We start from the raw sequence: 56,154 nt of genomic DNA, 5'->3' as shown, positions 1-56,154 counted from the left end.
GACGACGACCTACCGCTGTCGCGGGCCTGCCTGCTCGGCTGCGGTGTCACCACCGGTTGGGGCTCGGCGGTCAACACGGCCGACGTCCGGCCCGGCGATACCGTGGTGGTGATCGGGTGTGGCGGCATCGGCAGCGGCGCCATCCAGGGCGCACGGCTGGCCGGTGCCGAGCACATCGTCGTCGTCGACCTGGTGGACGCCAAGCGGGACAAGGCGATTCAGTTCGGCGCGACGCACTTCACCACCTCGCTGCCCGAGGCCACCGCACTGGTCGCCGAGCTGACCCGTGGGGTGATGGCCGACTCGGCCATCCTGACCATGGGCCTGCTCGAGGGCGCGATGCTCGAAGACGCGGCCAACATCATCCGCAAGGGCGGGGCCGTCGTGATGACCGCGATCGCGTCGATGAACGACACCACCCCGACACTGTCGATGATGATGTTCACGCTGTTCCAGAAGCGGCTGCTGGGCAGCCTGTACGGCGAGGCCAACCCGCGCGCCGACATTCCCCGGCTGATGAGCCTCTACCGGGAGGGCAAGCTGCTGCTCGACGAGACCGTCACACACGAGTACAAGCTGGCGGAGGTCAACGAGGGCTACGCCGACATGCGCGCGGGCCGCAACATCCGGGGCGTGATCCTGCACGACCACTGATCCGCCGAACTGGCATTCCGGCAGGCGCCTTCTCGGCCTTCTTCTGCTGGAATGCCATTTCGGCGGCGCGCGGGCACGGCTACAGGCGTTCGATGATGGTCACGTTGGCCGTGCCGCCACCCTCGCACATCGTCTGCAGGCCGTAGCGTCCGCCGATGCGCTCCAGTGTGTTCAGCATCGTCGCGAAAAGCTTTGCGCCGGTGGCACCGAGCGGATGCCCGAGCGCGATGGCACCCCCGTTGGGGTTGACCTTGTCCGGGTCGGCCCCGGTTTCCTTGAGCCACGCCTGCACGACCGGGGCGAATGCCTCGTTGATCTCCACGGTGTCGATGTCGTCGATCGACAGACCGGTCTTCTCCAGTGCGTATCGGGTGGCCGGAATCGGTCCGGTGAGCATGAACACCGGATCCGCACCACGTGCGCTGATGTGGTGGATGCGCGCACGTGGCCGCAGACCGTGATCCTTGACCGCCTGCTCGGAGGCGAGCAGCACCGCGCTGGCGCCGTCGGAGATCTGGCTGGCCATCGCCGCGGTCAGCCGGCCACCGTCGGTGAGCGTCTTGAGGCCGGCCATCTTCTCCAGCGAGGTCTCCCGCGGCCCCTCGTCGGTACGGAACCCGTCGATCTCGATGATCTCGTTCTCGAAGTACCCGGCCCGGATGGCGGCCTGGGCCCGCTGGTGGCTGGTCAGCGCGAACCGCTCCATGTCCTCACGTGAGATGTCCCACTTCTCGGCGATCAACTCCGCCCCGCGGAACTGGGAGATCTCCTGATCACCGTAGCGGTGTAGCCAGCTCTTCGATTCGTTTGTGGGTGAGGTGAATCCGAACTGCTCGGCGACGGTCATCGCAGAGCTGATCGGGATCTGGCTCATGTTCTGCATGCCACCGGCGACGATCAGATCGGCCGTGCCGGACATGATCGCTTGGGCGCCGAACGAGATGGCCTGCTGGCTCGACCCGCACTGCCGGTCGACGGTGACCCCGGGCACCTCCTCGGGGTAACCCGCGGCCAGCCAAGACAACCGCGCGATATTGCCGGCCTGCGGCCCGATCGTGTCCAAGCAACCGGCGATGACATCGTCCACCGCACCCGGGTCGATGTCGACGCGTTCCAACAACCCGCGCCAACCCACCGCTCCGAGGTCCACCGGGTGCACACCGGCCAGCGAACCGTTGCGCTTACCGACGGCGGTGCGCACCGCATCGATGACATACGCCTCAGTCATTGGTGTTCTCCTTCTGTCGTGATGCCACCGAGCACGATGGCGAGGTATTGGTTGCCGACCTGTTCGGCCGTGAGCGGTCCGCCGGGCTGATACCAGCGGACCGAAACCCAGGTGGTGTCGCGGATGAAGCGGTAGACGAGATCGACGTCGAGATCGGGCCGGAAGCTGCCCTCGGCGACGCCCTGTTTGAGGACCTCCACCCACATCCTGCGTTGCTCGCGGTTGCGCTCCTCGAGAAAGCCGAACTGCGGCAGTGGGTTCAGCCGCTTGGCCTCATCCTGGTAGATGACGACCTGCGCGTGCCGATGCTCGATGGCCTCGAACGAGACCATGAACAGTCCCTTCACCCGCTCCATGGGATCCGCCGTGCCGGCGACGATCTCCTCGTACCGCGTGAAAAGCCAGTCCAGGAAATCCCGCAGGACCTCCTCCACCATTTGTTCCTTGGACTTGAAATGGTGATACAGGCTGCCGGAGAGGATTCCCGCGGAGTCGGCGATGTCACGGACCGTGGTCGCCCGCAGCCCGCGCTCAGCGAACATCGTCGCGGCGAGCCGCAGCAGCTCGTCGCGTCTGGTGTTGGCCGGCGGACTCGGTACCGCCGCTGCACGCTGGGTGGTCATGGGTGCTGGCTCGACACCGAGATCACTTCTCCAGTCAGGTAACTGGAGTAGTCGCTGGCCAGAAACGCGATCGTGGCCGCGACCTCCCACGGCTCGGCCGCACGGCCGAACGCCTCACCCTCGGCCAGCCGGTCCAGCAGCTCCGAGCTGCTGGTCTTCTCCAGGAACTTGTGCCGGGCGATGCTGGGGGCAACCGCGTTGATCCGCACGCCGTAGTCGACCGCCTCGATCGCGCTACAGCGGGTCAGCGCCATCACCCCCGCCTTGGCCGCGGCGTAGTGCGCCTGCGAGTGCTGGGCACGCCAGCCCAGCACGCTGGCGTTGTTCACGATGACACCGCCGTGCGGCACGTCGCGGAAGTACCGCAGCGCCGCACGGGTCGCGCGCATCACCGAGGTCAACGTCACGTTCAGCACGCGGTCCCACTCGTCGTCGGTCATGTCGACGACCGGCGTCTGGCCGCCCAGGCCGGCGTTGTTGACCAGCACATCAAGGCGTCCTACGGCGGCCACCGTCTGGCTGATCAGCGCGTCGACCGCGGCGGTGGACGTCACGTCGCACACCACGCTCTCGACGCGGCCGAGGCCGAGTTCGGCCAGCTGGTCGCGGGTTTCACCCAACCGTCGTTCGTGGTAGTCGGAGACGACGACGTCGGCACCTTCCGCGAGGGCACGCCGGGCCACCGACGAGCCGATGCCGGTTCCGGCGGCCGCGGTGACCAGCACGACCTTGCCGGTCAACAGGCCGTGTCCGTCGATCTCCTTCGGCGCGATGGCCAGTGTCACAATCCTTTCACCTCCCTGGGCAGGCCGAGCACCCGCTCGGCGATGATGTTGCGCTGGATCTCGTTGGATCCGCCGTAGATGGTGTCGGCGCGGGAGAACAGGAACAGCCGCTGCCACTCGTCGAACTCGCCGTCCGGCAGGGTCAGGCCCGCCATGCCCTGCACCTCCATCGCGATCTCGCCGAGTTCACGATGCCAGTTGGCCCACAACAGCTTCGACACGGAATCTTGACCTCCGCCCATGTGGCCGCCGAGGCGGCCCCGGTGCTGCCCCAGGTCCATCGTGGCCAGCGCATAGGAGCGCATCGTCTTCAACCCGGCCCACGACCGGGTGAGTCGTTCCCTGATCACCGGGTCGTCGGCCGTGCCGGTGCGCTTGGCCAACTCGACCAGATTGGAATGCTCACGGGCGTAACGGATCTGCTGGCCCAGCGTGGAGACCCCGCGTTCGAACGTCAGCGTCCCCATCGCGACCCGCCAGCCGTCGCCAGGCTCGCCGACCACCAGATCGGCATCGGTGCGGGCGTCGTCGAAGAAGACCTCGTTGAACTCCGAGTCCCCGGTCAGCTGGATGATCGGCCGGATGTCGACGCCCGGCTGGTCCAGCGGGACCAGCAGGTAGGACAGTCCGGCGTGCCGCTTGGAACCCTTCTCGGTGCGCGCCAACACGAAGCACCATTGCGCCCAGTGCGCCAGCGACGTCCACACCTTCTGCCCGTTGACGATCCACTGGTCACCGTCGAGCACCGCGGTCGTCGAGACGTTGGCGAGATCGCTGCCCGCACCCGGTTCGGAGTAGCCCTGCGACCACAGCTCGGTGACATCGAGGATCCTGGGCAGGAAACGCTTCTGCTGCTCGGGGGTGCCGTAGGCGATGAGGGTGGGTCCGAGCAGCTCCTCACCGAAGTGGTTGACCTTGTCCGGGGCGTCGGCCTTGGCGTACTCCTCGTAGAACGCGACGCGGTGGGCGACCGACAGGCCCCGGCCGCCGTGCTCTTCGGGCCAGCCCAGGCAGGTCAACCCGGCCGCGGCCAGATGGCGGTTCCACGCCAGCCGCTCGTCGAACGCCTCGTGCTCGCGGCCGGGCCCACCCAGGCCCTTCAGCGCGGCGTATTCGCCGACCAGGTTGGCGGCGAGCCAGTCGCGGACCTCGGCCCTGAACTCCTGGACCTCTATCACCCCTGTAGGCTAACCTACCAAGCACTTGCTCGGGTACCCCGATCCCCAGAGGAGTTTCGATGACGACCTCCACGAGAACCACTCCGGCGGTTCTCGACCGGATCGCGGCTGAGCTTCCCGACCACGACGCAGTGGTGACACCGGCACAGACGCTGACGTTCGCCGTGCTGCGCATGCAGGTCCGGCAGGCCGCCGCGGCGATGATCGACTTCGGCCTCGAGCCCGGCGACCGCGTGGCGATCTGGTCGCCGAACACATGGCACTGGGTGGTGGCCTGCCTGGCCACCCATTGCGCGGGAGGGGTCCTGGTTCCGTTGAACACCCGCTACACGGCCGGCGAGGCCACCGACATCCTGTCCCGCACCGGCGCGCCACTGCTGTTCGCCTCGGGCGAGTTCCTCGGCACCGACAAGGCCGCCGGCGTGGATCCCGAGGCGCTGCCCACGCTGCGTCATGTGGTGCGGATCCCGGTCGACTCGGACGACGGAACGTGGGACGAGTTCATCGCCCGCGCCGCGAACGTCGAGTTGACCGAGGTCGACGCCCGCTCGGCAGCCGTCGGGCCCGACGACGTCTCCGACATCCTGTTCACCTCCGGCACGACCGGCCGCAGCAAAGGCGTATTGTGCGCACATCGCCAGTCGCTGGACGCATCAGCGGCGTGGGCCGCCTGCGGACAGGTCGGCAGCGACGACCGCTACCTCTGCATCAATCCGTTCTTCCACAACTTCGGCTACAAGGCCGGAATCCTGGCCTGCCTGCAGACCGGCGCCACGTTGATCCCGCAGCTCACGTTCGACCCCGAGCAGGCGATGGCCACGGTGCAAGAACAGCGGATCACCGTGCTGCCCGGGCCACCGACGATCTACCAGACCCTGCTCGACCACCCCGGGCGCCCCGACTACGACCTGAGCTCGTTGCGGTTCGCGGTGACCGGCGCGGCCACCATCCCGGTGGTGCTGATCGAGCGGATGCAGAGCGAGCTCGACATCGACGTCGTGCTGACCGCCTACGGGCTGACCGAGGCCAGCGGCTTCGGCACCATGTGCCGCGCCGACGACGACGCGGTCACGGTCGCGACCACGTCGGGACGCCCGATCGCCGACTTCGAGCTGCGGATCGCCTCGGCTGACGACACGGAGACCGGTGAGGTGCTCTTGCGCGGGCCCAACGTGATGCTCGGCTACCTCGACGACCCCGCCGCCACCGCCGCGGCGATCGACGCCGACGGCTGGCTGCACACCGGCGACGTCGGCGCGCTCGACGACGCGGGCAACCTCAAGATCACCGACCGGCTCAAGGACATGTACATCTGCGGAGGGTTCAACGTCTACCCGGCCGAGGTCGAGCAGGTGCTGGCCCGGCTGTCCGGCGTCGCCGAGGCCGCGGTGATCGGGGTACCCGACGATCGGCTCGGCGAGGTCGGCAAGGCGTTCGTCGTCGCACTGCCCGGCGCCCGGCTCGACGAACAGACGGTGATCGACTACACCCGCGAGCATCTCGCCAATTTCAAGACCCCGCGTTCGGTCCAGTTCATCGACGCACTGCCGCGCAACCCCGGCGGCAAGGTCGTCAAGCCGCAGCTGCGCGGCCTCGCCGACAGCACTGAAAGGGCCTGAGTTGGACCTCGACTTCGACGCCCACACCCGCGCCTTCCAGACCGAGGTGCGCGAGTTCCTCACGGCGAAAAGGGATTCGTTCCCGACGAAGTCCTACGACACCGCAGAGGGTTTCGAGCAGCATCGGCGCTGGGACAAAGTACTGTTCGACGCCGGCCTGTCGGTGGTCACCTGGCCGGAACGTTACGGCGGCCGGGACGCCACCCTGCTGCAGTGGGTGGTCTTCGAGGAGGAGTACTTCCGCGCCGGTGCCCCGGGCCGGGCCAGCGCCAATGGCACGTCGATGCTGGCCCCGACGCTGTTCGAACACGGCACTGAGGAACAGCTCGATCGCGTACTACCGAAAATGGCCAGCGGAGAGGAGATCTGGGCGCAGGCCTGGTCGGAACCCGAGTCGGGAAGCGACCTCGCCTCGCTGCGATCGACGGCCACCAGGACCGACGGCGGCTGGCTGCTCAACGGACAGAAGATCTGGAGTTCGCGCGCCGTGTTCGGCGAACGGGCGTTCGGGCTGTTCCGGTCGGATCCGCAAGCCCAACGGCACAAGGGCCTGACGTACGTGATGTTCGACCTGAAGGCCGACGGCGTGACGGTCCGCCCGATCGCCCAACTGGGCGGCAACACCGGATTCGGTGAGATCTTCCTCGACGACGTGTTCGTCCCCGACGAGGACGTCATCGGCGAGGTGCACGACGGCTGGCGTGCGGCGATGAGCACGTCGAGCAACGAACGCGGCATGTCGCTGCGCAGCCCGGCCCGGTTCCTGGCCCCCGCGGAACGACTTGTCGCACAATGGAAGGACAATCCCGATCCGGCGTTCACCGATCGGGTCGCCGACGCCTGGATCAAGGCACAGGCCTACCGGCTGCACACCTTCGGCACCGTCACCAGGGTGGCGGGCGGCGGCGAACTGGGTGCAGAGTCGTCGATCACCAAGGTGTTCTGGTCCGAACTCGACGTCGCGTTGCACCAGACGGCGCTGGACCTGCGCGGGGCCGACGGCGAGCTCGCCGATCCTGCCGCACGCGAGGAGGCGAACTACAACTGGACCGACGGGCTGTTGTTCGCGCTCGGCGGGCCGATCTACGCCGGAACCAACGAGATCCAGCGCAACATCATCGCCGAGCGGCTGCTGGGCCTGCCCCGAAAGTAGACCACGTGAACTTCGAGATCGACGAACAGCAGCGCGACTTCGCGGCCAGCATCGACGCGGCGCTGGGGGCGGCCGATCTGCCCGGCGCTGTCCGATCCTGGGCGGCCGGCGATACCGCGCCCGGGCGCAAGGTGTGGGCCCAGCTGGCCGACCTCGGCGTTACCGCCCTGCTGGTCCCCGAGAAGTTCGACGGTATCGAGGCGCACCCCGTCGACCTGGTGGTGGCGGCCGAACGGCTGGGCCGCTGGTGCGTCCCGGGGCCGGTCACCGAATCGATTGCGGTGGCGCCGATCCTGCTCGCCGACGACGAACGAGCCACGGCCCTCGCCTCCGGTGAACTGATCGTCACGGTAGCGGCACCACCGCTGGTCCCCCGCGCGGTGGACGCCGACACCGCAGGCCTGATCCTGTACGCCGAGGGCGGCTCGGTGCGGGACGCATCGCCCGCCGATCACCAGGAGTCGGTGGATCCCAGCCGAAAGCTGTTCTCCGTCAACCCCTCCAGTGAGTCGCGGACCGCCGACACCGGTCGCGCCTTCGAGTTCGGCGCGCTGGCCACCGCTGCGCAGCTGGTCGGCGCCGGGCAGGCCATGCTCGACGCCGCCGTGGAATACGCCAAGCAGCGCAGCCAGTTCGGCACCGTGATCGGCACCTACCAGGCGATCAAACACAAGCTGGCCGACGTGCTCATCGCCGTGGAGCTGGCGCGCCCGCTGGTGTATGGGGCGGCGCTGTCGCTAGCCTCAGAGTCGCCGGACACCGCCCGCGACGTCAGCGCCGCCAAGGTCGCCGCCGCCGACGCGGCGCTGCTCGCGGCCCGCTCTGCATTGCAGACCCACGGCGCCATCGGCTTCACCTCCGAGCACGACCTGTCGCTGCAACTGTTGCGGGTGCAGGCTCTTCGCCCCGCGTGGGGCGATCCGGCCTGGCACCGGCGCCGAGTACTGGAGGCCTTGTGAGCGAGGAACGGGAACTGTTGCGCGACACCGTCGCAACGCTCGTCGATAAGCACGCGTCACCCGAGGCCGTGCGCGCGGCGATGGACTCCGAGCATGGCTACGACAAGGCGCTGTGGACGATGCTGTGCGAGCAGGTCGGCGCCGCTGCGCTGGTGGTGCCCGAAGAACTGGGCGGTGCCGGCGGAGAGTTGGCCGACGCCGCGGTCGTCATCGAGGAACTGGGCAAGGCTCTGGTGCCCACGCCGCTGTTGGGGACCACGCTCGCCGAGCTCGCGCTGTTGTCCGTCGACGAACCCGACGCCGAGACCCTGGAGAGACTGGCCGAGGGCGCCTCGATCGGCACCGTGGTCTTCGACGCGGGATATGTCGTCAACGGCGATGTCGCAGACGTGGTCATCGCCACCGACGGTGACACCCTGACCCGCTGGACCTCCAACAGCGCGCACGCCGCGGTGGCGATGGACCCGACCCGGCGGCTGTCCCGGGTGACACCCGGCGGCACCGCGCGGATCGGTCCGGACCCCGGACTGGCCGGCCTCGCCGCGATCCTGCTGGCGTGCGAGCAGATCGGCGCCGCGTCGCGCTGCCTGTATCTGACCGTGCAGTACACCAAGGACCGGGTGCAGTTCGGCCGTCCGATCGGAAGCTTCCAGGCGCTCAAGCACCGGATGGCGGATCTCTATGTCGCGGTGCAGTCCGCGCGGGCGGTAGTCGACGAGGCGTTGGCCGAGCCGTCCCCGACCGGGGCCGCGCTGGCCCGACTGGCCGCCAGCGAGGCCTTCTCGAAGGTCGCCGCCGAGGCCGTGCAGATGCACGGTGGCATCGCGATCACCTGGGAAAGTGACATCCAGCTGTACTTCAAGCGGGCCCACGGCAGCGCCCAGCTGCTCGGCCGGCCGCGCGAACAGCTGCGCCGCCTGGAATCCGAGGTGTTCTAGCCTGAGACCGTGACTTCTGCGGACGCGAGGAGCAACAAGGGCCCAGCGCTTCGGTCCGGGATTCCGCCGTTCTATGTGATGGATGTGTGGTTGGCCGCCGCGCAGCGCCAGCGCACGCACGGCGATCTGGTGAATCTGTCGGCGGGCCAGCCCAGCGCCGGTGCCCCGACGGCGGTGCGCGACGCCGGGGTCAAGGCGCTGAGCGACAACCAGCTCGGGTACACGGTGGCACTGGGGATCCCGGAGCTTCGCGCCGCGATCGCCGGGTCTTACCTCGACCGGCATCAGCTCACCGTCGACGTCGACGACGTCGTCATCACGACGGGCTCCTCCGGCGGCTTCCTGCTGGCGTTCCTGGCCTGCTTCGACGTCGGTGACCGGGTCGCGATCGCCAGCCCCGGGTACCCCTGCTACCGCAACATTCTCTCGGCGCTGGGCTGCGAGGTGGTGGAGATCCCCTGCGGACCGGACACCCGGTTCCAGCCGACGGTGCAGATGCTGGCCGAGCTGGACCCGCCGGTGGCCGGGGTGATCGTGGCCAGCCCCGCGAACCCGACCGGCACGGTGATCCCACCCGAGGAGCTCGCCGCGATCGCCTCCTGGTGCGACTCCACGGGAACGCGACTGATCAGCGACGAGGTCTATCACGGGTTGGTGTACGAGGGCTCCCCCGAGACCAGCTGCGCGTGGCAGACGTCCAGGAATTCCGTTGTGGTCAACAGCTTTTCGAAGTATTTCGCGATGACCGGCTGGCGACTGGGCTGGCTGCTGGTACCGCAGGAGCTCAGGCGGGCGGTGGACCGCCTCACCGGGAACTTCACCATCTGCCCACCGGTGCTCCCGCAGGTTGCCGCCGTCGAGGCGTTCACACCGGGGTCCATCGCGGAGGCCGAGTCCCTGCTGGACGGCTATACGGCCAACCGGCGGATGCTGCTCGACGGCCTACGGGCGATCGGTATCGACCGGCTGGCGCCCACCGACGGCGCGTTCTACGTCTACGCCGACGTCTCGCATCTGACCACCGACTCGCTGGCGTTCTGCTCGAAGCTGCTGGCAGATACGGGGGTTGCGATCGCCCCGGGTGTCGACTTCGACACCGTGCGCGGTGGCGCATTCGTGCGACTGTCGTTCGCCGGCCCGTCCGGCGACATCGAGGAGGCACTGCGCCGCATCGGCGCCTGGCTGGCATAGCGCAGTATGCGCCACTGTTGGCGGCGGGGTTCACGAGCTCGCATCAGTGACATTGGCTTTGCGTTCGTCGTCGATACGGCGGGCTCGGTCTTGGGCGCGGGTAGTGGCGCGTTTGGGCATGGTCAGTCCGGCGGTGTGCTTCGCCGGTGCACTGGTGCTGCCGGTGACCTCGGCGGTGGGGGCGCACAGTTCGGGGAACAGCACCCGGCTGCCGGGATAGGTCGTGTGTTTGTTGCCGTCCGGGTCGGTCCAGATGATGGTGCCGTCGGATAGCTGTCGGTTGTGCCAGCCGGGCCAGAAAGTCTTCAGCAGGTGGTGTTCACGGCACAGGCAAGCGAGGCCGGAAGCCGTCGTCGGACCGTACGGGTACGGGTTGGTGTGGTCGATGTCGCAGACGGTGGCCGGCTTGGTGCAGCCGGGAAACCGGCAGGTCTGGTCGCGACAGCGCACGAATCGTGCAAGCGCTGTGGAGGGCCGGTACCGCGGCTCGGGCGGTGCCTGACCGGGGTGGCGCACCGGCGTGATGGCGGCGTGCACGGCGAGCTGGGCGATGATCGGGGCGGGCAGTACCGCACCGCCGAGGATCACCCCGGGGCGTGCGGGGCAGTGCTCGCCGGAGTCGGTGTTCAGCGCGGCCGTCAGCCCCGACAAGGTGTAGCTGTACCAGGGCTTCGGCAGGAGCGGGGGCTGCTCGCCGACCAGGGCCCGGCGCTGCTCAGCCAGGTCGCCCACGGGCGCTGCCGTGGCCTCGGCGCCATGGCTCAGGTTCTGCGTCGGCGTCGGGTCCGGGTTCCGCGTCGGCTCCGAGCCGGATTCGTTGCCCGGTCCATCGGGTTCAGGCGCGGAAGGCGTTGGGGCGGCGTCGGACTCAGTCGGCGACGGCACGGCGCCAGGCCCGGTCGAAGGCGGTGGCGAGGCAGCGGGGCCGGTCGGCGGTGGTACCGGTCCGGTGTCCGACGGGGTGTTCGCGGCGACGGTGTCGGGGTGGGCGAGGACGTGGATGACCACCCCGCCGGCGGCCGGTCTGGCCGCTGCATCGCAATCGTCCGTCTCGCAGAGGCAGGGCAGTCGGTCCCAGCCGAACCCCATCGCACCCAACGCGGCCGCGCGGCGCTGATCCAGAGTTCGGGGATCCCGCTCGCAGACTGTGCGGGCCAGCGCGTCGAGCCGTTGATCAACCGCTGCACCGTCAGTGGCCAGCAGCGCCGCATCCAGATGCGCGACACCGGAGCCGCCGTCGACGGTGATGTCGGCGTGGCAACCCCGGCTATTGGACTGGGTGCGGCGCACCGCGAAGGGATCGTGGCGCGCAACCAGTGCATCTATGGCCTGCTCGGCCTCGTGGCGCGACATCGCCGCCGGTGAAGCGAGCAAGGCGGCCAGGTCGGCGTCGACCGCCCGCAGCGCGGCCTGATCGGTGACCAGCAGGGTGCGCGCACAGATCAGGTGCACCAACCGGTAGCCGATGCGGCCGACGGCGAAGATCGCGGCCAGCTTCGGCAGCCGTTCCCGCAGGGTCAGTGCATCGGTCAGCAGCCCGGAGGCCACTCCGCTGGTCACCGCGTGGGCGGCGCCGATCTGGGCGCAGACCGCGCCCCAGTTGTCCAGCCGCCACTGTTCGCGCTCGGCCGAGCCGTCAGCGGCGTGGGCGGCGGCGAGCATGTCGGCCATCGCCGCCAGCCGTGCCGCACACGCGGCATTCTCCAGCCGGGAGCATGCCGCGACCCGGGCACCCGGGGTGCGGGCGGAGTCCGCCTCGGCGACCAGCAAATCGAACACATATTCGAATGTAGTCGGGCGCTCAGGCCTTCGCCGACGCTAGTCCCAGCATTGGCTCCGGCTGTGGAAAAAATCGGAACTGTGTACAACCCACTCGACGATGCCCGGAAATGTCAGTGGGCAACGGTAGGAGCACCTGCCGGATCAGGGCAGGTTGAGAAACGGCTCACGCCACGCGGGTCAGGCAAGCGTGCCCGTCTGGCGGGCACAGGGATCGACGAAGGTGCGCAGGTCGGGCAGGCGCGCAGGTCAGGCAGGCGCGCAGGTCAGGCAGGCGCGCCGGCAAACTCCGCACCGACAGTCAGCGGGGCGCCCGTCGCGGCCCGGATCTGATCGATCGACACGCCCGGGGCTGTCTCCACGAGGATCAGCTCACCGTCGGTCCCGACGTCGACGACCCCGAGATCGGTGACGATCCGGTGCACGACCCGCTCACCGGTCAGCGGGAGACTGCACTGCTCGACGATCTTCGGATTGCCCTGCTTGTCGGTGTGTTCCATCAGGACGATGACGTGTGCCGCCCCGTGTACCAGGTCCATCGCGCCACCCATGCCCTTGACCATCTTGCCGGGCACCATCCAGTTCGCCAGATCCCCGTAACGGGAGACCTCCATGCCGCCCAGGACTGCGACGTCGATGTGGCCACCGCGGATCATCCCGAACGAGATCGCCGAATCGAAGAACGCCGCACCCGGGAGCACCGTGACAGTCTCCTTGCCCGCGTTGATGAGGTTGGCGTCGACCTCGCTCTCGGTCGGATAGGGGCCGGTGCCGAGGATGCCGTTCTCGGAGTGCAACGTCACCCGGACGTCGGCCGACAAGTACGCAGGCACCAGAGTAGGCAGCCCGATGCCGAGGTTCACATACTGGCCGTCCTCGAGTTCGCGAGCGACCCGCCGCGCCATCTCGGTGCGGCTCCAGCCTGGCTTGGTTTGCGGCTCGGTCATGCTGATTCTCCTGCCTCGTCCCGGACCGTGCGCTTTTCGATTCGTGCCCGCTGCGGCCCGGTCTCGACGATCCGCTTGACGAAGACGCCGGGCAAATGGATGGCGTCCGGGTCGAGTTCACCTGGCTGCACCAGCTTTTCGACCTGGGCGATGGTGATGCGGCCGGCCATTGCCGCCAGCGGATTGAAATTCATCGCCGTCTTGTCGAACACCAGATTGCCATAGGTGTCGCCGACGCTCGCGTGCACCAGGGCGAAGTCGGTCCGGATTCCGGTCTCCAGGACGTACCGCTGACCGTCGAACTCGCGGGTCTCCTTCGGCGGTGATGCGACGGCGACCGATCCGTCCGCGGCGTAGCGCCACGGCAGGCCGCCGTCGGCCACCGGTGTTCCGACGCCAGCTGGTGTGAAGAACGCCGGGATTCCGGCTCCGCCCGCCCGCAGCCGCTCGGCGAGGGTGCCCTGCGGGGTCAGCTCGACCTCCAGTTCACCGGCCAGGTACTGCCGGGCGAACTCCTTGTTCTCGCCCACGTATGACGCCGTCACGCGGCGGATGCGCCCGAGGCCGAGCAGCACTCCGAGCCCCTCACCGTCGACGCCGCAGTTGTTGGAGTACACCTCCAGGTTGTCCACACCGGAAGCGGCGAGCGCTTCGATGAGCGCATCGGGAATGCCGCACAAGCCGAAACCGCCGACTGCGAGGGTGGATCCACTGCCCACGTCCGCGACCGCCGCGTGGACGTCCTCGACTACCTTACTGGACATCAGTATGACAACTTCCTGTCGATGCGTTCGCTCAACGAACGCGAGGTGTTCACGCCCATGACACCACTGATGGCGTGACACCACAAGGTTTGAGCTGCGGCACGGAAATCTGTTCGCCTGACGGGACGGCGAACCCATACTGCGTCCACTCAGTGGACGCTATGCTGTCATCGTGACCCAACCCGGAGCGCCGGTCATCTCCCGCGTCGCGGCCATCCTGCGAGCCGTCGGTGGCACCGGCGGTGCGGGCGCCACCACCACCGCGCTCGCCCGCAGCGCCCACATACCGCGGGCTACGGCCCACCGCATGCTCACTGCGCTGGCCGACCAGGGCCTCATCGACCGAGAACCCGACACCGGGCTGTGGTACCTCGGCCCGGAGATCTTCCTGCTCGGGTCGATCGCGACGACTCGTTACGACGCTGCCGCCGTTGCCGGCGACATCCTGCACGCACTGGCCCACGAGACCGGAGAGAGCGCCTTCCTGTCGGCGCGCCGCGGCCAGGAGTCGGTGTGCGTGTCTGCGGTTGAGGGCAGCTTTCCGCTTCGGTCGCACATCCTCTACCCGGGCCGGCGGTTCCCGCTGGGAGTGGCATCGGCAGGCTTGGCGATCCTCGCGCACATGCCCGACGCCGACTGCGAACGCCACCTATCCGACAGCGACCTCGAGAAAAGCTGGGGTAGCACACATTCACGTTCGGCGATCGAAAACCGGATCAGCCAGACCAGGATCGACGGCTACTCGGTCAACCCAGGTCTGATAGTCGAAGGCAGCTGGGGTATCGGCGCCGCGGTGTTCGATGCACTGAACCAGCCCCAGTGGGCGTTGAGCCTGACGGGCGTGGAATCACGATTTGCCGGCGAGCGCACGGATCAGCTCGGCCAGGCACTGCTACACGCGGCGCACATGCTCACCCAACGCCTCAAACACAGAACCGAGCCCGCACCGCACCAGACGTAGCTACAGCCAGGTGTCGTCGGTGGTGGCGGTCAGGAACGCCTCGAGGTCGTTTCGCCAGTCCGCCGGGGTGGTCTTGTCGGGCTCGATGCCGGTGTACTGGCCCTGGTAGAACAACAGCGGCCTGGGCTTCTTCCTCGGCACGTCCGACAGCGAGTGCACCGCGCCGAAGACGACGTAGTGGTCGCCCCCGTCGTGCACCGAGTGCACGGTGCAGTCGATGTGTGCGAGCGTGCCCGCGATCACCGGGGATCCGAGCTGCGACGGCGACCAGGCGATTCCGGCGAACTTGTCAGACTCCCTGGATCCGAATCGCGCCGAGACGTCCTTCTGGCTCTCGTGCAGGATGTTCACGCAGAATCGGCCGCTGGCCTCGATGACCGCAAACGAGCGCGACACCTTGGTCGGGCAGAACAACACCAGCGGTGGATCCAGCGACAGCGCGGCGAACGACTGGCAGGCGAACCCGACCGGGGCGCCCTCGTGCTCGGTGGTGATCACCGTGATGCCGGTACAGAACTGCCCCAGCACATTGCGGAATGTGCGCGGATCGATGGGGGGTTTGGACACTATCGATGAACGCTCGTCACTGGCCCTTGAAGCCCACGCTGAAGTCGTGGCCCCACAGCGAGACGGCGGTGCTCTCCCTGGCGACCCAGCCGTCGTCATCGACTTCCATTCCCTCGCAGCCGAACTCGACGTCGAAGCCGCCAGGCGTCTTCATGTAGAACGACAGCATCTTGTCGTTGACGTGCCTACCCAAGGTGGCCGACATCTTGACCTTGCGCCGCAGCGCGCGGTCCAGGCACAGGCCGACGTCGTCGGAGTTCTCCACCTCCACCATCAGATGTACGATCCCGCTGGGCGTCTCGCCGGGCATGAAGGCCAGGCTGTGGTGGCGCGGGTTGACACCCAGGAACCGCAGCCAGGCCGGGGCGCCGTCGACCGGCCGGCCCACCAGCTGCGGCGGCAGCCGCATCGAGTCGCGCAGGCTGAAGCCGAGCACATCGCGGTAGAAGTGCAGCGTCTCGGAATCGTCTCGGGTAGTCAGCACGACATGTCCGAGGCCCTGCTCCGCGGTCACGAACCGGTGCCCGTAGGGGCTGACAACCCTGCGGTGCTCCAGCGCGAGGCCGTGGAACACCTCCAGCGTGTTGCCGGACGGGTCGTCGAAGACGATCATCTCGTCCACCCGCCGCTCGGCGAGCTCGACCGCGCTCGCCTCCTTGTAGGGGGTGCCCTCGATGTCCAGGCGCCTTCGCATGTCCTGCAAACCAGCGGTATTCGCCGCCTCCCACCCGGACGCCAGCAGCCTGTCGCGCTCGCCGGGGACGATCACCAGGCGCGCGGGGAACTCGTCCATCCGCAGATACAGCGCGCCCTCGGTACTGCCCGACCCTTCCACCATGCCGAGCACCTTGAGACCGTATTCGCGCCAGGCCCCGACGTCGGTGGCCTCGATCCGCAGATACCCCAACGAACGGATGGTCATGCGGAACCTCCGAGGAAGTCGATGGTGAGCTTGTTGAATTCGTCGAACTTCTCCAGCTGCGCCCAGTGCCCGCACTGACCGAAGACGTGCAGCTGGACACGGGGAATCTGCGTGAGCGCCAACAGCGCACCGTCGAGCGGGTTGACCCGGTCCTCGCGGCCCCAGATCAGCAGCACCCGTTGGCGCAGCTTGTAGACGTCGCGCCACATCATGCCAAGCTCGAAGTCTGCCCCGGCGAACGACTTGCCCATCGCCCTGGTGGCCGCCAGCGAATCGGGGTCGCTGGCGATGGCGAATCGCTCGTCGATCAGTTCATCGGTGATCAGGCTCTGGTCGTAGACCATGATGCGCAGGAACTTCTCGATGTTCTCCCGGGTCGGCTCGGCGGCGAACCGGCCGAGCAGTTTGACCCCTTCGGTGGGATCCGGGGAGAACAGGTTCACGCTCAATCCGCCGGGCCCCATCAGCACCAGCCGGCCCGCCCGCTTCGGGTTGTCCAGGGCGAACCGCACCGCGGTGCCGCCGCCGAGCGAATTGCCCACCAGCGCAGCACGTTCGATACCGAGGTGGTCGAACAGGTTCAGCACCGCGGTGGCGCTGTAGCGGTTGTACTGCTCGTGCTCGGTGTGCTTGTCAGAATGCCCGTAGCCCGGCTGGTCCACGGCGAGCACGTGGAAATGCCGGGCGAACACACCGATGTTGCGGCCGAAGTTGGACCAGCTCGACGCACCCGGACCACCGCCGTGCAGCAGCACGACGGTCTCCGGGTTGCCGACGCCGGCCTCGTGATAGTGCAACCGCATGTCGTCTCGCACCTGCGCATACCGCGATGTCGATTCGAAGGTGATCTGCTGCTGGGCAGCCTCGGCGGCGAAGGAAGTCATCGGGTCCAGCCCATCACACCATCGTGTCCTGCGGCGGCAGCCCGAACGCGTCATTGCCGAAGATCAGGTACGCCCGCTCGGGCTCGTTGGCCGCGTGCACCCGGCCGGCGTGTGCGTCGCGCCAGAACCGTTGCACGGGCTGATCGAGTTGCAGAGCCGTCGCACCGGAAGCCTCGAACAGCAGATCGATCGAGGCGATCGCCCGTGCGGTGGCCCGGACCTGGTCGCGACGGGCGCTGGCGCGCAACGAGAACGGGATCTCCTCGCCGGCCTGCAACAGTTTGTACTCGTCGCCGACATTGCCGATCAGCTGGCGCCAGCCGGCGTCGATGTCGCTGGCCGCCTCGGCGATCCTGATCTTCGCGAACGGGTCGTCCTTCGACTTCTCGCCGGCGAATGCCGCGCGCACCCGCTTGCCCTGATGCTCGACGTGCGCGTCGTAGGCGCCATACGCCATCCCCATGATCGGAGCGCTGATCGTGGTGGGATGCATGGTGCCCCAAGGCATCTTGTAGACGGGAGCGGTGTTGTTCCGGTAACCGCCCGCGGTGCCGTCGTTCATCGCCCGGTACGACAGGAACCGGTGGCGCGGCACGAAGACGTCCTTGACCACCAAGGTGTTACTTCCGGTCGCTTTCAAGCCGACCACGTTCCAGACATCGTCGATGCGGTAGTCGGTGCGCGGGATCAGGAAGCTGCCGAAGTCAACCGGCTTACCGTCCTTGATCACCGGACCGCCGAGGAACGCCCACGTCGCGTGGTCACAGCCCGACGACCACTGCCAGGCGCCGCTGACCAGATAACCGCCGTCGACGACGGTGCCCGCGCCCATCGGTGCGTACGAGGACGACACCCGCACGGCCGGATCGCCACCCCAGACGTCGTCCTGAGCCTGCTGGTCGAACAGCGCCAGGTGCCAGTTGTGCACGCCGAGGATCGAAGCGACCCAGCCGGTGGAACCGCACGCGCTGGCGATGCGCCGCACGGCCTCGAAGAAGAGGGTCGGATCACATTGCAGCCCGCCCCACTGCTCGGGCTGGAGCAGCTTGAAAAACCCGACCTCGTCGAGTTCGGCCACGGTCTCGTCGGGCAGTCGCCGCAACTCCTCGGCGGCGGCGGAGCGCTTGGCGATCCGCGGCAGCAGATCGTCGATACCGGCGAGAACCGACTGCGCGTCGCGCTGTTCAATGGACGTCACTGGTTTGCCTCCAAAGGCGTGCGAACTGACCTACAAGAGATTAGAACACGTTACGATTTGTGTCGAGCAGCGGCGTCCTGTGGCGGCTGGACCTGCAGACATCCATTTCTGTAACCTGTTCTAGTTATGTACCGAAGTCGGCCGGCGGCCGCCGCGAGGAAGGGCTCATCTGTGACCCACGTAGCGACGGACGAGCCGCTGGGTGCTCACGTGCTCGAGCTCGAGATCGCCGACGTCATCGACGAGACGCCGGACGCGCGTTCGTTGGTGTTCACGTCCCCCGCCGACGCGCCGGTCCCGGCGGAGAAGCTGCGCTATGCCCCGGGCCAGTTCCTGACGCTGCGGGTGCCCAGCGAACGCACCGGCTCCGTCGCCCGGTGCTACTCGCTGTGCAGCTCGCCGTTCACCGGCGATCCGCTGACCGTGACGGTCAAGCGCACCGCCGGCGGTTACGCGTCGAATTGGCTGTGCGACAACGCGCACGCCGGTATGCGCATCCACGTGCTGGCGCCGTCCGGCACGTTCGTGCCCAAGTCCCTCGACGGCGACTTCCTGCTGCTGGCCGCGGGCAGCGGGATCACCCCGATGATGGCCATCCTGAAGTCGGCGCTGTCGCAGGGCGGCGGCAAGGTGACGCTGATCTACGCCAACCGCGACGAGAAGTCGGTGATCTTCGCCGATACGCTGCGCGCCCTGGCGGCCAAGTACCCCGACCGGCTGAGCGTGATCCACTGGCTGGAGTCGGTGCAGGGACTGCCCGGCACCTCCGGGCTTGCCGAGCTGGTGGCCCCCTTCTGCGCTCGTGAGGCGTTCATCTGCGGGCCGGGCCCGTTCATGGCGGCCGCCGAGGACGCGCTGGAGGGTTCGGGACTGCCCGCCGGACGCATCCACATCGAGGTGTTCAAGTCGCTGGATTCCGACCCGTTCGCGAAGGTGACCATCGTCCCGGCGGACACCGACGATGGCGACGACACGGCCGGTGGCCCGGCCACCGCGGTGGTCACCCTGGACGGACAAACCCATGAGTTGTCCTGGCCGCGCAGCGCCAAGCTGCTCGACGTGTTGCTGGACAAGGGGCTCGACGCGCCGTTCTCGTGCCGCGAAGGCCACTGCGGTGCGTGTGCGGTCGTCAAGAAGTCCGGTGAGGTGCAGATGGAGGCCAACGACGTTCTCGATGCCGCAGACCTCAAGGAAGGGCTCATCCTGGCCTGCCAGGCCCATCCGTGTTCGGATTCGGTCGAAGTCACCTACGACGAGTAGCCGGGGGGCCAGGCCGACCGCCCGCGCGCAGACGACCTTCGGCTAACGGGGCAGCCCGAGCAACCGCTCGCCGGCCATCGTCAGCAGGATCTGCTCGGTGCCGCCGGCGATGGTCAGGCAGCGGGTGTTCAGGAACGCGTGCACCTGCTGGTTGACCACCGCGCCGGCCCCTTCTGAGACGTCCATCCGGAACTCCGCAAGGCCCTGCCGGTGGCGCACGCCGATCAGCTTTCGCGCGCTGGCCTCCGGGCCGGGGTCCCGGCCGCCGACCGCGAGTTGCGCGATGCGCTGGTCGAGCAACGATCCCACCTGCGCGGTGACGATCAGGCTACCCAGCTGATCCTGTTGTGCGGCATCGAGATCCAGCTCGGCGACCACCTGGAGCAGTTCCTCCATCGGGTTGCCCAGCGCGGTGCCCTGCGCCATAGCGACCCGTTCGTTGGACAGCGTCGTGCGGGCGAGTCGCCATCCGTCGTTGACGTTTCCGACCACCATCTCGTCGGGGACGAACACGTCGTCGAAGAACACCTCGTTGAACAGTTCGTCACCGGTGATCTCGCGTAGCGGGCGGATCACGATACCGGGTGACTTCATGTCGATCAGGAAGTACGTGATGCCCTTGTGTTTCGGGGCGTCGGCGTCCGTGCGGGCCAGGCACACCCCCCAGTGCGCCTGCTGCGCAGCGGAGGTCCACACCTTCTGCCCGGTGAGCTTCCAGCCCCCCTCGGTGCGAACCGCCTTGGTGCGCAACGCCGCCAGGTCCGAGCCCGCGCCCGGCTCGCTGAACAGCTGGCACCAGGTCAACTCGCCGCGCAGCGTGGCGGGCACGAACTGCTCGACCTGCGACGGGCTGCCGTGCTCGAGAAGGGTCGGCACCGCCCACCAGCCGATCACCAGGTCGGGCCGTACCACCCCGGCGGCTGCCAGCTCCTGGTCGATGAGCAACTGCTCGGCGGGCCCGGCGGCCCGGCCGTAGGGCCGCGGCCAGTGCGGCGCCAGCAGGCCGGCGTCGGCGAGTGCGGGCTGGCGGCCCTGGTCGGGCACCGCCGCGACATCGGCGACCGAGGCGGCGATCTCGGGCCGCAGGTGGGCCACCGATGCGAGGTCGATGTGCAGCTCGCGGCGGACGCCCTGCCGGGTCAGTGCGGCCACCCGGCGCAGCCAGCGTGACCGGCCGCCGAGGAACTGGGCGATGCCGTAGGCCCGTCGCAGGTAGAGGTGCGCATCATGTTCCCAGGTGATGCCGATGCCGCCCAGCACCTGGATGCAGTCCTTGGCGTTGGCCTTGGCCGCCTCGATGCCGACCGACGCGGCCAGCGCCGCGGCCAGCGACAGCTGCCCGCCATCGCCGATGCCGGTGTCGATATCGGAGGCGGCCTGCGCGGCGTCGGCCGCCGCCACCGAGGCCTGCTCGGAACGCAGCAGCATCTCCGCGCACATGTGCTTGATCGCCTGGAAACTGCCGATCGGCTTGCCGAACTGCTCGCGCACCTTCGCGTACTCGGTCGCGGTGTTCAGCAGCCGGCGTGCCAGCCCGGCGGCCTCGGCGGCCAGCACGGTCGCCGTGAGGTCGACGACGCGCTGACCGGAGACCGGCAGTACCTCGGCGGCCGCACCGTCGAGCGTCACCCGGGCCAACGGGCGGGAGAAGTCGGTGGCGGCCAGCGGCTCGACCCTCACCCCGCCTGCGGCGGCATCGACGAGCACCCAGCCGTCCCCGGCGGGCAGCACCAGCACCCCGTCGGCCGTCGCACCCAGCACGTAGGGGGCGGTGCCGGACACGCGACCATCGTCGCTGACGACGTCGCCGGTCAGCGCGATCCCCGCGGTGCGCGCACCGACCGCCAGCTGCTCGAGCAGATCGGCGTGTGATTCACCCAACAGCAACGTGGCCAGGGCCGTGGTGGCCACGGGTCCGGGCACCAGGGCCGCCGCGGCCTCGTCGAGCATCGCGCACAGATCGGCGATCGTGCCGTCGGCTCCGCCGTGCTCCTCGGGCAGCGCCACACCGAAGATCCCTAGTTGAGCCAGGCCGGCGTAGGGCACCCGCCACGCCGCCGCGTCGCCGTGCTCGACGTCGCGCGCGGCGTCCACCACCGACGCCCCGGCGGCCCAGGTCCGGACCAGTTCACGTGCCGCGGACTGCTCGTCGGCGCTCGGGGCGGAGGAAATCGAAGAACCAGCCGACACCGTGACTCCTAGCGATTGGGCGAGAAGGCCGTGCTTCCCACTAGAACGTGTTCTAATAGTGCCAGCGTTCGACCGTCAAGTCGACCGGCATAACAGCAGGACACCTCCGCGTCCACCCGGCACCGAGGTGAGAAATCGGGGACCGGCATGCGTATCGTTTTCCACCGAACCGCATCACGAAGGAGCCGCGCGCCGCATGTCTGGGACGTCTGAGTTGTCAGCAGAGCTGCCGAAGACACCGGCGCGCGGCGCGGGCGCCGAGTCCCGGCCCCGGCAGGTGGTGAACGTCGCCGCCCTCGCCGAGTCCGAACTGGGTTCGGAGGCTCAGCGGGAGCGGCGCAAACGCATCCTGGACGCCACGCTGGCGATCGCCTCCAAGGGCGGCTACGAGGCCGTCCAGATGCGGGCGGTGGCCGAACGCGCCGACGTCGCGGTGGGCACGCTGTACCGGTACTTCCCGTCGAAGGTGCATCTGCTGGTCTCGGCGCTGGGCCGGGAGTTCGAGCGCATCGACGCCAAGACCGACCGCGCGGCGCTGGCCGCGGGCGCGACGCCGTATCAGCGGCTCAACATCATGGTCGGCAAGCTGAACCGGGCGATGCAGCGCAACCCGCTGCTGACCGAGGCGATGACCAGGGCGTTCGTCTTCGCCGACGCTTCGGCCGCCGGCGAGGTCGACCATGTCGGCAAGCTGATGGACTCGATGTTCGCCAGGGCGATGAGCGACGGCGAGCCCACCGAGGACCAGTACCACATCGCGCGGGTGATCTCCGATGTGTGGCTGTCCAACCTGCTGGCCTGGCTGACCCGGCGGGCATCGGCGACCGATGTCAGCAAGCGACTGGATCTGGCGGTGCGGCTGCTGATCGGGGACGGCGAGCAGCCTAAGATCTGACGGGTGAGCGATCTGCCTACCGAGCTCTCCACCGCCCTCGACGCCGCCGCGGTGGTGCCGCGCCTGCTGGTCACCTCCGACTTCGACGGCACCCTGTCGCCGATCGTGAACAACCCGTCCGATGCGCGCCCGCTGCCGGGCGCGGGCCGCGCGTTGGTCGAGCTCGCCGAGGTCGCGGCGACGTCGGTGGCGTTGATCTCCGGGCGGGCCCTGCGCGACCTGCGGACACTGACGTCGATGCCGTCGACCGTGCAGCTGGTCGGCAGCCACGGTGCTGAGTTCGACTCGGGGTTCGCGCACGACATCGACGTGGCGCTGTTGCAGAACATCATCGACACCCTGTCCGAGATCGCCGCGGCGCGACCGGGGGTGACGGTCGAGACCAAGCCGGCCAGCGTCGCACTGCACGTCCGCAACGCCTCGGCCGCCGATGGCGAGGCGGCACTGACCGCCGCCTGGGCGGCCGCCGCGGGCTGGGACGCCCACGTCACCACCGGCAAGGCGGTCCTCGAGTTCGCGGTCATCTCCGTCGACAAGGGTGAGGCGATCGACATCCTGCGCGACCGCGACGAAGCGTCGGCGGTGGTGTACTTCGGCGACGACGTCACCGACGAAAAGGCGTTCCGCCGGCTGCGCGGCGCCGACGTCGGGGTCAAGGTCGGGCCCGGCGACACCGCGGCGACCTACCGGGTGGACACCCCCGACGACGTGGTGACGGCACTGCAGTACCTGCTCGGGCGTCGGCGGGGCACGTCCGGCTAGGCCGGTCGACCCGGCGTCCGGCTAGGCCGGTGGGCCGGACGTCCGGCCACGCACCACCTCGACGTCGAGCACGTCGACGACGGGAAGCCCCGAGCGGGGCGGACTGTGCAACAGTTCGCCGGCGCGCCTGCCCTTCTCGGCGCTGGGCTGCACGACGGTGGTGAGCCCGCGCTGCAGCGCCTCGGGTATCCCGTCGAAACCGGTGATCGTCAGTTGCCCGGGGACGTACACGCCGCGCGACCGCAGGTGGTCCATCGCGGAGAGCGCGAGCACGTCGGCGGTGCACATCAACGCGGTGATGCGCGGGTTGGCCGCCAGGGCGACGTCGGCACCGGCCCCACCGGAGGTGGGCAGGTGCTCGTAGCTCTCGACGACGATCAACGACCCGGGATCGAGGCCGGCCGCCGACATCGCCTCGGACACGCCCAGGATGCGTTCGCTCTGGACATGGAAATCGGGCGTCAGCACGCGCTGCGGTTCGGCCAACGCCGGCGCGGGTCCGGCCTGCGGCCAGTCCCGGCCCAGCCGCATCGTCAGCAGCCCGATCTCCCGGTGGCCGAGCTCGAGCACATGCTCGGTCACGGCCCGCATGGCGGCCCGGTCGTCGATGCACACACAGGACGCGCCCGGAATGTTGCGGGGCTGGTCGACCACCACCACCGGCAGATGACGCTGCAGCACCGCGGGCAGATACGGGTCGTCGTCGGAAGCCGAATACACCACGAACCCGTCGACACCGGCGGCCAGTACCGCGGCCGACCCGTCGCTGACGGTGCGGTTCGGGCCGACCGCCACCAGCAGCAGTCCCTGCCCCACGGCCTCGCACGATTCGGCAAGGCCCGCAACGAAATCCAATGCGGCGGGATCCCGGAACGAATAGTTCAGCGGCTCGGTGATCACCAGGCCGACCGCACCGGCCTTGCGGGTGCGCAGCGAGCGGGCCACCGGGTCGGGTCCGGGATAGCCGAGCCGCTTGGCGGTGGACAGCACCCGTTCGCGCAACTCGGCGGACAGTTGGTCGGGCCGGTTGTAGGCGTTGGAGACGGTGGTCCGGGACACCTTCAGCTCGGCGGCCAGTGAGGCCAGGGTCGCCCGCCGCCTCGGCGCCGGACTCCTGGACATGCTCGTTGAGGTTAGTGGATGGGCCAGCCGACCGACGGGTGCGCAACGCGGGTGCGGCCGCCGGGTGATCGCTGCGCCGGACATGCGCTACAGTTATTGGAAACGATTTTCATTAGTGTCGGTAGTACTCGGGAGATGTCCATGCGTGTTCTGATCGCCGCGGGCGCGGCGACCCTGCTGACGCTCACGCTGTCCGGCTGCTCGCAGGACCGGCAGGACGCCGACGACGACCGCGGCACGACCGATGTCGTCGCCTCCACCGACGTCTGGGGCAGTGTGGCCAGCGCCGTCGCCGGCGACCACGCGAACGTGTCGTCGATCATCACCGGCACCGTCGCCGATCCCCACTCGTTCGAGGCCAGCCCCGCCGAGGCCGCACAGATCTCCGACGCGTCGTTGGTGGTCTTCAACGGCGGCGGCTACGACCACTGGATCGAGAACGTGCTGGCCAACGCGCCCGACGTCCCGACCGTCGACGCCTTCTCACTGCTGGCCACACCCCAGCAGCCGGCCAACGAACACGTCTTCTACGACCTCGCCACCGTCAAGGCGGTCGCCGGGAGCATCGCCGAGAAACTCGGCACATCCGATCCTGCGCACGCCGGTGACTACACCGCCAACGCCGAGCGCTTCGGCGAGGAGCTCGACACCATCGCCACCGCGCAGCGCGCGGTCGGGCAGTCCCACCCCGGCGCCTCGGTGGTGTCGACCGAACCGGTTGCCCACTACGCGCTCGTCAATGCGGGCATCGCGGACAAGACACCGCCGTCGTTCGCCAATGCGGTGGAAGAGGGCGACGATCCCTCGCCCGCCGACGTCGCCGCGATGCTGGACCTCATCGATGCCCGCGAGGTGTCCGCCGTGGTGGTCAACACCCAGACCGAAAGCCCGGTGACCCAGCGCATCGCGGATGCCGCGCAGCAAGCGTCGCTGCCGGTCATCTCGGTGACCGAGACCCTGCCCGACGGCATGGACTTCGTCGAGTGGCAGCGGTCGACGGTCGGCGAGTTCCAGGCCCAATTGGATCGCGCCCCGTCACCGAGCCGATAATCAATCGCTGTGCCCAGCCGCCCCCCGGTCGTCTCCCTGTCCCATGCGCGCCTCGCGTTCGGCGAGCGCGTGCTGTGGGACGACCTCCACCTGCAGGTGGCCGCCGGCGAGTTCATCGCCGTGCTGGGGCCCAACGGCACCGGCAAGACCTCGCTGCTGAAGGTGCTGCTCGGCGAGATGCCGCTCACCGCCGGCACGGTCGAGGTGGCCGGCCGGCCGGTCGGCACCGGCAGTGAACAGATCGGCTACGTGCCCCAGCACCGATCGATGGATCGCGGATTGTCGCTGCGCGGCTCGGATCTGGTGGCCCTGGGCTACGACGGGCACCGCTGGGGCATGACCGGCTGGGGCCGACAGGCCCGCAGCGCCAAACGAGACGCGGTGCGCCGGGCACTGGCCCAGGTCAACGGCACCCAGCTGGCTCACGTACCGGTCGGGGTGATGTCGGGCGGCGAGCTGCAGCGGGTGCGGGTCGCGCAGGCGCTGGCCACCGATCCGCTGTTGCTGCTGTGCGACGAACCGCTGTTGAACCTCGATCCGGCCAACGCCCGGCTGGTGTGCGCGCTGATCGATCGGCGCCGGCGCGAGGCGGACACCGCCGTGCTGTTCGTCACCCACGAGGTGGACCCGGTTCTGCCGTACGTGGACCGGGTGCTCTATCTGGTCGACGGCCGGTTCCGGATCGGCACCGTCGAGGAGGTGATGACCTCGCAGACCCTCTCCGAGCTCTACCGCTCGGAGATCGAGGTGCTGCGCATAGGCGGTCGCTACATCGTCGTCGGTGAGCAGAGCCAGTACCACCACGACCACGACAGCGCGGACTACGAGCACGCCGACCATCCGGGCGGGCACGGCCATGACTGAGAAGCTGGAGCAGCTGCTGTCGAACTTCTTCGCCTTCGACGTCACCGCCGACCTGCTCGGGCGTGACTTCGTGCAGCAGGCACTGCTCGCCTCGGCGCTGCTCGCGCTGATCTCGGGGGTGATCGGGCCGCTGATCGTGATGCGCCAGATGTCCTTCGCGGTGCACGGATCCAGCGAGTTGTCGCTCACCGGCGCGGCCTTCGCGCTGCTGGCGGGCTTCAACATCGGCATCGGCGCGCTGCTGGGGTCCGCCCTGGCCGCGGTGCTGTTCGGCATCCTGGGCCAGCGCACCCGTGACCGGGATTCGGCGATCGGCGTCGTGCTGGCCTTCGGCCTGGGGCTGGCGGTGTTGTTCATCCACCTCTACCCCGGCCGCACCGGTACCAGCTTCGCGCTGCTGACCGGCCAGATCGTCGGCGTCGGCTACTCGGGGCTCGCGCTGCTCGCGGTGGTGGCGGTGCTGGTGATGGCGGTACTGGCGGTGACCTACCGCCCGCTGCTGTTCGCCACCGTCGACCCCGAGGTGGCGGCCGGCCGCGGGGTGCCCGTGCGGGGCCTCGGCATCGTGTTCGCGGCGCTGGTCGGGGTGACCGCGGCACAGGGTGTGCAGATCGTCGGCGCGCTGCTGGTGATGTCGCTGCTGATCACGCCGGCGGCCGCGGCGGCCCGGGTGTTCAGCTCACCGATCAAGGCGATGGGCGCGTCGGTGGTCTTCGCCGAGATCGCCGCGGTCGGCGGCATCGTGCTTTCGCTGGCCCCCGGGGTGCCGGTGTCGGTGTTCGTCACGACGATCTCGTTCGCGATCTTCCTGGTGTGCTGGCTGGTCGGCAGCCGCCGTCACGCGGGATAGCCGTCCTGCCCGCCGGTGGCCACCGCGCGGTCGGGGTCGGCGCACCACTGCGACCATGATCCGGGAAACAACGCGGCATCCACTCCGACGCTGGCCAGGGCGGCCACCACCACGGCCGCGGTGACCCCGGATCCGCAGTACACCCCGGTCCGGGTGGCCGGGCCGGCAAGAGCCGCCAGCTGCGCACCGGCCAGGAACCGGCCGTCGTCGGCGAGCAGCGTGGTGCTGGGCAGGTTGACCGCACCCGGGATGTGTCCGGCCACCGGGTCGACCGGCTCCACCCGCCCGGCGAAACGTTCGGGGGCCCGCGCGTCGAGCAGTCGCACGGTGTGCACCTGCTCGGCGGTCAATGTGGGCAACGCGCCGGCATAGAGATCGTCATGCGCGACCGTGACGTCACCGGCCCCGGGTTGCGCCACCCCCGTCTCCAGGGCACCGCCGGCGGCCCGCCACGCGCCCAGACCCCCGTCGAGGATGCGGACGCCGGGGATTCCCGCCGCCGTGAGCACCCACCAGGCGCGGGCCGAGCCGGCGCGGTTCCAGTCGTCGTAGACCACCACCTGCCCGCCCTCGCGAAGGCCCCACCGCCGCGCACAGTCCTGTACCCGAGTGCCCGACGGCAGCGGATGACGGCCGCGCCCCGGCACCGAATGGTCGGTGAGCTCGTCCTCCAGCGATACGTACACCGCCCCCGGGATGTGCCCGGCCTCGAAGGCCGCGCGGCCGTCGGGTTCGGTGAGCTGCCAGCGCACGTCGAGGACTACGGGCGGGGTGTCCCCGGCCAGCCGCCGGGACAGCTCCGCTGCCGAAACCAGGACGTCTTCTCGGGCCATCGCCCGATCGTGCCACCTAGGCTGGGACCCGTGGCCACCGCGACCGTGGATCTGAACGCCGACCTCGGCGAGAGCTTCGGGGTGTGGCGGCTCGGCGACGACGAGGCGATGCTCGACCTGGTCTCCAGCGCCAACATCGCGTGCGGCTTCCACGCGGGCGATGCCGCGACGCTGGCGCGCACCTGCCGGGCCGCCGCCGAACGCGGCGTCCGGATCGGCGCCCAGGTCGGCTACCAAGATCTGGCCGGCTTCGGCCGGCGATTCATCGACGTCGGGCCCGAGGAACTCACCGCCGAGGTGATCTATCAGATCGGCGCGCTGGAGGCCCTGGCCCGCGCTGCGGGATCGCGGGTCAGCTACGTCAAGCCGCACGGCGCGCTGTACAACGCGATCGTCGAGCACCGCGACCAGGCCCGCGCCGTCGCCGAGGCGGTTCGGGCGGCCGGGCCGGATCTGCCGGTGCTGGGCCTGGCGGGCTCGGCGTTCTTCTCCGAGGCCGAGCGGCTGGGCCTGCGGACGGTGCCCGAGGCGTTCGCCGATCGCGCCTACCGGTCCGACGGCAAGCTGCTGTCACGCCGGGAGCGCAACGCCGTGCTCGAGGACGTCGACGAGATCGCCACCCGCGTCGCATCGATGGTCACCGCGGGCCGGGTGACCGCGGTGGACGGTTCGACCATCTCCGTCACGGTGGAATCGGTTTGCGTGCATGGTGATTCGCCCGGCGCGGTGCAGATCGCGACCGCGGTACGGGAGCGGTTGATCGCCGACGGCGTGACGCTCTCGCCGTTCAGCTAGCACCACGACCACCGCGACGCCCCAGGGAGAAACTCATGCGGCTGAAGGCCGGGCGGCCCGATCTGGCGGCCTACTCCGCCCGCTTCGACGTGCCGCCCGCCTCGCCGGACAGCCCGCTGTCGGTGTCCTGGGCCGGTGTCACCACGCTGCTCGTCGACGACGGAGAGTCCGCGGTGATGACCGACGGATTCTTCTCCCGGCCAGGTCTTCTCACCGTCGCTGCGCGCACGCTGACGTCGTCGCGGGCCCGCGTCGAGGACGGCCTGGCCCGGCTCGGCGTGCGGCGCCTGGCGGCGGTGGCCCCGGTGCACACCCACTACGACCACGCGCTGGACTCGGCGCTGGTGGCCCGGCTCACCGGCGCCCGGCTGATCGGCGGCTCCTCGGCGGCGCAGATCGGGCTCGGGCACGGGCTGGCGCACATCGACGTCGTCACCGCGGGCGCGCCGGTCGACGCAGGTGCCTACGAGCTCACCCTGATCGAGGGCAGCCACTGCCCACCCGACCGCTTCCCGGGCCCGATCACCGCACCGGTGGTGCCGCCGGCCCGGGCCTCGGCCTACCGCTGTGGGGAGGCGTGGTCGATACACCTGCGGCACCGACCGACCGACCGCCGGCTGTTGATCGTCGGCAGCGCCGGGTTCGTCCCCGGGGCCCTGGCCGGGCTGCGCGCCGATGTCGCCTACCTCGGCGTCGGGCAGCTCGGGCTGCAGCCGAGCACCTACATCACCGAGTACTGGGCACAGACGGTGCGCGCCGTGGGTGCGCGGCGGGTGGTGCTCACCCACTGGGACGATTTCTTCCGCCCGCTGGACAGGCCGTTGCGCGCCTTGCCGTTCGCCGCCGACGACCTCGACGCATCGATGGCCGTGCTGACCCGACTCGCCGAGCACGACGGCGTCGCGCTGCACCTGCCGACGCTGTGGCGGCGCGCCGATCCATGGAGCTGACGGTCTCGGTCGCCGCGCTGGTCGCGGTGCTCGGGTTCGCGCTGGTGCGGCCGCACCGGTGGCCCGAAGCGGTGGTGGCCGTACCCGCGGCCGCACTGGTGGTCGTGGCCGGCGCGACGACCTGGCAGGACGCCGTCACCGTGGTCGGACAGATGGCGCCCGTCGTCGGGTTCCTGGCCGCGGTGCTCGTGCTGGCCCGGCTGTGCGACGACGAGGGCCTGTTCCATGCGGCGGGCGTGGCGATGGCCCGGGCCAGCGCGGGCGGCCAGAACCGGCTGCTGGCTTCGGTGTTCGCGATCGCCGCCGCGGTGACCGCGATCCTCAGCCTGGACGCCACCGTGGTGCTGCTGACCCCGGTCGTGCTCGCCACCGCGCGCACCCTTGCCGTCTCGGCCCGGCCGCACGCCTATGCCACCGCGCACCTGGCCAACAGCGCATCGCTGCTGTTGCCGGTGTCCAACCTGACCAACCTGCTGGCCTTCAGCGCCGCAGGCCTGACGTTCCTGCATTTCGCCGCGGTGATGACGCTGCCCTGGCTGGCCGCGGTCGCCGTCGAGTTCGTCCTGCTGCGTTGGCTTTTCGCCAGGGAGTTGGCCGCCGCGCCGCGCCGTGCGGCGATCGCCCCGCCCGAGTGGCCGGTCTTCGCGATGGCGGTGCTGGGCCTGACGCTGGCCGGGTTCGCGCTGACGTCGCTGTCGGGTCTCTCCCCGGCGTGGGCGGCGCTGGCCGGCGCGGTGATGCTGGCCGCGCGTGGGCTGGCCGTCGGCCGTACCAGCCTGCGGCGCATCCTCACGGCGGCCGACATCCCGTTCCTGGCCTTCGTGCTGTGCCTGGGCGTGGTGGTCGACGCGGTGATGCGTACCGGCCTGGAATCGGCGATGCGGCACGTGGCGCCGCGCGGCGAGGGCTTCCTGGTGCTGCTCGGCGTCGCCGCGGTGGCCGCGGTGCTGTCCAACCTCGTCAACAACCTGCCCGCGGTGCTGGTGCTGCTCCCGATCGTCGCCGCGGCCGGACCGGCCCCCGTTCTGGCGGTGCTGATCGGGGTCAACGTGGGCCCCAACCTGACCTACGTCGGATCGTTGGCTAACCTGTTGTGGCGCAGCGTGGTTCGCAGGGATCTCGACGACAGGGAGGTCGGCTTCGGCGAGTTCAGCCGGATCGGGTTCTGCACCGCCCCGGCGGTGCTGGTGGCCGCGGTGGCCGCACTGTGGGTGAGTCTTCGAATGTTCAACCTCTGACCCCCGACCTTTCACCTTCCGGCACGGCCCCAGCGGGCGCGAAAGCGGCCCGGACCCGGGAAAATGGTCAACGTGGTGCGCTACCGCAGATACGTCGCCCTCGGGGACTCCTTCACCGAGGGCATCGGCGACCCGCACCCCGGCAGCCGCAACGGCGTGCGGGGCTGGGCCGACCTGCTGGCTGCCCGCCTCGCACGGTCGGACCCCGAATTCCGTTACGCCAACCTCGCGGTCCGCGGCCGCACGATGGACGACATCATGACCGCGCAGGTCCAACTCACCCAGCTGCTTGAGCCGGACCTGGTGACGGTCTATGCCGGCATGAACGACCTGATGGCGTTGAGCATCGACATGGATTCGATCATGGCCCGCTACGCGGACGGCCTGAAGGCGCTGCAGCAGACCGGAGCGGTGGTGCTGGCCTTCACCGCGCCGGATCTGGGCGCCAAACCGATGTTCCGGGGACTGCGGGGGCGTGCGGCCATCTACAACGAGCTGTTGCGCAGCATCACCGACGGCCTCGGCATCGGGCTGGTCGACTTCTGGCGGTTCGACGAGTTCCGCGACCCCCGGCTGTGGGATCACGACCGCGTGCACCTGTCGGCGCTGGGGCACCTCCACATGGCCGGCCGCGTCTTCGGCTGCCTGCCCGACGCCGAACCCTCGGCCACGCCGTCGTCGACGTTCCTGCCCGCCGCGACCAGGCCGGCCACGAGATCCGAGAACCTCCGCTGGGCGGTGTCCTTCGCGGCGCCGTGGGCCATCCGCAGACTGCGCCGGATCACCCCGGGCCGCGGGATCGAGCCCAAGTCCACCGAGCTGGTCCCGCTCGGCGGCCGACCGGCGTTCTAGCCCCTGCGCTGCCGCGCGATCTCGGCCAGCACCACGCCCGCCGCCACCGAAGCGTTCAGCGACTCGGTGGGCCCCGCCATCGGGATGGAGACGATGGCATCGCAGTTCTCCCGCACCAGCCGGGACAGGCCCTTGCCCTCCGAGCCGACCACCACGACGACCGGGCCGTCCGCCTCGAACTCGTCGATGGTGATGTCGCCGTCGGCGTCGAGGCCGACGATCTGCAGACCGGCATCGGCCCACTGCTTGAGCGTGCGATTGAGGTTGGTCGCCCGTGCGACCGGGATCCGGGCCGCCGCACCGGCGCTGGTGCGCCAGGCGACCGCGGTCACCGAGGCCGACCTGCGCTGCGGGATCAGCACGCCGTGCCCGCCGAACGCCGCCACCGAGCGGACGATCGCGCCGAGGTTGCGGGGATCGGAGATGTTGTCCAGCGCCACCAGCAGCGCGGGCATCGCATCCCGGCGGGCCGAGGCGAGCACGTCGTCGGGATGGGCGTAGTCATAGGGCGGCATCTGCAGCGCGATGCCCTGGTGCATGCCGTTGGCGGCGATCCGGTCGAGATCGTGTCGCGGCACCTCGAGGATCGAGATACCCCGGTCGGCGGCCATCTGCACCGATTCGGTGAGGCGCTCGTCGTTGTCGGCGCCCAGCGCCACGTACAGGGCGGTTGCGGGCACGCCGGCCCGCAGGCATTCGACGACCGGGTTGCGACCGAGGACGATCTCGACGTCGTCGGTTTTCTTGTGCCTGCCCTGGGCCTGCCGTGCGGCCTTGGCGGCCCGCTTGGCCGCCGGGTGGTTCGCCCGCTGATGCGCCGGCGGCGTCGCACCCTTGCCCTCCAGCCCCCGGCGGCGCACACCACCGGAACCGACGGTCGGGCCCTTCTTGGTCCCCGCCTTGCGGACCGCGCCGCGGCGCTGGGAGTTACCCGCCATTACTTGTCCGCCCCCTCCAGCAGTGACCACTGGGGACCGTCGGCGGTGTCGGTCACCTCGATACCGGCCGCCTTGAGCCGGTCGCGGATGGCATCGGCCTCCGCCCAGTCGCGCTGCGCCCTGGCCTCCTCGCGACGTTTCACCTCAGCGTGCACCAACACGTCGACGGCCGCCAGCGCGGCCGACGTCTCGTCGCGGGACTCCCAGCGCTCGTCCAGCGGGTCGGCACCGAGGATCCCCATCATCGCGCGGATCGAGGTCGCGTACTTCAGCGCGCCGTCGTGATCACCGGCGTCCAGGGCGCGGTTGCCCTCCGCGCGGGCGGCGTGCACCTCGGCCAGCGCGGTCGGCACCGCCAGGTCGTCGTCGAGGGCGGCACCGAACTTCGGCGTCCACTCCCCCGGAACCACCGCACCGACGCGGGTGCGCACCCGGTGCAGGAAGTCCTCGATGCCGGTGTAGGCCCTCGCGGCGTCGGCCAGCGCCGCCTCGGAGAACTCCAGCATCGACCGGTAGTGCGCAGAGCCCAGGTAGTAGCGCAGCTCGGCGGGCCGAACCCGTTGCAGCACAGCGGGAATCGCGAGCACGTTGCCCAGCGACTTGCTCATCTTCTCGCCGCCCATGGTGACCCAGCCGTTGTGCAACCAGAACTGGGCGAACCCGTCGCCGGCCCCCTCGGCCTGCGCGATCTCGTTCTCGTGGTGCGGGAAGACCAGATCCATGCCCCCGGCGTGGATGTCGAACTCGGCGCCCAGATAGGCCTCGCACATCGCCACGCACTCGGTGTGCCAGCCGGGCCTGCCCCGGCCCCACGGCGTCGGCCAGGACGGCTCGCCGGGTTTGGCGCCCTTCCACAGCGTGAAGTCGCGCTGGTCCCGCTTGCCGGTGGCCACACCCTCACCCTGGTGCACGTCGTCGATCCGGTGACCGGAGAGCTTGCCGTAGTCCGGCAGCGTGGCGACGTCGAAGTAGACGTCCCCGCCCCCGGTATAGGCGTGCCCACGATCGATCAGCCGGTCGATCAACTCGACCATCTGGGTGATGTGCCCGGTGGCTCGCGGCTCCGCCGACGGCGGCAGCACCCCCAGCGCGTCGTAGGCGGCGCTGAAGGCGCGTTCGTAGGTGGCAGCCCACTCCCACCACGGACGGCCGGCGTCGGCGGCCTTGTTGAGGATCTTGTCGTCGATGTCGGTGACGTTGCGGATGAAAGCCACGTCGAAACCCTTGGCCATCAGCCAGCGGCGCAACACATCGAACGCGACGCCGCTGCGGACGTGGCCGATGTGCGGCAGGCCCTGCACGGTCGCCCCGCACAGATAGATCGAGACGTGGCCGGGCCGCAGCGGCGCGAAGTCGCGCACACCACCGGTCAAGGTGTCATAGAGCCGCATGACAGCTGCGGGGCGATCGGTCACGACGGGCCAGCTTACCGGCCGGATCAGGCCGAATCGTCATCGGCGAGCTCATCGGTGCCGGTTGACTCCTCGCGCAAGCGCTCGTCGGTGCCGGTTGACTCCTCGCGCAAGCGCTCGTCGGTGCCGGTTGACTCCTCGCGCAAGCGCTCGTCGGTGCCGGTTGACTCCTCGCGCAAGCGCTCGTCGGTGCCGGTTGACTCCTCGCGCAAGCGCTCGTCGGTGCCGGTTGACTCCTCGCGCAAGCGCTCGTCGGTGCCGGTTGACTCCTCGCGCAAGCGCTCGTCGGTGCCGGTTGACTCCTCGCGCAAGCGCTCGTCGGTGCCGGTTGACTCCTCGCGCAAGCGCTCGTCGGTGCCGGTTGACTCCTCGCGCAAGCGCTCGTCGGTGCCGGTTGACTCCTCGCGCAAGCGCTCGTCGGTGCCGGTTGACTCCTCGCGCAAGCGCTCGTCGGTGCCGGTTGACTCCTCGCGCAAGCGCTCGTCGGTGCCGGTTGACTCCTCGCGCAAGCGCTCGTCGGTGCCGGTTGACTCCTCGCGCAAGCGCTCGTCGGTGCCGGTTGACTCCTCGCGCAAGCGCTCGTCGGTGCCGGTTGACTCCTCGCGCAAGCGCTCGTCGGTGCCGGTTGACTCCTCGCGCAAGCGCTCGTCGGTGCCGGTTGACTCCTCGCGCAAGCGCTCGTCGGTGCCGGTTGACTCCTCGCGCAAGCGCTCGTCGGTGCCGGTTGACTCCTCGCGCAAGCGCTCGTCGGTGCCGGTTGACTCCTCGCGCAAGCGCTCGTCGGTGCCGGTTGACTCCTCGCGCAAGCGCTCGTCGGTGCCGGTTGACTCCTCGCGCAAGCGCTCGTCGGTGCCGGTTGACTCCTCGCGCAAGCGCTCGTCGGTGCCGGTTGACTCCTCGCGCAAGCGCTCGTCGGTGCCGGTTGACTCCTCGCGCAAGCGCTCGTCGGTGCCGGTTGACTCCTCGCGCAAGCGCTCGTCGGTGACGACCAGGGCCGTCGCGATCGCCGCCAGGCCCTCCCCACGCCCGGTCAGACCGAGACCGTCGGTGGTGGTGGCCGACACCGACACCGGCGCGCCCAGCAGCCCGGACAGCAGCTCCTGCGCCTCGGCGCGGCGGGGGCCGACCTTGGGGTGATTGCCGATCACCTGCACCGCGGCGTTGCCGACCCGCAGACCCGCGTCCGTCAGCAGCGCTCGCACATGCCGCAGCATGTCGGCGCCGCTGACCCCCCGCCACTGCGGCAGCCCGGTGCCGAACACCTCGCCGATGTCGCCGAGCCCCGCCGCCGACAGCAGCGCGTCGCACAGGGCGTGCGCTGCCACATCGCCGTCGGAGTGCCCAGCGCAGCCGTCGCTGCCGTCGAACCGCAGGCACAACAGCCAGCACGGCCTACCGGCTTCGATGGGGTGGACGTCGGTGCCGAGACCGACGCGTGGCGTCATCGTCGCTCCACCGGGAGCGCGTCAGGACGCGGCAGCCAGCACCTCGTCGAGGATGGTCGCGGCCTTGGCGTCGTCGGTGTTCTCCGCCAGTGCAAGCTCACCGACCAGGATCTGGCGGGCCTTGGCCAGCATCCGCTTCTCGCCCGCCGACAGACCGCGTTCCTGATCCCGGCGCCAAAGGTCACGCACGACCTCGGCCACCTTGTTGACGTCACCGGAGGCCAACTTCTCGAGATTGGCCTTGTACCGACGCGACCAGTTGGTCGGCTCCTCGGTGTGCGGGGCCCGCAGCACCTGAAAGACCTTGTCCAGGCCTTCCTGTCCGACCACATCGCGAACACCCACGTATTCGGCGTTCTCAGCGGGCACCCGAACGGTGAGATCTCCCTGCGCAACCTTCAGAACGAGATACTCTTTCTGCTCGCCCTTGATGGTCCGGGTTTCGATCGCCTCGATCAACGCGGCACCGTGGTGTGGATAGACAACGGTGTCTCCGACCTTGAAAATCATCAGATTCGAGCCCCTTTCACCCTTTGATGTTAACACGGGCCGTCACGGGGTGCGGATCAACGGTGCAGGTCAGGGGCACAGTCGGTGAACACTAGGGGTTGACACGCCGACGATTCCGTGCAAGGCACCGGATCCGCAAGCCCCTCCGCTACCGCATGTTTCGGCGACCTACTACTCTGCATAGTCGAATCACAGAGACGGCCGAGGCACGGACCGTCGCATCGCCTCGTCGGCCGAGCAGGAGGCCCCAGTGAACCCGTTGAAACGGCGCCCTTCAGTCACCGCGGCCGCGTTGGCCGTGGGCGGATTGGCCGTGTCGGCAGCGCTGAGCGCATGCAGCGCCGGCCAGGTCTCCCAGGTGGCGACCCAGGAGCCGGCCGTCAACGGCACCAGCGGCAAAGCCGACTCGGTGGATCTGCGCAACGTCCACCTGCGCGCCGACCAGACCTCCGACTACGTCCAGCCGGGCGGCGATGTGGAGCTGATCTTCGTCGCCGTGAACACCTCGCCCGACGTCAACGACAAGCTCGTGTCGATCACCTCGGACGTGGGCACGGTGACCCTCAGCGGCGGCAAGGAGCTGCCCGCGGGCGGCGTCCTGGTGGTCGGCACCCCGGACGGCCAGCCCACCCAGCTGGAGAGCGTCGAGACCGCCGACACCTCGGAGGCGACCGTCGACCTGTCCAAGCCCATCACCAACGGGCTGACCTACGACTTCACCTTCACCTTCGAGAAGGGCGGAGAGACCACCATCGCGGTGCCGATCTCGGCCGGCGAACAGCCGCGCCGGGATGCCCCGCTCGAGGCCGGCGACTCCGCGGGGCATTCGGGCGGGCACTGATCCCGCTCAGGCGTGACACGGGCGCCTCACGCCAAATGTCGGTCCCGGCGGTTACGGTCACGGCGTGACCCGGGCCGGTTCGAAGACACGTTCGCAGTATCGCTGTTCGGAATGCCATCACCTGACACCCAAGTGGGTGGGCCGCTGCCCTGAGTGCGGCACCTGGGGGACCGTCGACGAGGTCGCGTTGAGCGCGGTCGGCTCCGCCACCCGGCGCGCCGTCGCCCCCGCGTCGCCGGCCGTGCCGATCAGCTCGATCGACCCCGGCAGGACGCGCCACTTCCACACCGGTGTCAGCGAACTGGACCGGGTCCTCGGCGGTGGTCTGGTGCCCGGTTCGGTGACGCTGCTGGCCGGCGATCCCGGTGTCGGCAAGTCCACACTGCTGCTCGAGGTCGCCCACCGGTGGGCGCTGACCGGACGCCGCGCGCTGTACCTGTCCGGCGAAGAGTCGGCCGGCCAGATCCGGCTGCGCGCCGAGCGCACCGGCTGTTCCCACGACGAGGTGTTCCTGGCGGCCGAGTCCGACCTGCAGACCGCGCTCGGACACATCGATGCGGTGCGGCCCAGCCTGGTCGTCGTCGATTCTGTGCAGACGCTGTCGACCACCGAGGCCGACGGCGTCACCGGCGGCGTCACCCAGGTGCGCGCGGTCACGACGGCGCTGACCATGACCGCGAAGACCTCCGGGGTGGCCATGTTGCTGGTGGGCCACGTGACCAAGGACGGCGCCATCGCGGGCCCGCGATCGCTCGAACACCTCGTGGACGTCGTGCTGCATTTCGAGGGCGACCGGGCTTCGGCGCTCCGAATGGTCCGCGGCGTCAAGAACCGCTTCGGCGCCGCCGATGAAGTCGGCTGTTTCTTGTTGCACGACAGCGGAATCGAGTGTGTGGCCGATCCGTCCGGCCTGTTCCTCGACCAGCGCCCCAAGGCGGTGCCGGGGACCGCGGTGACGGTCACGCTGGACGGCAAGCGCCCGTTGATCGGCGAGGTGCAGGCGTTGATCGGCGCCCCGGCCAGCGGCAGCCCGCGCCGCGCGGTCAGCGGGATCGACTCCTCGCGTGCCGCGATGATCACCGCGGTGCTCGAGAAGCGGGCCAGGCTGCCGGTCGGCGCCAACGACATCTACCTGTCGACGGTCGGCGGGATGCGCCTGACCGACTCGTCGTCGGATCTCGCGGTGGCGCTGGCCGTCGCATCGTCGGCGCTGGACGTGCCGCTGCCGCCGACCACCGTGGCGATCGGCGAGGTCGGGCTGGCGGGCGATCTGCGGCGGGTGACCGGCATGGACCGCCGGCTGGCCGAGGCGGCCCGACTCGGTTTCACCTCTGCGGTGGTGCCGACGGGGATCACCGCCGCGCCCGCCGGCCTGCGGGTGCTACCGGCCGAGGACATCGTCGGGGCATTGCAGGTACTGACGCGGATCGGCCAAAATAGCCCGAATTAGAGACCGTCGAGCGGTGGAGACCAGATGGCCGTGAAGTCCGTGAATTCCGGGTCGGGGCGAACCGGCCGCACGGTCGTACCGCTGGCCCGGCCCACGCTGCGTGAGACGATCGCCCGGCTGGCACCCGGAACACCCCTGCGCGACGGCCTGGAGCGCATCCTGCGGGGCCGCACCGGCGCCCTGATCGTCATCGGCTACGACGACGGCGTCGAGGCCATCTGCGACGGCGGTTTCCAGCTCGACGTGCGCTACGCACCGACCCGGCTGCGCGAGCTGTCGAAGATGGACGGCGCGGTGGTGCTGTCCAGCGACGGCGGCCGGATCCTGCGGGCGAACGTGCAGCTGGTGCCGGACCCGTCCATTCCGACCGAGGAATCCGGCACCCGGCACCGCTCGGCCGAGCGCACCGCGATCCAGACCGGCTATCCGGTGATCTCGGTCAGCCATTCGATGAGCATCGTCACCGTCTACGTGGCCGGTGAGCGCCACGTGGTCCCGGACTCGGCGAAGATCCTGTCCCGCGCCAACCAGACCATCGCCACCCTGGAGCGCTACAAGAGCCGGCTCGACGAGGTCAGCAGGCAGCTGTCGATGGCCGAGATCGAGGACTTCGTGACGCTGCGCGACGTGATGACGGTGGCGCAGCGGCTGGAGATGGTCCGCCGGATCGGTCTGGAGATCGACGCCGACGTCGTCGAGCTGGGCACCGACGGCCGTCAGCTCAAGCTGCAGCTCGACGAGCTGGTCGGCGACAACGACACCGAACGCGAGCTGCTCGTGCGCGACTACCACGCCAACCCGGACCCGCCGACCCCGACCCAGGTGACCACGACGCTGGAGGAGCTCGACTCGCTCTCGGACAGCGAACTACTCGACTTCACCGCGCTGGCAAGGGTTTTCGGCTATCCGTCGACGTCAGACGCGCAGGACTCGGCGATGAGCTCACGCGGCTACCGGGCGATGTCGGGCATCCCGCGGCTGCAGTTCGCGCACGTCGACCTGCTGGTGCGCTCGTTCGGCTCGCTTCAGGGCCTGCTCGCGGCCACCGCCAGCGACCTGCAGTCCGTGGAAGGCATCGGCTCGATGTGGGCGCGCCACATCAGGGAAGGCCTGTCCGCGCTGGCCGAGTCCACCATCGCCGACCGGCTGGCCTGAGGCCGCCGGATCTAGCCGACCGGGCCGGGCACCGGCAGGTGCGGTGTGCCGTCGGCCGGGAGCTGTCCGTCACCGGGCGGCGCCGCGGACTGAGCCAGGATGAACGGCACGGTGGCCGACCGGAGATTCCCCAGCTGCACGACCAGGTTGTAGGTTCCCGGGCCGATCGGCTGCCGCGGCAGCGGGCAGTTCGGCGCCGACCCCATCCCCGTCCAGGTCACCTCGGTGGTCACCTGCTCGCCGGGCTGGAAGGTCTTGATCAACGTCTCGTTGGACGGCGCGCAGTCGAGGTTGGACCAGAGCCGCTGGTTGTCCAGCGAGTACACATAGGCGGCCAGCACCGCGGCGCCGACGTCGCGCTGACAGGCGACCAGGCCGATGTTGGTGACGACCATGGTGAACTTCGGCTGGTCACCGACGACGTACTGCGGTTGGTTGGTGATGCCCTTGACCGCCAGGGTGGAGTCCGGGCAGTCGTCACCCTCCTTGAGGATCGGCGGCGGCACCACCGCGGCGGTGGCGGTCGGGGTGGGCGCCGGGGCGTCCTGGGCCGGCGGCTGGATCGGCGTCTTGACCGCCGGATCGTCGCCGGGCAGCGGGGTGGGGGGTGCGGCTTCGGCCGTCGGGGATTCGTTGGCGGTGGGCTGCTCGGAGCTCGTGCTGTTGAGCACGACCACCGCGATGACGGCGGCGACGATGCCGACAACGAGCACCGCGATGCCGAGCGCCAGCGCCCTGCGTCGCCAGTAGATCTGGGTGGGCAGCGGGCCATGCGGTTCTAGATCCAGCACAAACTCACGGTAAAGCCAGGTCACGCCGTGTCGTTCGAGGCTGCCCGGCGTGTCGCGCTCAGGCCTCGCCGATATCGCCGAGATGTTCGCCGAGCTGCACTTTGCCGTTGGCCAGGTTGTAGGTCAGCCCGACGATGGCGAGCTTGCCGTTGTTGACCGCCTCGGAGATCGCCGTCGAGCGGCTCAGCAGCTGCCGGCCGGTCTCGGTGACGTGTCGGGCCTCGAACTCGTCGACCCGCGTGAGGCCCTCCTTACGCCCGATCAGGATGGACGGCGTCACCCGTTCCACCACGTCACGGACGTAGCCGCCGGGCACCGCGCCGTCGTCGAGCGCACCGAGGGTCGCGCCCACCGCGCCGCAGCTGTCGTGCCCGAGCACCACGATCAGCGGCACCTTCAGCACCGTCACCGCGTACTCGATCGACCCCAGCACCGCGCCGTCGATGACATGCCCGGCGGTGCGCACCACGAACATGTCGCCGAGGCCCTGGTCGAAGATGATCTCGGCGGCGACCCGGCTGTCGGCACACCCGAAGACCACGGCGGTCGGCTTCTGCGCGGCGGCCAGGCTGGCCCGGTGCTCGATGCTCTGGCTGGGATGCAGCGGCTTGCCCGCGACAAAGCGCTCGTTACCCTCCTTGAGTGCTTTCCACGCGGTCAACGGATTCGTGTTCGGCATGCCCGTCATTCTGCCCGAGTGCGTCGCGATGATCGATACGGAGGAACTTCTCGACTGGTACACCCGCGCCCAGCGTGATCTGCCGTGGCGTCGGCCCGGGGTGCCTGCGTGGCAGATCCTGGTCAGCGAGTTCATGTTGCAGCAGACGCCGGTGGCGCGGGTGCAGCCGATCTGGCTGGACTGGGTCACCCGCTGGCCCACCCCGTCGGCGACGGCGGCGGCCGGCCCGGCCGACGTGGTGCGGGCGTGGGGAAAGCTCGGCTATCCGCGGCGCGCCAAGCGGCTGCACGAATGCGCGACGGTGATCGCCACCGAACACGCCGACGTGGTCCCGTCCGACGTCGAGACCCTGCTGACGTTGCCCGGGGTCGGCACCTACACCGCCCGCGCGGTGGCCTGCTTCGCCTACCGGCAGCGGGTTCCGGTGGTCGACACCAACGTGCGCCGGGTGGTGGCCCGGGTGGTGCACGGGCGCGACGACGCCGGATCGGCGTCGTCGCGCGATCTCGACGACGTCGCCGCGCTGCTGCCGGACGACGGCAGCGCACCACGGTTCTCGGTCGCGCTGATGGAGCTCGGCGCGACGGTGTGCACGGCAAGGGCCCCGCGCTGCGGTGTCTGTCCACTGCGCCACTGTTCGTGGCGCACGCTGGGCTTCCCGGCGGGCGCCGGTCCACGGCGGCGCACCCAGCGCTACGCGGGCACCGACCGGCAGGTGCGGGGCAGGCTGCTCGACGTCCTGCGCGGCAGCGCGGCGCCCGTCACCCGGACCGAACTGGACGTGGCCTGGACCGCCGACACCGCGCAGCGGGACCGCGCGCTGGACTCGCTGCTCGTCGACGGGCTGGTGGAGCAGACCGCCGACGGCCGCTTCGCGCTCTGCGGCGAGGGCGACGCCGGGGGTTACGCCGAGACGACCGTGTCCTCGGCGGACTCGGCGGACTCGGCGTCCTCGGCACCGGCGCACGCGAAGCGCCGCCGGTAGTCCGAGGGCGTCACACCGATCACCCGCCTGAAGTGGTGACGCAGCAGCGTGGCGTTGCCGAATCCGGACCGATCGGCGATCCGGTCGATGTCCAGCGTGGTCTCCTCCAGCAGTCGGCGCGCGAACAGCACCCGTTGGTCGGTGACCCACTGCATCGGCGTGCGGCCGGTCTCCTCGACGAACCGCCGCGCGAAGGTTCGGCCGGACATGTGGGCGCGCCGGGCCAGCGTGGTCACGGTGTGCGGTTTGTCCAGGTTGGCCAGGATCCAATCCAGATGCGGGGCGAACCGCTCCGAACAGCGCAGCGGGATCGGCTGGTCGATGTACTGTCGCTGGCCGCCGTCCCGCTGGGGTGGGACCACCATCCGGCGCGCGATCGTGTTGGTGACCTCACTGCCCAGTTCACGGCGTACCAGGTGCAGGCAGGCGTCGATGCCCGCCGCGGTGCCCGCGCTGGTGATCAGGTTCCCGTCGTCGACGAACAGCACGTTGCGGTCGACGTTGGCCGTCGGATACATGTCGGCCAGCTGGTCGGCGTGCATCCAATGGGTGGTGCACGGCCGGCCGTCGAGCAGCCCGGCCGCGCCCGCCACGAAGGCGCCCGAACACACGGTCAGGATCGTCGCTCCGGACGCCGCGGCGCGGCGCAGCGCGTCGAGGGCCTCCGGTAGATACTCCGACGAGCCCATCGCGATGGCCGGGATCGCGACCAGGTCGGCGCCCACCAGATCGTCGAGCCCGTGATCGGGGGTGATCATCGCGCCGACCGAGGTCCGCAGCGGCTTGCCCGGCTCCGGGCCACACACCTTGAAATCGAAGTTGGGGACCCCGTCCGCGGACCGGTCGATCCCGAAGACCTCGCAGATGACGCCGAACTCGAAGACGGCGAGCCCGTCGAGCACCAGGGCCGACACACTCTTTATCGCCATGGCAGTATCTTAACGACAGGTGTCCCCTCTGCCACTGTTGGCATGATCTTTCCTGGATGCACGATTACTGCCATGGATATCGCACTGACCTTCCTGATCCTCGCCACCGCATTCGCCGTGGCCGCCCTGCTCAGCTGGGCGACCGGGCGCAACGGCTCGCAGCCAGCGGACCCGTCGGACCGTGACGACCTTCGGGTCGCGCACGACCTCGACGCAGTCCGGACCCGCTTCGAGCAGCAGCCCACCTGGCCGCAATCACGCGCCGGCGGGGAACGCCGATAGAAACGCCTCGACGGCATCCCGATATTTCCGAGGTGCGTCATCGTGGATGAGATGACCGGCGCCGGGGACCTGCCGATACGTCGCCCGGCGCCCGGTCCGCGCCATCGCCGCCATCTGTCCGGGCGGGGTGACGGAGTCACCCGCCTCCAGCAACAGCACCGGCGCCGACACCGCGCGCCATTGGGTCCAGTAGTCGCGGGTGCCCCACTCGGCGGCGATCTCGACCCAGCGCCTCGGCTCCCCGTGCAGGCGCCACCCCGTCGGGGTCCGGTCGAACGCGTCCAGGAAATACTGACCGGCCACCGGCCCGAACTCGTCGAAAACCTGTGTGGCGCTGGTGAACTCGTCGGGCAGCGCGTGCAACCACGGCTCCCACGGCCCGGTCGTGCGACCGCGGAAATCCGGGGCCATGTCCTCGACCACCACGCCCGCCACCAGGTCCGGCCGGGCCGCCGCCAGACACCAGGAATGCAGCCCTCCCATTGAGTGGCCGACCAGGACCACCGGCCCGCCGAGCGACTCCACGGCGTCGGCGAGGTCAGCGACGAACCGCTCGGTGCCGACAGGGTGCGGGTCGAGGACCTCACGGCCGCGATGCCACGGCGCGTCGTAGGTATAGACCTCGCCGTGGCGTGCCAGCCACGGCCATTGGCGCGACCAGGTGCTGCCCCGCCCCATCAGCCCGTGCACCAGAACCAGGGGCCGGCCGGTGCCACCCCGGCGGACCAGCAGATCGCCATCCATCGATTCATCATGCCGATCCCGCGCGGTAGCCTGAACACCATGTCCAGCCAAACCCCTGTGGTGAAGATCAACGCGATCGAGATCCCGCCCAACGCCGGGCCCGAACTGGAGAAGCGGTTCGCGCACCGTGCCCACGCGGTGGACAACCAGCCGGGCTTTCTCGGGTTCCAGCTGCTGCGGCCCGTCAAGGGCGAGGACCGCTATTTCGTGGTCACCCAGTGGGAGTCCGAAGAGGCGTTCCAGGCCTGGGCGAACGGGCCGGCCATCGCGGCACACGCCGGCGAACGGGCCAACCCGGTAGCCAAGGGCGCGTCTTTGCTGGAGTTCGAGGTTGTGCTTGACGTTGCCGGGACAGACGCCACTGCGTGACGCGGTCAGGGACCGACGCCGGGCCGGCACGCTGACCCTCGCGTTGGTCCTGGTCCTCGCGCTGGCCTGCGGCTGCGCCACCTCCCGGCCGGCGCCGCTGGATGCCAGCTACGGAGTGCCCATCCAGATCAACACCCCCCAGGGTCTGCGGGCCAAGCAGACGATGGACATGCTCAACAGCGACTGGCCGATCGGTCCGATCGGGGTCCGCACGCTCGCAGCGCCGCAGATCGTCGAGCACGTCGGCGTGACGCTGGACCGAATCTGGTGGGACCGGCCGTTCACCGTGACCGACGTCGAGATCGGTGCCGGCAGCGCCGTGCTGCACGTGCTCACGTCCTACCGGGTCGCCCAGACCATCGAGTTGCGCACCGATGACGCGGGGATGGTCGACCGGTTCCAGGTCACCCTCGACCCCCCCGTCATCGACGACTGGGCCGACATCGACGCCGAGCTGACCAAGTCCGGCGCCCGCTACTCGTACCAGGTCGCGAAGGTCGACGACGGCCGGTGCACCAAGGTCGCCGGTACCAACACCGACATGTCCCTGCCGCTGGCGTCGATCTTCAAGCTCTACGTGCTGCTCGCCGTGGCCGACGCGGTGAAGGCGGACACGCTGCACTGGGACGACACGCTGACGATCACCAAGGAGGCGAAGGCGGTCGGGTCGTCGGGCTTCGACAAGATGCCGCCCGGCACCGAGGTGAGCGTCCGCGACGCCGCCCAGCAGATGATCTCGGCGAGCGACAACATGGCCACCGACCTGCTGATCGGACGGCTGGGTCCGGGTGCCATCGAGCAGGCCCTGGTGGCAGCGGGGCATCACGACCCGGCCAGCATGACGCCGTTCCCCACCATGCACGAGCTGTTCTCGGTCGGCTGGGGCGAACCCGACCTGCGCGAACAGTGGAAACACGCCTCTCGGCAGGGTCGCGCGCAGCTGCTCCAGCAGACCAATTCCCGCCCCTACGAACCCGATCCGGAACGCACGCACACGCCGGCCTCGGCCATCGGGGCGGAGTGGTACGCCAGCGCCGCCGACATCTGCCGACTGCATGCCGCGCTACAGGCCGCCGCGGTCGGCGAAGCCACGCCGGTCCGCGACATCCTGTCGGCCGTCCCCGGCATCGAACTCGACCACACGCAGTGGCCCTACATCGGCGCCAAGGCCGGCAACCTGCCCGGCGACCTGACCTTCAGCTGGTATGCCGTCGACCGCACCGGGCAGGCGTATGTGGTCAGCCTGCAGACGAACTGGCCCGAGTACCGCAGCCAGACCGCGGCGGCCTGGCTGCTGTCGATCGCCGAGCAGATGTTCGCGCTGATCGAACGGGACCAGGGGACACCCCCATGAGGCTTCGTGTCGTTCAGGGTGACATCACCACGCTCGAGGTAGACGCGGTGGTCAATGCGGCCAACACCTCGCTGCTCGACGGTGGTGGCGTGGACGGAGCAATTCATCGCAAGGCCGGCAAGACGTCACATGATGCATGTGTTGCCGTTCGTAACCGCCAAGGTGGTTGCGCGACAGGTCAAGCCGTAATCACCACGGCGGGCGATCTACCGGCCGGCTACGTGATCCACATGGTGGGGCCGGTGTGACAGGACGGCGATCACGGCGAGGCCGACCTGTTGCGGGACTGCTACCGAAACAGCCTGCAACTGGCGTTCGACCACGACGTCCGCACGATCGCCTTCCCAAAACATCAGCACCGGGATCTACCGCTTCCCGAAGGAATCCGCCGCACAGATCGCGTGGAAGACCACCGCCGACTTCCCCGGCCTGGCATCGTTTTCCGAAGTCACCTTCGTCTGCTTCGACGACGAGAACTACCACCTGTACCGAGAACTCATTGCGTAAAGCGCAGCGTCCACGCGGCGCCGCGGAAATGCATGACCGTCCGGCTTACCGGGGCTACGTCGATGCGCCAGAACGAGTTCGGCGGCGCGTCGAGTGCGACGAGCACCGCTGCGCGGACGACGGCAGGGTGGCTGACCGCCACGATGCGGGTGTGCTCGGCGGTCAACGAAGTCATCCAATGGCGCACGCGAGCGACCAGTTCGACGATCGATTCGCCGCCGTGCGGCGCGCTGGTCGGATCGGTCAGCCAGGTCGTAACGTCGGCGGGCGACACGTCGTCGAGAATTTCACCGCGCCAGCGGCCGCAGTCCAGATCCGCCAGCGCGGGCTCGACCTCGGGGTGCAACCCCAGGCACTGAGCCGTCTGCCGCACCCGGATCTCCGGCCCGCACAGGGCACGATGCACGGGCCCGGCGGCCACATCGTCGACCTGGCGGCGGCCGGTGTCGTTGAGTGGTTCGTCGGCGGGAAAGCGCCCGACCGCCATCGCGTCGGTCATGGCATGTGCCACCAGGGTCAGGCGGAGCACCTCACTCAACGTGCATGCTCACGCCTGCGGAGACTTCAGCCGCTCACCGAGCAACCGTGACATCATCACCGCGAACGACAGACCGATGGTGGCGTAGACGACGAACTGCGTTCCGAGCGAGTACAGCCGGAACTCGTAGAGCGCATCGGCCGGAAAGCCCGGGTAGATGATGGCGCCGGAATCGTCGACCAGCGGCCCCGGGGTCTCGTCGATTCCCGGCAACACCAGCATCACCAGTGCCACCGCGACGACGTAACCCGCTGCCGCGATCACCGCTGCGATGAAAGGACCCAGCCGCGCGACCAGCCGACGGCCCAGGTAGATCGCCGCGACCAACAGCGCGGCCGAGACCACCACCATCAACAGATACAGCAGGGTGCGCTGCCGGAGCGTCTCGTCCAGACTCAGCGCAGGCGGACTGGCCGGGTATTTCAGCGCCGGAACCACGTACAGGCTCAGTAGCATGCCGCCCGCCACGTAGAGCGAAAGCAGGCGGGCCGAGATGTTGCCGACACGTCCGTAGGCCACCGCGAACACGACGGCGAACAGCGCGCCGATCGCGACGCTGAACGCCAGCACGCCCAGACCCATCCCGATGTTCATCTGAACGGCGCGGGTGAATCCGGCACCGTCGCCGCCGTGACTGTGCCCGGCATGACCGGCCGCGGTCTCGACGGCATCCCTCGCCGCCGCAACCCCGTCCTCGTAGTCGATTGCCAGCGCGATCCGCGGCTCGACGAAGATCCTGGCGAACAAGAACGCCAACACACCCGCCAGGGCGCCGGCCAGCAGACCGCGCCAGATGATCTGCCTCTCCATGTCCGGTTGTCCAACCCGCCGGCGCTAGTGGCAGGGGAATCCCAGCAGGTGGCGCGCATCGTGTACGAACTCGTGGACGACGGTGTTGCTGCCGAACACCGACGTGGCGCCCTGGTCGAGGCCGACGAAGTAGAGCACCAGCAGGGCAATGACAGCGGTGAGCGAGAGCCACAACGCGGCCTTGGCGCCGGAGAAGTCGAGGGCAGCCGATCGGGTTCTGCCCACCTCAGGAGTGGTCATCGTGATCCTTTCCGGGATGTCGCGTCCCAGTGAGAGGTGTGATGGCCAGCGGGTCTGACTGTCTACAGTGGCGCGACCGCTCCGGACTCTCACCGGTATTCCGTTGACCATCGGGTACCCCTGCAGCGTAGAGCAAACAGGCGGCCAACCACCGAGGATGGTCCGACTTGACTCAAGGTCTTCACCGAGCCATGGGGTTGCGAAGTAATTGAATAGCACACTATTGTATTGAATACAGCGACGGCCCAAGCTCATCAACATGACGGCAACCGACAAGGCGCCCCCTCGGCGGAAGTACAACTCGACGCGTCGGCGACAGAACGCCGAGCAGACCCGGCGGGAAATCCTCGGCACCGCGCGCGCGAATTTTGTCCAACACGGGTGGCACGGCGCTGGGATGCGCGAGATCGCCCGCGATGCCGGTGTGTCGGTGGAGACCGTGTACTCGAACTTCCCGTCGAAGGCAGCCCTGTTCAAGGAGGTGCTGAACATCCTGGTAGTGGGCGAAGATGAACCGTTTGCGCTTTCGGAGCGTCCGGAATTCCGCGCCGTGACGACTGTCGGTTCGCCGACGGAGCGGATCGAGGCACTTGCGCGCATCCAGGCGGAAGTGCACGGGCGGGTCGCGCGGCTGCGGATGGTGCTGCGCGAAGCCGCCCGGACCGATGACAACCTCGCCGACGTCGAACGTCTGGTCCTCGCCGAGGAACGCGAACAGGCCCGGCTCACCTTGCAGACAGTCCATCCGGACCCGTCGGACCAAGATATCGAAGGCATGCAGGCGCTCTACTCGAGCGACCTCTACATCCTGCTGACCGAGATCCGCGGCTGGACCCCAGAGCAGTACATCCAGTGGATAACCGAACTCAGTTTGGCTGTGTTCGCCGCGAAAGGTGTTGTCCAATGAAAGATTCCACACCTGCAAATACCAGGATCATGACGATCGTGCACAACGCGTTGCGTCGTGACCTCCTGCGAGTTCACACGGCGCTGAGCAGCTGGCCCTACCCGGACCCGGTGCAGCGGGCCGCCATCGCCGACCACCTGACGTGGATGATCCGATCCCTGCACAAGCACCACTACGCAGCGGACCACGGACTGTATCCGATTGTGCGTCAACGGGTTCTGAAGGCAACAACCGTACTAGACGAGATGGACCGCGACCACCACGCACTCACCGAGGCGATGGGCGATGTCGCGGGATTCGCACGCGATTACGCGGCCAGCGATGCCGGCCGGCAAGCGTTGCTCCGGGCTGTCGACAAGCTGGCGGCAGTGATGCTGCCTCACTTGCGCCGCGAAGAGGACGAGGCCATGCCGATCGTCGCACAGTGCATGAGCAAAGCCGAGTGGGACGACTGGCCGACATGTGCACCTCCATCTGGGCGGCGCGGCGGCGGATTGAGCCCGCGCACGCAAACAGGCGGCCACCCTTGGGGTGACCGCCTGTTCTGCGTCTTCTCGTCGTTACTCGGCTGCGCCCGAGGTGCCGGCCGCGCCGGCCTGAGCCAGGTCCGGCTCGGCGTCCGCGACAGGCTTGCGGCTACCGGCGAACGTGAACACCGCGTCCTCGCCGGCACCCTCGCCGTCCCAGTTGTCCACGTCGACGGTGACCAGCTGGCCGGGCCCGACCTCCTCGAAGAGGATCTTCTCCGAGAGCGCGTCCTCGATCTCGCGCTGGATGGTCCGGCGCAGCGGCCGGGCCCCCAACACCGGGTCGAAACCGCGCTTGGCCAGCAGCGCCTTGGCGTTGTCGGTCAGCTCGATGGCCATGTCCTTGCCCTTGAGCTGGTTGGCGACCCGACCGATCATCAGGTCCACCATCCGGATGATCTCGTCCTGAGTCAGCTGGTGGAAGACGATGATGTCGTCGATGCGGTTGAGGAACTCCGGACGGAAGTGCTTCTTGAGTTCGTCGTTGACCTTCTGCTTCATCCGCTCGTAATTGTTCTCGCCACCACCCTGGGTGAAGCCCAGACCGACCGCCTTGGAGATGTCGGACGTGCCGAGGTTCGACGTGAAGATCAGCACCGTGTTCTTGAAGTCGACGGTGCGACCCTGACCGTCGGTCAGGCGGCCGTCCTCGAGCACCTGCAACAGGCTGTTGTAGATCTCCTGATGCGCCTTCTCGATCTCGTCGAACAGCACCACCGAGAAGGGCTTGCGGCGCACCTTCTCGGTGAGCTGACCGCCCTCTTCGTAGCCCACATACCCCGGCGGCGCACCGAACAGGCGTGACGCGGTGAACCGGTCGTGGAACTCGCCCATGTCGATCTGGATCAGCGCGTCGTCGTCGCCGAACAGGAAGTTGGCCAGCGCCTTGGACAGCTCGGTCTTACCCACACCGGACGGCCCGGCGAAGATGAACGAACCCGACGGCCGCTTGGGATCCTTCAGGCCGGCACGGGTGCGCCGGATGGCCTTGGAGACCGCCTTGACGGCGTCCTCCTGGCCGATGATCCGCTTGTGCAGCTCATCCTCCATGCGCAGCAGCCGGGTGGTCTCCTCTTCGGTGAGCTTGAACACCGGGATGCCGGTCCAGTTGCCGAGCACCTCGGCGATCTGCTCGTCGTCGACCTCGGCGACCACGTCGAGATCACCGGAGCGCCACTGCTTTTCTCGCTCGGCACGCTGCGCGACGAGTTGCTTCTCGCGGTCGCGCAGGCTGGCCGCCTTCTCGAAGTCCTGCGCGTCGATCGCGGACTCCTTCTCCCGGCGGGCGTCGGCGATCTTCTCGTCGAACTCGCGCAGGTCCGGCGGTGCGGTCATCCGGCGGATCCGCATCCGGGCGCCGGCCTCGTCGATCAGGTCGATCGCCTTGTCCGGCAGGTAGCGGTCGTTGATGTAGCGGTCGGCCAGCGTGGCCGCGGCCACCAACGCCGAATCGGTGATCGACACGCGGTGGTGCGCCTCGTAGCGGTCCCGCAGCCCCTTGAGGATCTCGATGGTGTGCTCCACCGTCGGCTCCCCGACCTGCACCGGCTGGAACCGGCGCTCCAGGGCGGCGTCCTTCTCGATGTACTTGCGGTACTCGTCGAGCGTGGTTGCGCCGATCGTCTGCAGTTCACCGCGGGCCAGCTTGGGCTTGAGGATGCTGGCGGCGTCGATCGCGCCCTCGGCGGCACCCGCACCGACCAGCGTGTGCAGCTCGTCGATGAACAGGATGATGTCGCCGCGGGTGTTGATCTCCTTGAGCACCTTCTTGAGGCGCTCCTCGAAGTCACCGCGGTAGCGGCTGCCGGCCACCAGCGAGCCCAGGTCGAGGGTGTAGAGCTGCTTGTCCTTCAGCGTCTCGGGCACCTCGCCGTGCACGATGGCCTGGGCGAGTCCCTCGACCACGGCGGTCTTGCCGACGCCGGGCTCGCCGATCAGCACCGGGTTGTTCTTGGTGCGCCGGGACAGCACCTGCATGACCCGCTCGATCTCCTTCTCCCGGCCGATGACCGGGTCGAGCTTGCCCTCCATCGCGGCGGCGGTCAGGTTGCGGCCGAACTGGTCGAGCACCAATGACGTAGAAGGATTGCCGGTTTCCCCTCCCCGGCCACCGGTGCCCGCCTCCGCGGTCTCCTTGCCCTGGTAGCCGCTCAGCAGCTGGATCACCTGCTGGCGCACCCGGGTGAGCTCGGCGCCGAGCTTGACCAGCACCTGGGCCGCAACGCCCTCGCCCTCACGGATGAGGCCGAGCAGGATGTGCTCGGTGCCGATGTAGTTGTGGCCCAGCTGCAGGGCCTCGCGCAGGCTCAGCTCGAGAACCTTCTTGGCGCGCGGGGTGAACGGGATGTGGCCGGACGGCGCCTGCTGGCCCTGGCCGATGATCTCCTCGACCTGGCTGCGCACCCCCTCCAGGGAGATGCCCAGCGACTCGAGCGACTTGGCCGCTACGCCCTCGCCCTCGTGGATAAGTCCCAGCAGGATGTGCTCGGTGCCGATGTAGTTGTGGTTGAGCATCCGGGCTTCTTCTTGAGCCAGGACGACGACCCGACGTGCTCGGTCGGTGAATCTTTCGAACATCCGTGGTTACCTGCTCTCCATCGCATGAATAGGTGCCTGCGCCACCCGAACGTCCAGCAACGCTATACACCTGCCGTCCACTGTAATGGGCGGCGGCCCCGGGTGCCCCGCCTGGCAGCCCCTGCAGGGCGACAACAGGCGCGACGGCTGACAACCACCCGGCGCTGCTAGCTGCAACGCGACAGCAAGAAGGATCGTTTCCCAGGTGCCCACACGATCAGTTCGCCGCTAGCGAACCGGGCCCCCGTGGTCCCGGACGTCGGCCGGTAGCTCTCAGGTCGCCGCGTGGAATGCGTCGATGACATCGGCGGGGATGCGCCCGCGGGTGGACACGTTGTGACCGTTTCGCCGAGCCCAGTCCCGGATCGCCGCACTCTGCTCCCGGTCGATCGCGGCGCGGCCGGTTCCGGCCGAACGGCCCCGACGGCGGCCACCGACCCGGCGGCCGGCCTCCAGCCACGGCTTGAGCTCATTGCGAAGCTTCGCTGCATTCTTGGTGGAGAGATCGATCTCATAACTCACACCATCGAGACCGAATTCCACGGTCTCGTCGGCGGAACCCTCACCGTCGAAATCGTCGACCAACGTGACGGTTACTTTCTTCGCCATTAAACCTGCGCCCTTCTACTGCCTGCCGCTTCTGCACGAATAGATTCGATCCCGCGAACAGGAACTAATGTGCCATAAAGTGGCAATTCATTCAACAACACACGAATCGTGGCGCATCAGTTGCCGTGACGGCGAACAATCGGGAACAATACCGTCTCCCTAATCGAGAGCCCGGTCAACGCCATCAACAGGCGGTCGATTCCCATTCCGGTACCCGTTGTCGGCGGCATCGCATACTCGAGCGAGGCGAGGAAGTCCTCGTCGAGAGCCATCGCCTCGTCGTCGCCGGCGGCCGCCGCCCGCGCCTGCTCCTCGAACCGTTCGCGCTGGATGATCGGGTCGATCAGCTCTGAGTATCCGGTCGCCAGCTCGATGTGGCGCACGTAGAGATCCCATTTCTCGGTGACCCCCGCAATGCTGCGGTGCGGTCTGGTCAACGGTGTCGTCTCCACCGGGAAGTCGCGCACGAATGTCGGCGCCCACAACGTGTCGCCGACGGTGTATTCCCAGAGTTCCTCGACCAATTTTCCGTGTCCATAACCGCGGTCCCGCGGAATCTCGAGGCCCAAACTGTCCGCGATCTGCCAAAGCCGTTCCGCCGTTGTCTGCGGGGTGATCTCTTCGCCGAGCGCGGTCGACAACGATGGATACATTTCTATCGCATCCCATTCGCCGTCGAGATCGTAGACACTGCCATCCGGCAATGGGACCTGTCGCGTGCCGATCGCCTCGTCGGCGACCTCCTGAATTACCTCGCGGGTGGTGACCGCGGAATCGTCGTAGGTGCCATACGCCTGATAGGTCTCGAGCATTGCGAATTCGGGCGAATGGGTGGAATCCGCGCCTTCGTTGCGGAAAACCCGATTCAACTCGAACACGCGCTCGAAACCGCCCACCACACACCGCTTGAGGAACAACTCGGGCGCGATCCGCAGGAACAGGTCGGCGTCCAGCGCGTTCGAGTGCGTGGCGAACGGCCGCGCGGCGGCGCCGCCCGCCAGCGTCTGCAAAATCGGTGTCTCCACCTCGAGGAACCCGCGCCGCTCCAACGCCGAGCGCACCGCACGCACGACCGCGATCCGCTGGCGGGCGATGGTGCGTGCTTCCGGGCGCACGATCAGGTCCACATAGCGCTGCCGGACCCTGGCCTCCTCGCTCATCTCCTTGTGCGCGACCGGCAGCGGACGCAGCGCCTTCGACGCCATCTGCCAGGAGTCGGCCAGCACCGAGAGTTCGCCGCGGCGGGAACTGATCACCTCACCGTGCACGAACACGATGTCGCCCAGGTCGACGTCGGCCTTCCACGCGTCGAGCGCCTCACGTCCCACCCGGTCGAGGCTGATCATGGCCTGCAGCTGGGCACCGTCACCCTCCTGCAGCGTCGCGAAGCACAGCTTGCCGGAGTTGCGGGCGAAGATCACCCGGCCGGCGACCCCGACCTGCAGCCCCGTCGCGGTGTCCGCGGGCAGATCCGGATACCCCTCGCGCAGTTCGGCCAGGCTGTGGGTGCGGGCCACCTCGACCGGATAAGGCTCGCGTCCCTCGGCGAGTAGCCGCTCACGCTTGCCCTGACGGATCCGGAACTGCTCGGGAACGTCGTCGTGGGTGGCTGCGCCGGGATCGGTGGGCGAATCTGGGGAGGTCACGACCTGCCAGCTTAAATGAACGGATGAGTGTGCCCACCAACGCGCCGATCGACCATGCGGCGGTCCGCGCGCTGGCCGAGCGCCCGGTGGACTGGACCGCCAAGGGGATCCCGCCCCAGTGGTGGGGCCACACCCAGGCGCAGATCGTGGCCGAGGCACCCGACCTGTTCGCCGCCGGGCCGACCGGTCCGGTCTGCGTGCTGCGCGCCGACGCCGTCGCACACAACCTCGAGACGATGGCCGCCTGGTGCCGCGCGCACGGGGTGGAACTCGCACCACACGGCAAGACCCACATGTCGCCGCAGCTGGCCGCCCGCCAGCTCGACGCGGGCGCCTGCGCGATCACGGTGGCCACCGTGTCCCAGGCCGCGGTGTACCGGGCGTTCGGGGTCCGGCGGTTGATCCTGGCCAACGAACTGGTGGACGCACCCGGGCTGCGCTGGCTGGCCGGCGAGTTGGACCGTGACCCCGGCCTGGGGTTCGTGTGCTGGGTCGACTCGGTGGCCGGCGTCGAGCTGATGACCTCCGCGCTGCCGGCCGGAGCGCGCCCGGTGGACGTCTGTGTCGAACTCGGCCAGCCCGGTGGCCGGACCGGGTGCCGCACCGCGCCCGAGGCCGACGCCGTCGCCCGCGCCGCCGCGGCGTCACCGCGGCTGCGGCTGGTGGGGGTCGCAGGATACGAGGCCGCGCTGGGACATGAGCTGACCGCCGACGGACTGGCCGTGGTCGTCACCCACCTGCGCGAGCTGCGGGCGACGGTGACCCGGCTCGCCGCGTTGTTCGAGACCGATACGGTGCTGCTCAGCGCGGGGGGATCGACCTACTTCGACACCGTCGCCGACGAGCTGACCGGCTGGCCGGGCGGGCTGGCGGTCCGGACGATCCTGCGCAGCGGGTGCTACCTGACCCACGATCACGGTCTGTACGCGCGAACGTCGCCGCTGACCCGGGACGGGCGGGCCGGGCTGCGCCCCGCGCTGCAGGTTCACGCCCGGGTGGTGTCACGACCCGAACCGGACCTGGCGGTGTTGGCCATGGGCCGCCGTGACGTGGCCTTCGACCAGGGCCTGCCGGTCCCGTTGTCGCTCGCGGCCAGCACCGTGACCAGGCTCAACGATCAACACGCCTACCTGCGGCTGGCTCCGGGCGAACACGTCGGCGTCGGCGCCTGGCTCGGGTTCGGTATCTCGCACCCCTGCACGGTTTTCGACAAGTGGCGGCTGATCCCGGAGCTCGACCCGGACGACCGCGTGGTGGACCTGATCCGCACGTTCTTCTGATGCCCTAGCGCGCCGGCCTGAGCTTGCCGCGCTGGCCGTCGCGGTTGCGTTCGAACACCAGCCGCAGACCGTCGAGCGTCAGGTGCCGGTCGTAATGCTCGACCGTGCGCAGGTCGGCCAGCACCAACGGCGCCCCGTGCCCGGTGGCCACGACGGCGACGTCGTCACCGCCGAAGCCCTCCACGTCTTCGCGCACCCGGCGCACCAATCCGTCCACCAGACCGGCGAATCCGAACACCGCACCGGCCTGCATACACTCGACGGTGTTCTTGCCGATCACCGAACGCGGCCGGGTCAACTCAACCCGCCGCAGCGCCGCCGAGCGGGCCGCGGCCGCATCGGAGGACACCTGCACACCCGGCGCGATGGCACCGCCGAGGAACTCCCCCCTCGCCGAGACCACGTCGACGCAGATCGACGAACCGAAGTCGACCACGATCGCCGCCGAACCGTACTTCTGATATGCCGCAAGACAATTGACGATCCGGTCGGCGCCCACCTCTTTGGGGTTGTCGACCAACAGCGGGATACCGGTGCGCACACCGGGCTCGATGAGCACGTGCGGCACCGACGGCCAGTACTGCTCGAGCATCAGCCGTACCTCGTGCAGCACCGACG

Annotated in this window: 54 protein-coding genes and 3 pseudogenes (2 of these 57 cut by a window edge); 28 read left to right on the top strand and 29 right to left on the bottom strand. The window is 69.1% G+C overall.

The genetic code is table 11. From position 1 onward, the window contains the following. Window positions 1-654, top strand: the 3' portion of a protein-coding gene (locus JDV09_RS04260; RefSeq protein ID WP_221367853.1) for an NDMA-dependent alcohol dehydrogenase. It extends 459 nt beyond the left edge of the window; only the last 654 of its 1,113 coding nucleotides appear in the window; its start codon lies beyond the left edge, outside the window; its stop codon occupies window positions 652-654. A gap of 79 nt (window positions 655-733) precedes the next feature. On the opposite strand, the gene fadA6 is transcribed toward JDV09_RS04260, so the two are convergent. The 4 genes from fadA6 to ipdE1 are packed head-to-tail and all read right to left on the bottom strand — an operon-like array spanning window position 734 to window position 4,468. Further along, window positions 734-1,882, bottom strand: coding sequence for a steroid 3-ketoacyl-CoA thiolase FadA6 (gene fadA6, locus JDV09_RS04255; protein WP_221367852.1), 1,149 nt, complete (start codon window positions 1,880-1,882; stop codon window positions 734-736). Further along, a complete protein-coding gene (kstR2, locus tag JDV09_RS04250) occupies window positions 1,879-2,505 on the bottom strand; it encodes a TetR family transcriptional regulator KstR2 (protein ID WP_221367851.1) in 627 nt (208 codons plus the stop codon). Before kstR2 ends, fadA6 begins: the two co-directional genes overlap by 4 nt. Further along, window positions 2,502-3,290: a (5R,7aS)-5-hydroxy-7a-methyl-1-oxo-2,3,5,6,7,7a-hexahydro-1H-indene-carboxyl-CoA reductase gene (ipdF, locus tag JDV09_RS04245; protein ID WP_221367850.1), complete on the bottom strand. Its 789-nt coding sequence runs from the start codon at window positions 3,288-3,290 to the stop codon at window positions 2,502-2,504. The genes kstR2 and ipdF overlap by 4 nt, the downstream gene beginning before the upstream one ends. After that, window positions 3,287-4,468, bottom strand: coding sequence for an acyl-CoA dehydrogenase IpdE1 (gene ipdE1, locus JDV09_RS04240; RefSeq protein WP_221367849.1), 1,182 nt, complete (start codon window positions 4,466-4,468; stop codon window positions 3,287-3,289). The genes ipdF and ipdE1 overlap by 4 nt, the downstream gene beginning before the upstream one ends. Window positions 4,469-4,527: 59 nt before the next feature. On the opposite strand from ipdE1, the gene fadD3 reads away from it, so the two are divergent. The 5 genes from fadD3 to JDV09_RS04215 all read left to right on the top strand — a co-directional run bounded on the left by fadD3 (window position 4,528) and on the right by JDV09_RS04215 (window position 10,328). After that, window positions 4,528-6,087, top strand: a complete 1,560-nt coding sequence (fadD3, locus tag JDV09_RS04235) for a 3-((3aS,4S,7aS)-7a-methyl-1,5-dioxo-octahydro-1H-inden-4-yl)propanoate--CoA ligase FadD3 (RefSeq protein ID WP_221367848.1) — start codon at window positions 4,528-4,530, stop codon at window positions 6,085-6,087. 1 nt (window position 6,088) lies between these two features. Then, window positions 6,089-7,240 carry an acyl-CoA dehydrogenase family protein gene (locus JDV09_RS04230; RefSeq protein WP_221367847.1) on the top strand — a complete coding sequence of 384 codons (1,152 nt, stop codon included), beginning with the start codon at window positions 6,089-6,091 and terminating at the stop codon, window positions 7,238-7,240. Window positions 7,241-7,245: 5 nt separating this feature from the next. Continuing rightward, entirely contained in the window at window positions 7,246-8,199 is a 954-nt protein-coding gene (locus JDV09_RS04225) for an acyl-CoA dehydrogenase family protein (RefSeq protein WP_221367846.1), read from the top strand. Then, window positions 8,196-9,137: an acyl-CoA dehydrogenase IpdE2 gene (gene ipdE2 / locus JDV09_RS04220; RefSeq protein WP_221367845.1), complete on the top strand. Its 942-nt coding sequence runs from the start codon at window positions 8,196-8,198 to the stop codon at window positions 9,135-9,137. Before JDV09_RS04225 ends, ipdE2 begins: the two co-directional genes overlap by 4 nt. A 78-nt stretch (window positions 9,138-9,215) precedes the next feature. Continuing rightward, entirely contained in the window at window positions 9,216-10,328 is a 1,113-nt protein-coding gene (locus JDV09_RS04215) for a pyridoxal phosphate-dependent aminotransferase (protein ID WP_221367890.1), read from the top strand. A gap of 30 nt (window positions 10,329-10,358) precedes the next feature. On the opposite strand, the gene JDV09_RS04210 is transcribed toward JDV09_RS04215, so the two are convergent. The 3 genes from JDV09_RS04210 to JDV09_RS04200 form a co-directional block, all read right to left on the bottom strand. Then, window positions 10,359-12,107, bottom strand: coding sequence for an HNH endonuclease signature motif containing protein (locus JDV09_RS04210; RefSeq protein WP_221367844.1), 1,749 nt, complete (start codon window positions 12,105-12,107; stop codon window positions 10,359-10,361). Window positions 12,108-12,373: 266 nt separating this feature from the next. Further along, window positions 12,374-13,054 carry a CoA transferase subunit B gene (locus tag JDV09_RS04205; protein ID WP_221367843.1) on the bottom strand — a complete coding sequence of 227 codons (681 nt, stop codon included), beginning with the start codon at window positions 13,052-13,054 and terminating at the stop codon, window positions 12,374-12,376. Next, window positions 13,051-13,818: a CoA transferase subunit A gene (locus JDV09_RS04200; protein WP_221367842.1), complete on the bottom strand. Its 768-nt coding sequence runs from the start codon at window positions 13,816-13,818 to the stop codon at window positions 13,051-13,053. The genes JDV09_RS04205 and JDV09_RS04200 overlap by 4 nt, the downstream gene beginning before the upstream one ends. A 172-nt stretch (window positions 13,819-13,990) precedes the next feature. Between JDV09_RS04200 and JDV09_RS04195 the strand changes: the two genes are divergently transcribed. Then, the gene (locus tag JDV09_RS04195; protein ID WP_221367841.1) at window positions 13,991-14,779 is read left to right on the top strand and encodes an IclR family transcriptional regulator; all 789 of its coding nucleotides are present in this window, start codon (window positions 13,991-13,993) and stop codon (window positions 14,777-14,779) included. Here the strand turns inward: JDV09_RS04195 and hsaB are convergent, their stop codons facing one another. From hsaB to hsaA, 4 genes are read right to left on the bottom strand one after another with little or no spacing between them, the layout of a single operon-like run. Next, complete coding sequence (hsaB, locus tag JDV09_RS04190; protein WP_308123998.1) at window positions 14,780-15,346, bottom strand: 3-hydroxy-9,10-secoandrosta-1,3,5(10)-triene-9,17-dione monooxygenase reductase subunit; 567 nt, start codon at window positions 15,344-15,346, stop codon at window positions 14,780-14,782. A gap of 16 nt (window positions 15,347-15,362) precedes the next feature. Continuing rightward, the gene (gene hsaC / locus JDV09_RS04185; RefSeq protein ID WP_221367839.1) at window positions 15,363-16,268 is read right to left on the bottom strand and encodes an iron-dependent extradiol dioxygenase HsaC; all 906 of its coding nucleotides are present in this window, start codon (window positions 16,266-16,268) and stop codon (window positions 15,363-15,365) included. Then, the gene (gene hsaD / locus JDV09_RS04180; RefSeq protein ID WP_221367838.1) at window positions 16,265-17,152 is read right to left on the bottom strand and encodes a 4,5:9,10-diseco-3-hydroxy-5,9,17-trioxoandrosta-1(10),2-diene-4-oate hydrolase; all 888 of its coding nucleotides are present in this window, start codon (window positions 17,150-17,152) and stop codon (window positions 16,265-16,267) included. The genes hsaC and hsaD overlap by 4 nt, the downstream gene beginning before the upstream one ends. Before the next feature lie 13 nt (window positions 17,153-17,165). After that, on the bottom strand, window positions 17,166-18,350 hold the full coding sequence (gene hsaA, locus JDV09_RS04175) for a 3-hydroxy-9,10-secoandrosta-1,3,5(10)-triene-9,17-dione monooxygenase oxygenase subunit (protein ID WP_221367837.1): 1,185 nt from the start codon (window positions 18,348-18,350) through the stop codon (window positions 17,166-17,168). Between the two features lie 171 nt (window positions 18,351-18,521). On the opposite strand from hsaA, the gene JDV09_RS04170 reads away from it, so the two are divergent. Further along, the gene (locus JDV09_RS04170; protein ID WP_308123997.1) at window positions 18,522-19,610 is read left to right on the top strand and encodes a 2Fe-2S iron-sulfur cluster-binding protein; all 1,089 of its coding nucleotides are present in this window, start codon (window positions 18,522-18,524) and stop codon (window positions 19,608-19,610) included. 42 nt (window positions 19,611-19,652) lie between these two features. On the opposite strand, the gene JDV09_RS04165 is transcribed toward JDV09_RS04170, so the two are convergent. Continuing rightward, window positions 19,653-21,800 (bottom strand): acyl-CoA dehydrogenase family protein, encoded by a 2,148-nt coding sequence (locus JDV09_RS04165; RefSeq protein ID WP_221367835.1) that lies wholly within the window; start codon window positions 21,798-21,800, stop codon window positions 19,653-19,655. A 196-nt stretch (window positions 21,801-21,996) separates the two neighbouring features. Between JDV09_RS04165 and kstR the strand changes: the two genes are divergently transcribed. Continuing rightward, window positions 21,997-22,695, top strand: a complete 699-nt coding sequence (gene kstR / locus JDV09_RS04160) for a cholesterol catabolism transcriptional regulator KstR (RefSeq protein ID WP_255604784.1) — start codon at window positions 21,997-21,999, stop codon at window positions 22,693-22,695. Between the two features lie 3 nt (window positions 22,696-22,698). After that, window positions 22,699-23,457, top strand: coding sequence for a trehalose-phosphatase (gene otsB / locus JDV09_RS04155; RefSeq protein WP_221367834.1), 759 nt, complete (start codon window positions 22,699-22,701; stop codon window positions 23,455-23,457). 21 nt (window positions 23,458-23,478) lie between these two features. Here otsB and JDV09_RS04150 read toward each other — a convergent pair whose 3' ends face one another. Continuing rightward, entirely contained in the window at window positions 23,479-24,579 is a 1,101-nt protein-coding gene (locus JDV09_RS04150; protein ID WP_221367833.1) for an Rv3575c family transcriptional regulator, read from the bottom strand. A gap of 141 nt (window positions 24,580-24,720) precedes the next feature. On the opposite strand from JDV09_RS04150, the gene JDV09_RS04145 reads away from it, so the two are divergent. From JDV09_RS04145 to JDV09_RS04135, 3 genes are read left to right on the top strand one after another with little or no spacing between them, the layout of a single operon-like run. Beyond that, window positions 24,721-25,629 carry a metal ABC transporter solute-binding protein, Zn/Mn family gene (locus JDV09_RS04145; protein ID WP_221367888.1) on the top strand — a complete coding sequence of 303 codons (909 nt, stop codon included), beginning with the start codon at window positions 24,721-24,723 and terminating at the stop codon, window positions 25,627-25,629. Between the two features lie 9 nt (window positions 25,630-25,638). Next, window positions 25,639-26,493 carry a metal ABC transporter ATP-binding protein gene (locus JDV09_RS04140; RefSeq protein WP_221367832.1) on the top strand — a complete coding sequence of 285 codons (855 nt, stop codon included), beginning with the start codon at window positions 25,639-25,641 and terminating at the stop codon, window positions 26,491-26,493. Next, window positions 26,486-27,343: a metal ABC transporter permease gene (locus tag JDV09_RS04135; RefSeq protein ID WP_221367831.1), complete on the top strand. Its 858-nt coding sequence runs from the start codon at window positions 26,486-26,488 to the stop codon at window positions 27,341-27,343. Before JDV09_RS04140 ends, JDV09_RS04135 begins: the two co-directional genes overlap by 8 nt. Here the strand turns inward: JDV09_RS04135 and JDV09_RS04130 are convergent. Beyond that, entirely contained in the window at window positions 27,331-28,176 is an 846-nt protein-coding gene (locus tag JDV09_RS04130) for a sulfurtransferase (RefSeq protein ID WP_221367830.1), read from the bottom strand. The genes JDV09_RS04135 and JDV09_RS04130 overlap by 13 nt on opposite strands. 30 nt (window positions 28,177-28,206) lie before the next feature. Here JDV09_RS04130 and JDV09_RS04125 point away from each other — a divergent pair, with 30 nt between their 5' ends. From JDV09_RS04125 to JDV09_RS04110, 4 genes are all read left to right on the top strand, one after another. Then, complete coding sequence (locus tag JDV09_RS04125) at window positions 28,207-28,971, top strand: LamB/YcsF family protein (protein ID WP_221367829.1); 765 nt, start codon at window positions 28,207-28,209, stop codon at window positions 28,969-28,971. Window positions 28,972-29,006: 35 nt separating this feature from the next. Further along, a complete protein-coding gene (locus tag JDV09_RS04120) occupies window positions 29,007-29,921 on the top strand; it encodes an MBL fold metallo-hydrolase (RefSeq protein WP_221367828.1) in 915 nt (304 codons plus the stop codon). Beyond that, the gene (locus tag JDV09_RS04115; protein WP_221367827.1) at window positions 29,912-31,159 is read left to right on the top strand and encodes an SLC13 family permease; all 1,248 of its coding nucleotides are present in this window, start codon (window positions 29,912-29,914) and stop codon (window positions 31,157-31,159) included. The genes JDV09_RS04120 and JDV09_RS04115 overlap by 10 nt, the downstream gene beginning before the upstream one ends. A 75-nt stretch (window positions 31,160-31,234) precedes the next feature. Further along, the gene (locus JDV09_RS04110; RefSeq protein ID WP_308123995.1) at window positions 31,235-32,011 is read left to right on the top strand and encodes an SGNH/GDSL hydrolase family protein; all 777 of its coding nucleotides are present in this window, start codon (window positions 31,235-31,237) and stop codon (window positions 32,009-32,011) included. On the opposite strand, the gene rlmB is transcribed toward JDV09_RS04110, so the two are convergent. The 4 genes and pseudogenes from rlmB to carD form a co-directional block, all read right to left on the bottom strand. Further along, entirely contained in the window at window positions 32,008-32,949 is a 942-nt protein-coding gene (gene rlmB, locus JDV09_RS04105) for a 23S rRNA (guanosine(2251)-2'-O)-methyltransferase RlmB (protein WP_221367825.1), read from the bottom strand. The two genes, JDV09_RS04110 and rlmB, sit on opposite strands and share 4 nt — an antisense overlap. Continuing rightward, window positions 32,949-34,340, bottom strand: coding sequence for a cysteine--tRNA ligase (gene cysS, locus JDV09_RS04100; protein ID WP_255604823.1), 1,392 nt, complete (start codon window positions 34,338-34,340; stop codon window positions 32,949-32,951). The genes rlmB and cysS overlap by 1 nt, the downstream gene beginning before the upstream one ends. Window positions 34,341-35,338: 998 nt before the next feature. Further along, window positions 35,339-35,806 (bottom strand): annotated as a pseudogene (gene ispF / locus JDV09_RS04095) (2-C-methyl-D-erythritol 2,4-cyclodiphosphate synthase); the annotation flags it as partial. A 21-nt stretch (window positions 35,807-35,827) separates the two neighbouring features. After that, window positions 35,828-36,316: an RNA polymerase-binding transcription factor CarD gene (gene carD, locus JDV09_RS04090; protein ID WP_020100886.1), complete on the bottom strand. Its 489-nt coding sequence runs from the start codon at window positions 36,314-36,316 to the stop codon at window positions 35,828-35,830. Window positions 36,317-36,566: 250 nt separating this feature from the next. Between carD and JDV09_RS04085 the strand changes: the two genes are divergently transcribed. The 3 genes from JDV09_RS04085 to disA all read left to right on the top strand — a co-directional run bounded on the left by JDV09_RS04085 (window position 36,567) and on the right by disA (window position 39,762). After that, a complete protein-coding gene (locus tag JDV09_RS04085; protein WP_221367823.1) occupies window positions 36,567-37,157 on the top strand; it encodes a copper chaperone PCu(A)C domain-containing protein in 591 nt (196 codons plus the stop codon). Between the two features lie 64 nt (window positions 37,158-37,221). Continuing rightward, window positions 37,222-38,607 carry a DNA repair protein RadA gene (radA, locus tag JDV09_RS04080; protein ID WP_221367822.1) on the top strand — a complete coding sequence of 462 codons (1,386 nt, stop codon included), beginning with the start codon at window positions 37,222-37,224 and terminating at the stop codon, window positions 38,605-38,607. 24 nt (window positions 38,608-38,631) lie between these two features. Further along, window positions 38,632-39,762, top strand: coding sequence for a DNA integrity scanning diadenylate cyclase DisA (disA, locus tag JDV09_RS04075; RefSeq protein WP_221367821.1), 1,131 nt, complete (start codon window positions 38,632-38,634; stop codon window positions 39,760-39,762). 11 nt (window positions 39,763-39,773) lie between these two features. Here disA and JDV09_RS04070 read toward each other — a convergent pair whose 3' ends face one another. Beyond that, window positions 39,774-40,553 (bottom strand): hypothetical protein, encoded by a 780-nt coding sequence (locus JDV09_RS04070; protein WP_221367820.1) that lies wholly within the window; start codon window positions 40,551-40,553, stop codon window positions 39,774-39,776. Between the two features lie 58 nt (window positions 40,554-40,611). Beyond that, window positions 40,612-41,232 (bottom strand): carbonic anhydrase, encoded by a 621-nt coding sequence (locus tag JDV09_RS04065; RefSeq protein ID WP_221367819.1) that lies wholly within the window; start codon window positions 41,230-41,232, stop codon window positions 40,612-40,614. A 28-nt stretch (window positions 41,233-41,260) separates the two neighbouring features. Between JDV09_RS04065 and JDV09_RS04060 the strand changes: the two genes are divergently transcribed. Next, window positions 41,261-42,217 (top strand): iron-sulfur binding domain-containing protein, encoded by a 957-nt coding sequence (locus tag JDV09_RS04060; protein WP_221367887.1) that lies wholly within the window; start codon window positions 41,261-41,263, stop codon window positions 42,215-42,217. Here the strand turns inward: JDV09_RS04060 and JDV09_RS04055 are convergent. Then, window positions 42,136-43,146: a GlxA family transcriptional regulator gene (locus JDV09_RS04055; protein WP_221367818.1), complete on the bottom strand. Its 1,011-nt coding sequence runs from the start codon at window positions 43,144-43,146 to the stop codon at window positions 42,136-42,138. The genes JDV09_RS04060 and JDV09_RS04055 overlap by 82 nt on opposite strands. 72 nt (window positions 43,147-43,218) lie before the next feature. Here JDV09_RS04055 and JDV09_RS04050 point away from each other — a divergent pair, with 72 nt between their 5' ends. After that, entirely contained in the window at window positions 43,219-43,428 is a 210-nt protein-coding gene (locus JDV09_RS04050; protein WP_221367817.1) for a hypothetical protein, read from the top strand. Here the strand turns inward: JDV09_RS04050 and JDV09_RS04045 are convergent. Beyond that, entirely contained in the window at window positions 43,402-44,172 is a 771-nt protein-coding gene (locus JDV09_RS04045; protein ID WP_221367816.1) for an alpha/beta fold hydrolase, read from the bottom strand. The genes JDV09_RS04050 and JDV09_RS04045 overlap by 27 nt on opposite strands. 39 nt (window positions 44,173-44,211) lie before the next feature. Here JDV09_RS04045 and mhuD point away from each other — a divergent pair, with 39 nt between their 5' ends. The 3 genes and pseudogenes from mhuD to JDV09_RS04030 form a co-directional block, all read left to right on the top strand. After that, complete coding sequence (gene mhuD, locus JDV09_RS04040) at window positions 44,212-44,541, top strand: mycobilin-forming heme oxygenase MhuD (RefSeq protein ID WP_221367815.1); 330 nt, start codon at window positions 44,212-44,214, stop codon at window positions 44,539-44,541. Next, complete coding sequence (locus tag JDV09_RS04035; protein ID WP_221367886.1) at window positions 44,516-45,895, top strand: serine hydrolase; 1,380 nt, start codon at window positions 44,516-44,518, stop codon at window positions 45,893-45,895. Before mhuD ends, JDV09_RS04035 begins: the two co-directional genes overlap by 26 nt. Continuing rightward, window positions 45,892-46,185, top strand: a pseudogene (locus JDV09_RS04030) (macro domain-containing protein); the annotation flags it as partial. The gene JDV09_RS04035 and the pseudogene JDV09_RS04030, both read left to right, overlap by 4 nt. A 206-nt stretch (window positions 46,186-46,391) precedes the next feature. On the opposite strand, the gene JDV09_RS04025 reads toward JDV09_RS04030, so the two are convergent. The 3 genes from JDV09_RS04025 to JDV09_RS04015 are packed head-to-tail and all read right to left on the bottom strand — an operon-like array spanning window position 46,392 to window position 47,990. Continuing rightward, window positions 46,392-46,940 (bottom strand): histidine phosphatase family protein, encoded by a 549-nt coding sequence (locus tag JDV09_RS04025; protein ID WP_221367813.1) that lies wholly within the window; start codon window positions 46,938-46,940, stop codon window positions 46,392-46,394. A 9-nt stretch (window positions 46,941-46,949) separates the two neighbouring features. Further along, a complete protein-coding gene (locus tag JDV09_RS04020) occupies window positions 46,950-47,750 on the bottom strand; it encodes a CbtA family protein (RefSeq protein ID WP_221367812.1) in 801 nt (266 codons plus the stop codon). A 24-nt stretch (window positions 47,751-47,774) separates the two neighbouring features. Beyond that, a complete protein-coding gene (locus tag JDV09_RS04015) occupies window positions 47,775-47,990 on the bottom strand; it encodes a CbtB domain-containing protein (RefSeq protein WP_221367811.1) in 216 nt (71 codons plus the stop codon). Window positions 47,991-48,249: 259 nt separating this feature from the next. Here JDV09_RS04015 and JDV09_RS04010 point away from each other — a divergent pair, with 259 nt between their 5' ends. Next, on the top strand, window positions 48,250-48,897 hold the full coding sequence (locus JDV09_RS04010; protein ID WP_221367810.1) for a TetR/AcrR family transcriptional regulator: 648 nt from the start codon (window positions 48,250-48,252) through the stop codon (window positions 48,895-48,897). Then, window positions 48,894-49,301 (top strand): annotated as a pseudogene (locus tag JDV09_RS27385) (hemerythrin domain-containing protein); the annotation flags it as partial. The gene JDV09_RS04010 and the pseudogene JDV09_RS27385, both read left to right, overlap by 4 nt. 156 nt (window positions 49,302-49,457) lie before the next feature. On the opposite strand, the gene clpC1 reads toward JDV09_RS27385, so the two are convergent. The 3 genes from clpC1 to lysS all read right to left on the bottom strand — a co-directional run bounded on the left by clpC1 (window position 49,458) and on the right by lysS (window position 54,256). Beyond that, window positions 49,458-52,001: an ATP-dependent protease ATP-binding subunit ClpC gene (gene clpC1, locus JDV09_RS04000; RefSeq protein WP_221367809.1), complete on the bottom strand. Its 2,544-nt coding sequence runs from the start codon at window positions 51,999-52,001 to the stop codon at window positions 49,458-49,460. A gap of 273 nt (window positions 52,002-52,274) precedes the next feature. Continuing rightward, a complete protein-coding gene (lsr2, locus tag JDV09_RS03995; RefSeq protein WP_221367808.1) occupies window positions 52,275-52,610 on the bottom strand; it encodes a histone-like nucleoid-structuring protein Lsr2 in 336 nt (111 codons plus the stop codon). A 116-nt stretch (window positions 52,611-52,726) separates the two neighbouring features. Beyond that, entirely contained in the window at window positions 52,727-54,256 is a 1,530-nt protein-coding gene (gene lysS / locus JDV09_RS03990; RefSeq protein WP_221367807.1) for a lysine--tRNA ligase, read from the bottom strand. 23 nt (window positions 54,257-54,279) lie between these two features. Between lysS and JDV09_RS03985 the strand changes: the two genes are divergently transcribed. Further along, window positions 54,280-55,536 (top strand): alanine racemase, encoded by a 1,257-nt coding sequence (locus JDV09_RS03985; protein WP_221367806.1) that lies wholly within the window; start codon window positions 54,280-54,282, stop codon window positions 55,534-55,536. Between the two features lie 4 nt (window positions 55,537-55,540). Here the strand turns inward: JDV09_RS03985 and JDV09_RS03980 are convergent, their stop codons facing one another. Beyond that, window positions 55,541-56,154: the 3' portion of a type III pantothenate kinase gene (locus JDV09_RS03980; RefSeq protein ID WP_221367805.1), read on the bottom strand. It continues 202 nt past the right edge of the window; 614 of the gene's 816 nt are visible here — the last part of the coding sequence; the start codon falls outside the window, past its right edge; its stop codon occupies window positions 55,541-55,543.

Origin of the sequence: Mycolicibacterium xanthum (genome assembly GCF_019710635.1) — a bacterium.
Classification (GTDB): domain Bacteria; phylum Actinomycetota; class Actinomycetes; order Mycobacteriales; family Mycobacteriaceae; genus Mycobacterium; species Mycobacterium xanthum.
Note: the sequence above shows the minus strand (reverse complement) of the source record. Positions and strands in the feature narration are given on the sequence as shown.

Bases quoted from the DNA above. Each gene is read 5' to 3' on its own strand.
- JDV09_RS04055 (WP_221367818.1), bottom strand. From the start codon at position 43,146: ATGGCGATAAAGAGTGTGTCGGCCCTGGTGCTCGACGGGCTCGCCGTC.
- clpC1 (WP_221367809.1), bottom strand. From the start codon at position 52,001: ATGTTCGAAAGATTCACCGACCGAGCACGTCGGGTCGTCGTCCTGGCT.
- JDV09_RS04120 (WP_221367828.1), top strand. From the start codon at position 29,007: ATGCGGCTGAAGGCCGGGCGGCCCGATCTGGCGGCCTACTCCGCCCGC.
- hsaD (WP_221367838.1), bottom strand. From the start codon at position 17,152: ATGACTTCCTTCGCCGCCGAGGCTGCCCAGCAGCAGATCACCTTCGAA.
- rlmB (WP_221367825.1), bottom strand. From the start codon at position 32,949: ATGGCGGGTAACTCCCAGCGCCGCGGCGCGGTCCGCAAGGCGGGGACC.
- JDV09_RS03985 (WP_221367806.1), top strand. From the start codon at position 54,280: ATGAGTGTGCCCACCAACGCGCCGATCGACCATGCGGCGGTCCGCGCG.
- JDV09_RS04020 (WP_221367812.1), bottom strand. From the start codon at position 47,750: ATGGAGAGGCAGATCATCTGGCGCGGTCTGCTGGCCGGCGCCCTGGCG.
- carD (WP_020100886.1), bottom strand. From the start codon at position 36,316: ATGATTTTCAAGGTCGGAGACACCGTTGTCTATCCACACCACGGTGCC.
- JDV09_RS04200 (WP_221367842.1), bottom strand. From the start codon at position 13,818: ATGTCCAGTAAGGTAGTCGAGGACGTCCACGCGGCGGTCGCGGACGTG.
- hsaC (WP_221367839.1), bottom strand. From the start codon at position 16,268: ATGACCATCCGTTCGTTGGGGTATCTGCGGATCGAGGCCACCGACGTC.
- mhuD (WP_221367815.1), top strand. From the start codon at position 44,212: ATGTCCAGCCAAACCCCTGTGGTGAAGATCAACGCGATCGAGATCCCG.
- JDV09_RS04050 (WP_221367817.1), top strand. From the start codon at position 43,219: ATGGATATCGCACTGACCTTCCTGATCCTCGCCACCGCATTCGCCGTG.
- JDV09_RS04065 (WP_221367819.1), bottom strand. From the start codon at position 41,232: ATGCCGAACACGAATCCGTTGACCGCGTGGAAAGCACTCAAGGAGGGT.
- fadA6 (WP_221367852.1), bottom strand. From the start codon at position 1,882: ATGACTGAGGCGTATGTCATCGATGCGGTGCGCACCGCCGTCGGTAAG.
- JDV09_RS04045 (WP_221367816.1), bottom strand. From the start codon at position 44,172: ATGGATGGCGATCTGCTGGTCCGCCGGGGTGGCACCGGCCGGCCCCTG.
- JDV09_RS04135 (WP_221367831.1), top strand. From the start codon at position 26,486: ATGACTGAGAAGCTGGAGCAGCTGCTGTCGAACTTCTTCGCCTTCGAC.
- JDV09_RS04060 (WP_221367887.1), top strand. From the start codon at position 41,261: ATGATCGATACGGAGGAACTTCTCGACTGGTACACCCGCGCCCAGCGT.
- JDV09_RS04205 (WP_221367843.1), bottom strand. From the start codon at position 13,054: ATGACCGAGCCGCAAACCAAGCCAGGCTGGAGCCGCACCGAGATGGCG.
- kstR2 (WP_221367851.1), bottom strand. From the start codon at position 2,505: ATGACCACCCAGCGTGCAGCGGCGGTACCGAGTCCGCCGGCCAACACC.
- JDV09_RS04150 (WP_221367833.1), bottom strand. From the start codon at position 24,579: ATGTCCAGGAGTCCGGCGCCGAGGCGGCGGGCGACCCTGGCCTCACTG.
- lsr2 (WP_221367808.1), bottom strand. From the start codon at position 52,610: ATGGCGAAGAAAGTAACCGTCACGTTGGTCGACGATTTCGACGGTGAG.
- JDV09_RS04145 (WP_221367888.1), top strand. From the start codon at position 24,721: ATGCGTGTTCTGATCGCCGCGGGCGCGGCGACCCTGCTGACGCTCACG.
- JDV09_RS04010 (WP_221367810.1), top strand. From the start codon at position 48,250: ATGACGGCAACCGACAAGGCGCCCCCTCGGCGGAAGTACAACTCGACG.
- disA (WP_221367821.1), top strand. From the start codon at position 38,632: ATGGCCGTGAAGTCCGTGAATTCCGGGTCGGGGCGAACCGGCCGCACG.
- fadD3 (WP_221367848.1), top strand. From the start codon at position 4,528: ATGACGACCTCCACGAGAACCACTCCGGCGGTTCTCGACCGGATCGCG.
- JDV09_RS04215 (WP_221367890.1), top strand. From the start codon at position 9,216: ATGGATGTGTGGTTGGCCGCCGCGCAGCGCCAGCGCACGCACGGCGAT.
- JDV09_RS04115 (WP_221367827.1), top strand. From the start codon at position 29,912: ATGGAGCTGACGGTCTCGGTCGCCGCGCTGGTCGCGGTGCTCGGGTTC.
- JDV09_RS04130 (WP_221367830.1), bottom strand. From the start codon at position 28,176: ATGGCCCGAGAAGACGTCCTGGTTTCGGCAGCGGAGCTGTCCCGGCGG.
- kstR (WP_255604784.1), top strand. From the start codon at position 21,997: ATGTCTGGGACGTCTGAGTTGTCAGCAGAGCTGCCGAAGACACCGGCG.
- cysS (WP_255604823.1), bottom strand. From the start codon at position 34,340: ATGCGGCTCTATGACACCTTGACCGGTGGTGTGCGCGACTTCGCGCCG.
- JDV09_RS04015 (WP_221367811.1), bottom strand. From the start codon at position 47,990: ATGACCACTCCTGAGGTGGGCAGAACCCGATCGGCTGCCCTCGACTTC.